This window comes from Fusobacterium sp. JB019, assembly GCA_030673965.1.
Classification (GTDB): Bacteria; Fusobacteriota; Fusobacteriia; order Fusobacteriales; family Fusobacteriaceae; genus Fusobacterium_B.
This window is the reverse complement of the sequence record JAUTCN010000002.1, coordinates 403,700-461,370: the sequence shown is the minus strand read 5'-3', so window position 1 is coordinate 461,370 and position 57,671 is coordinate 403,700. Positions and strand designations below refer to the sequence as shown.

The 57,671-nt window shown below is 26.6% G+C and carries 51 protein-coding genes (2 of these 51 running past the window's edge); 38 read left to right on the top strand and 13 right to left on the bottom strand.

What is annotated here, in order from left to right:
* From Q7K47_02410 to Q7K47_02385, 6 genes are all read left to right on the top strand, one after another.
* On the top strand, nucleotides 1-99 hold the final stretch of the coding sequence (locus Q7K47_02410; protein MDP0506060.1) for a PHP-associated domain-containing protein. The gene continues 525 nt to the left of window position 1, outside the view; the window shows 99 of its 624 coding nt (coding positions 526-624); the start codon falls outside the window, past its left edge; its stop codon occupies nucleotides 97-99.
* Between the two features lie 37 nt (nucleotides 100-136).
* The gene (locus tag Q7K47_02405; protein MDP0506059.1) at nucleotides 137-1,177 is read left to right on the top strand and encodes an extracellular solute-binding protein; all 1,041 of its coding nucleotides are present in this window, start codon (nucleotides 137-139) and stop codon (nucleotides 1,175-1,177) included.
* 91 nt (nucleotides 1,178-1,268) lie between these two features.
* Entirely contained in the window at nucleotides 1,269-2,324 is a 1,056-nt protein-coding gene (locus tag Q7K47_02400; GenBank protein ID MDP0506058.1) for an ABC transporter ATP-binding protein, read from the top strand.
* Nucleotides 2,325-2,332: 8 nt separating this feature from the next.
* The gene (locus tag Q7K47_02395) at nucleotides 2,333-4,003 is read left to right on the top strand and encodes an iron ABC transporter permease (protein MDP0506057.1); all 1,671 of its coding nucleotides are present in this window, start codon (nucleotides 2,333-2,335) and stop codon (nucleotides 4,001-4,003) included.
* Between the two features lie 133 nt (nucleotides 4,004-4,136).
* Nucleotides 4,137-5,351 (top strand): MFS transporter, encoded by a 1,215-nt coding sequence (locus Q7K47_02390; protein ID MDP0506056.1) that lies wholly within the window; start codon nucleotides 4,137-4,139, stop codon nucleotides 5,349-5,351.
* 109 nt (nucleotides 5,352-5,460) lie between these two features.
* The gene (locus tag Q7K47_02385) at nucleotides 5,461-5,856 is read left to right on the top strand and encodes an acyl-CoA thioesterase (GenBank protein MDP0506055.1); all 396 of its coding nucleotides are present in this window, start codon (nucleotides 5,461-5,463) and stop codon (nucleotides 5,854-5,856) included.
* 335 nt (nucleotides 5,857-6,191) lie between these two features.
* Here Q7K47_02385 and Q7K47_02380 read toward each other — a convergent pair whose 3' ends face one another.
* The 11 genes from Q7K47_02380 to Q7K47_02330 form a co-directional block, all read right to left on the bottom strand.
* A complete protein-coding gene (locus Q7K47_02380; GenBank protein MDP0506054.1) occupies nucleotides 6,192-6,596 on the bottom strand; it encodes a hypothetical protein in 405 nt (134 codons plus the stop codon).
* Nucleotides 6,597-6,628: 32 nt separating this feature from the next.
* Nucleotides 6,629-7,177, bottom strand: a complete 549-nt coding sequence (locus Q7K47_02375; protein MDP0506053.1) for a YeeE/YedE thiosulfate transporter family protein — start codon at nucleotides 7,175-7,177, stop codon at nucleotides 6,629-6,631.
* Nucleotides 7,168-7,761: a YeeE/YedE thiosulfate transporter family protein gene (locus tag Q7K47_02370; protein ID MDP0506052.1), complete on the bottom strand. Its 594-nt coding sequence runs from the start codon at nucleotides 7,759-7,761 to the stop codon at nucleotides 7,168-7,170. Before Q7K47_02370 ends, Q7K47_02375 begins: the two co-directional genes overlap by 10 nt.
* A 38-nt stretch (nucleotides 7,762-7,799) precedes the next feature.
* The gene (locus Q7K47_02365) at nucleotides 7,800-8,045 is read right to left on the bottom strand and encodes a hypothetical protein (GenBank protein MDP0506051.1); all 246 of its coding nucleotides are present in this window, start codon (nucleotides 8,043-8,045) and stop codon (nucleotides 7,800-7,802) included.
* Nucleotides 8,046-8,244: 199 nt separating this feature from the next.
* Nucleotides 8,245-9,222, bottom strand: a complete 978-nt coding sequence (locus Q7K47_02360) for a patatin-like phospholipase family protein (GenBank protein MDP0506050.1) — start codon at nucleotides 9,220-9,222, stop codon at nucleotides 8,245-8,247.
* Nucleotides 9,223-9,342: 120 nt separating this feature from the next.
* The gene (locus Q7K47_02355) at nucleotides 9,343-10,122 is read right to left on the bottom strand and encodes a hypothetical protein (GenBank protein MDP0506049.1); all 780 of its coding nucleotides are present in this window, start codon (nucleotides 10,120-10,122) and stop codon (nucleotides 9,343-9,345) included.
* On the bottom strand, nucleotides 10,115-11,173 hold the full coding sequence (locus Q7K47_02350) for an ABC transporter ATP-binding protein (GenBank protein MDP0506048.1): 1,059 nt from the start codon (nucleotides 11,171-11,173) through the stop codon (nucleotides 10,115-10,117). The genes Q7K47_02355 and Q7K47_02350 overlap by 8 nt, the downstream gene beginning before the upstream one ends.
* Nucleotides 11,157-12,818, bottom strand: coding sequence for a DUF262 domain-containing protein (locus Q7K47_02345; protein ID MDP0506047.1), 1,662 nt, complete (start codon nucleotides 12,816-12,818; stop codon nucleotides 11,157-11,159). Before Q7K47_02345 ends, Q7K47_02350 begins: the two co-directional genes overlap by 17 nt.
* Nucleotides 12,819-12,830: 12 nt before the next feature.
* Nucleotides 12,831-14,045, bottom strand: a complete 1,215-nt coding sequence (locus tag Q7K47_02340; GenBank protein MDP0506046.1) for a restriction endonuclease subunit S — start codon at nucleotides 14,043-14,045, stop codon at nucleotides 12,831-12,833.
* 9 nt (nucleotides 14,046-14,054) lie between these two features.
* A complete protein-coding gene (locus Q7K47_02335) occupies nucleotides 14,055-15,596 on the bottom strand; it encodes a type I restriction-modification system subunit M (protein ID MDP0506045.1) in 1,542 nt (513 codons plus the stop codon).
* A 14-nt stretch (nucleotides 15,597-15,610) separates the two neighbouring features.
* Nucleotides 15,611-18,397 (bottom strand): type I restriction endonuclease subunit R, encoded by a 2,787-nt coding sequence (locus Q7K47_02330; protein ID MDP0506044.1) that lies wholly within the window; start codon nucleotides 18,395-18,397, stop codon nucleotides 15,611-15,613.
* 306 nt (nucleotides 18,398-18,703) lie between these two features.
* Here Q7K47_02330 and Q7K47_02325 point away from each other — a divergent pair, with 306 nt between their 5' ends.
* From Q7K47_02325 to glpQ, 27 genes are all read left to right on the top strand, one after another.
* Nucleotides 18,704-18,898 (top strand): hypothetical protein, encoded by a 195-nt coding sequence (locus tag Q7K47_02325; GenBank protein ID MDP0506043.1) that lies wholly within the window; start codon nucleotides 18,704-18,706, stop codon nucleotides 18,896-18,898.
* 65 nt (nucleotides 18,899-18,963) lie between these two features.
* Nucleotides 18,964-20,055, top strand: a complete 1,092-nt coding sequence (locus Q7K47_02320; GenBank protein ID MDP0506042.1) for a ThiF family adenylyltransferase — start codon at nucleotides 18,964-18,966, stop codon at nucleotides 20,053-20,055.
* Entirely contained in the window at nucleotides 20,045-21,139 is a 1,095-nt protein-coding gene (locus Q7K47_02315) for a ThiF family adenylyltransferase (protein MDP0506041.1), read from the top strand. The genes Q7K47_02320 and Q7K47_02315 overlap by 11 nt, the downstream gene beginning before the upstream one ends.
* Before the next feature lie 20 nt (nucleotides 21,140-21,159).
* Complete coding sequence (locus Q7K47_02310; protein ID MDP0506040.1) at nucleotides 21,160-23,502, top strand: ATP-binding cassette domain-containing protein; 2,343 nt, start codon at nucleotides 21,160-21,162, stop codon at nucleotides 23,500-23,502.
* A 210-nt stretch (nucleotides 23,503-23,712) separates the two neighbouring features.
* Nucleotides 23,713-24,693 carry an MBL fold metallo-hydrolase gene (locus Q7K47_02305; protein MDP0506039.1) on the top strand — a complete coding sequence of 327 codons (981 nt, stop codon included), beginning with the start codon at nucleotides 23,713-23,715 and terminating at the stop codon, nucleotides 24,691-24,693.
* Complete coding sequence (locus tag Q7K47_02300; protein MDP0506038.1) at nucleotides 24,668-29,098, top strand: hypothetical protein; 4,431 nt, start codon at nucleotides 24,668-24,670, stop codon at nucleotides 29,096-29,098. Before Q7K47_02305 ends, Q7K47_02300 begins: the two co-directional genes overlap by 26 nt.
* 491 nt (nucleotides 29,099-29,589) lie before the next feature.
* Nucleotides 29,590-30,165: a DUF1697 domain-containing protein gene (locus tag Q7K47_02295; protein MDP0506037.1), complete on the top strand. Its 576-nt coding sequence runs from the start codon at nucleotides 29,590-29,592 to the stop codon at nucleotides 30,163-30,165.
* Nucleotides 30,166-30,256: 91 nt separating this feature from the next.
* Nucleotides 30,257-31,339, top strand: a complete 1,083-nt coding sequence (locus tag Q7K47_02290) for a glycerol dehydrogenase (protein MDP0506036.1) — start codon at nucleotides 30,257-30,259, stop codon at nucleotides 31,337-31,339.
* Between the two features lie 33 nt (nucleotides 31,340-31,372).
* Entirely contained in the window at nucleotides 31,373-31,948 is a 576-nt protein-coding gene (locus tag Q7K47_02285; protein MDP0506035.1) for a class I SAM-dependent methyltransferase, read from the top strand.
* Between the two features lie 159 nt (nucleotides 31,949-32,107).
* A complete protein-coding gene (locus Q7K47_02280) occupies nucleotides 32,108-32,890 on the top strand; it encodes a DeoR/GlpR family DNA-binding transcription regulator (GenBank protein MDP0506034.1) in 783 nt (260 codons plus the stop codon).
* A gap of 381 nt (nucleotides 32,891-33,271) precedes the next feature.
* Nucleotides 33,272-34,264, top strand: a complete 993-nt coding sequence (gene iolC / locus Q7K47_02275; protein MDP0506033.1) for a 5-dehydro-2-deoxygluconokinase — start codon at nucleotides 33,272-33,274, stop codon at nucleotides 34,262-34,264.
* Between the two features lie 3 nt (nucleotides 34,265-34,267).
* Nucleotides 34,268-35,125 (top strand): class II fructose-bisphosphate aldolase, encoded by an 858-nt coding sequence (locus Q7K47_02270; protein MDP0506032.1) that lies wholly within the window; start codon nucleotides 34,268-34,270, stop codon nucleotides 35,123-35,125.
* Entirely contained in the window at nucleotides 35,112-36,971 is a 1,860-nt protein-coding gene (iolD, locus tag Q7K47_02265; protein MDP0506031.1) for a 3D-(3,5/4)-trihydroxycyclohexane-1,2-dione acylhydrolase (decyclizing), read from the top strand. The genes Q7K47_02270 and iolD overlap by 14 nt, the downstream gene beginning before the upstream one ends.
* A gap of 25 nt (nucleotides 36,972-36,996) precedes the next feature.
* The gene (locus Q7K47_02260) at nucleotides 36,997-37,911 is read left to right on the top strand and encodes a TIM barrel protein (GenBank protein MDP0506030.1); all 915 of its coding nucleotides are present in this window, start codon (nucleotides 36,997-36,999) and stop codon (nucleotides 37,909-37,911) included.
* A 28-nt stretch (nucleotides 37,912-37,939) separates the two neighbouring features.
* Nucleotides 37,940-38,830 (top strand): myo-inosose-2 dehydratase, encoded by an 891-nt coding sequence (gene iolE / locus Q7K47_02255; GenBank protein ID MDP0506029.1) that lies wholly within the window; start codon nucleotides 37,940-37,942, stop codon nucleotides 38,828-38,830.
* 24 nt (nucleotides 38,831-38,854) lie between these two features.
* Nucleotides 38,855-39,646 (top strand): 5-deoxy-glucuronate isomerase, encoded by a 792-nt coding sequence (locus Q7K47_02250; GenBank protein ID MDP0506028.1) that lies wholly within the window; start codon nucleotides 38,855-38,857, stop codon nucleotides 39,644-39,646.
* A 26-nt stretch (nucleotides 39,647-39,672) separates the two neighbouring features.
* Complete coding sequence (locus Q7K47_02245; protein MDP0506027.1) at nucleotides 39,673-40,845, top strand: Gfo/Idh/MocA family oxidoreductase; 1,173 nt, start codon at nucleotides 39,673-39,675, stop codon at nucleotides 40,843-40,845.
* Between the two features lie 389 nt (nucleotides 40,846-41,234).
* The gene (locus Q7K47_02240) at nucleotides 41,235-42,710 is read left to right on the top strand and encodes a glycoside-pentoside-hexuronide (GPH):cation symporter (protein ID MDP0506026.1); all 1,476 of its coding nucleotides are present in this window, start codon (nucleotides 41,235-41,237) and stop codon (nucleotides 42,708-42,710) included.
* Nucleotides 42,711-42,734: 24 nt separating this feature from the next.
* Nucleotides 42,735-43,382: a CoA transferase subunit A gene (locus tag Q7K47_02235; GenBank protein ID MDP0506025.1), complete on the top strand. Its 648-nt coding sequence runs from the start codon at nucleotides 42,735-42,737 to the stop codon at nucleotides 43,380-43,382.
* A gap of 11 nt (nucleotides 43,383-43,393) precedes the next feature.
* Complete coding sequence (locus tag Q7K47_02230; GenBank protein ID MDP0506024.1) at nucleotides 43,394-44,059, top strand: 3-oxoacid CoA-transferase subunit B; 666 nt, start codon at nucleotides 43,394-43,396, stop codon at nucleotides 44,057-44,059.
* A 271-nt stretch (nucleotides 44,060-44,330) separates the two neighbouring features.
* Entirely contained in the window at nucleotides 44,331-44,999 is a 669-nt protein-coding gene (locus Q7K47_02225) for a response regulator transcription factor (GenBank protein MDP0506023.1), read from the top strand.
* A 1-nt stretch (nucleotide 45,000) separates the two neighbouring features.
* Complete coding sequence (locus Q7K47_02220; protein MDP0506022.1) at nucleotides 45,001-46,338, top strand: HAMP domain-containing sensor histidine kinase; 1,338 nt, start codon at nucleotides 45,001-45,003, stop codon at nucleotides 46,336-46,338.
* Nucleotides 46,339-46,370: 32 nt separating this feature from the next.
* On the top strand, nucleotides 46,371-47,546 hold the full coding sequence (locus tag Q7K47_02215; GenBank protein ID MDP0506021.1) for an efflux RND transporter periplasmic adaptor subunit: 1,176 nt from the start codon (nucleotides 46,371-46,373) through the stop codon (nucleotides 47,544-47,546).
* Between the two features lie 12 nt (nucleotides 47,547-47,558).
* On the top strand, nucleotides 47,559-49,511 hold the full coding sequence (locus Q7K47_02210; GenBank protein ID MDP0506020.1) for a MacB family efflux pump subunit: 1,953 nt from the start codon (nucleotides 47,559-47,561) through the stop codon (nucleotides 49,509-49,511).
* Between the two features lie 13 nt (nucleotides 49,512-49,524).
* Nucleotides 49,525-50,895 (top strand): TolC family protein, encoded by a 1,371-nt coding sequence (locus Q7K47_02205; protein MDP0506019.1) that lies wholly within the window; start codon nucleotides 49,525-49,527, stop codon nucleotides 50,893-50,895.
* Between the two features lie 117 nt (nucleotides 50,896-51,012).
* Entirely contained in the window at nucleotides 51,013-51,390 is a 378-nt protein-coding gene (locus Q7K47_02200; protein MDP0506018.1) for a YccF domain-containing protein, read from the top strand.
* A gap of 197 nt (nucleotides 51,391-51,587) precedes the next feature.
* Entirely contained in the window at nucleotides 51,588-52,673 is a 1,086-nt protein-coding gene (gene glpQ, locus Q7K47_02195) for a glycerophosphodiester phosphodiesterase (GenBank protein MDP0506017.1), read from the top strand.
* Between the two features lie 38 nt (nucleotides 52,674-52,711).
* On the opposite strand, the gene Q7K47_02190 is transcribed toward glpQ, so the two are convergent.
* Nucleotides 52,712-53,029 (bottom strand): hypothetical protein, encoded by a 318-nt coding sequence (locus Q7K47_02190; protein ID MDP0506016.1) that lies wholly within the window; start codon nucleotides 53,027-53,029, stop codon nucleotides 52,712-52,714.
* A gap of 147 nt (nucleotides 53,030-53,176) precedes the next feature.
* On the opposite strand from Q7K47_02190, the gene Q7K47_02185 reads away from it, so the two are divergent.
* Entirely contained in the window at nucleotides 53,177-53,656 is a 480-nt protein-coding gene (locus tag Q7K47_02185) for a TIR domain-containing protein (protein ID MDP0506015.1), read from the top strand.
* A gap of 56 nt (nucleotides 53,657-53,712) precedes the next feature.
* Here Q7K47_02185 and Q7K47_02180 read toward each other — a convergent pair whose 3' ends face one another.
* Nucleotides 53,713-55,020 carry an MATE family efflux transporter gene (locus Q7K47_02180; GenBank protein ID MDP0506014.1) on the bottom strand — a complete coding sequence of 436 codons (1,308 nt, stop codon included), beginning with the start codon at nucleotides 55,018-55,020 and terminating at the stop codon, nucleotides 53,713-53,715.
* Between the two features lie 161 nt (nucleotides 55,021-55,181).
* Between Q7K47_02180 and Q7K47_02175 the strand changes: the two genes are divergently transcribed.
* From Q7K47_02175 to Q7K47_02160, 4 genes are all read left to right on the top strand, one after another.
* Nucleotides 55,182-55,733 (top strand): cyclase family protein, encoded by a 552-nt coding sequence (locus tag Q7K47_02175; GenBank protein MDP0506013.1) that lies wholly within the window; start codon nucleotides 55,182-55,184, stop codon nucleotides 55,731-55,733.
* A 126-nt stretch (nucleotides 55,734-55,859) separates the two neighbouring features.
* Complete coding sequence (locus Q7K47_02170) at nucleotides 55,860-56,393, top strand: hypothetical protein (protein MDP0506012.1); 534 nt, start codon at nucleotides 55,860-55,862, stop codon at nucleotides 56,391-56,393.
* A gap of 193 nt (nucleotides 56,394-56,586) precedes the next feature.
* Nucleotides 56,587-57,192, top strand: coding sequence for a hypothetical protein (locus Q7K47_02165; GenBank protein MDP0506011.1), 606 nt, complete (start codon nucleotides 56,587-56,589; stop codon nucleotides 57,190-57,192).
* Between the two features lie 157 nt (nucleotides 57,193-57,349).
* Nucleotides 57,350-57,671: the 5' portion of a MarR family transcriptional regulator gene (locus Q7K47_02160; GenBank protein MDP0506010.1), read on the top strand. Its footprint extends 164 nt past the window's final position; 322 of the gene's 486 nt are visible here — the first part of the coding sequence; the start codon lies at nucleotides 57,350-57,352; its stop codon lies beyond the right edge, outside the window.

Sequence of the window (57,671 nt, the reverse complement as noted above, 5' to 3'; positions counted from 1 at the left end):
AACATTGAAACAGAAGAAGATTTAATAAAAGCTCTTAAGAATAAAAGAGTAAGGCCAGCCATATATAAAGATGGAAAATATATGGAAATAAACGTTTAAAAAATTGTATAAAATTAAAATAATAAGGAGTGTATCAATGAAAAAAATACTAGGAAAAATATTAGTTGCAAGTTTAATCTTTACTTTAACAGCTTGTGGTTCAAAAGAATCAAAAGAGGTTGCAAAACAAAAGGTTCAAGATGAGAAATTAGTTATCTACTCTACTCATCCAGAGAATTTAATAGAGGCTGTAGCTTCTGAATTTGAAAAAGAAACTGGAATAGAAGTAGATTATATAAATTTAAAGGGAGCATTAGCTGATAGAGTATTAGCTGAAAAAGATGCACCTCAAGCAGATATCATGTATGGTGGAGCTTCATCATTATTCATTGACTTATCAAAAAAAGATGTTTTTGAAAAAACAACTCCATCTTGGGCAGAGGATTTAAATCCTTTATTTAAAGATCCAAATGGTACATGGTACGGAACAATTCAAACTCCAGTAGTAATGTTTTACAATAGTGAAATGTTAAGTAAGGGAGAAGCACCAAAAGACTGGAGCGATTTAATAAAGCCTGAATATAAAAATCAATTAGTGTTTAGAGATGCAAGATCATCTTCAGCTAAAGCAACATATTCAAGTCTATTATATCAATATGAAAAAGAAGGAAAATTATCTGAAGGTTGGGAATTTATGAAAGCTTTAGATGCTAATACAAAACAATATTATGGAAGTGGATCATTACAATTCCAAGCTGTTGGAAGAAAAGAAGCTTCTTTAAGTTTTGCTGTTTTAAGTTCTATAATTGTAAATAAAGAAAAAGGTCTTCCTTTAGAAATAATAAATGCAGAAAGTGGTTCACCTGTAATTACAGATGCTATTGCAGTAATAAAAAATGCTAAGCATAAAGATGCAGCAGCTAAATTCTTAGAATTTGCTGGAAGTGCAAAAATTCAATCTAAACTTGCAGTGGAATTTAATCGTATGCCAACTTTAGATGCAGCTATTGCAACTTCTCCAAAATGGATGCAAGAAATTAAATTTAAAGCAATGGATGTTGATTGGAAAGTATTATCTGAAAATCAATCTGACTGGATGCAAAAATGGGATTCAGAAATTAAAAGTAACAACGACTAAGAGTAATAATAATTAAAAGGGCTATTGCCCTTTTTTTATATAAAGGAGGATGTGTGATAATATTAGATAATGTTTATCATACAAGTATTATATGAATAATGTGATTATTAAAAATATAACTAAGAAATTTGATGAAAAGACAGTTGTTAAAAATGTGAGTCTTGATATTGAAGAGGGAAGTTTATTTACTTTTTTAGGTCCATCAGGTTGCGGGAAGACAACGATACTTAGAGCAATTGCAGGTTTTTTAAAATTAGATAGTGGAAATATTTTACTTGGGGATAAGGATATCACAGCTGTTTCTCCTGAAAAAAGAGGAGTAGGAATGGTATTTCAAAATTATGCCTTATTTCCTCATATGACTGTATATGAGAATATTGCATATGGTTTGCAAGTGCAAAAGATTTCTAAAAAAGATATAGGTAGGAAGGTAGATGAATATTTAGATTTAGTTAAGCTAAATAATTATGGGGACAGAAAAATATCAGAATTATCTGGAGGGGAACAGCAAAGAGTTGCCCTTGCAAGATCTCTTGTGACTGAACCAAAAATATTATTGCTAGATGAACCTTTATGCAATTTAGATGCTGAACTTAGAATAAAAATGAGACATGATATTAGAGCTCTTCAAGAAAAATTAGGAATAACAACTATTTTTGTAACTCATGATCAAGAGGAAGCTCTTACAATATCACATAAAATTGCTATATTTAATAATGGTGAATGTGTTCAAGTTGGGACTCCAAATGAGATTTATTTAAGTCCTGTAAATTCTTTTGTTGCTAATTTTGTAGGAGAAACTAATCTTTTCAAGATAGATAAAACTTATAGTAATTTTAAAAATATATGCTTAAAGGATGATTTTAATTTAGAATTAAAAGAAAAATATTCAATGGAATCATTTATATCCATTCGTCCTGAGCATATAAAGATAAGAACAAAGAAAGCTATGAGTGAAAATGAATTTAAGGGAGTTATTGAAAATATTCAATTTAATGGAAATATTATTAAATATACTGTTAATGTAAAGGATATTAAGATAATAGTAACTAAGATTAATAGTTTAGATAATTATAATGAATTTTTAGTTTCCAAAGAAGTTTATATTGAAATTCCTAAAAATGCAATAAAGCTTCTTAGGGATTAGGTGATTAAATGAATAAATCAAATAAAAGATATGAAAATTTAATTGCGATTATATTATTAGTTTTTTTAGTTGGATATATTTTAATTCCAACTTTAAAGACATTAAACTTAAGTTTTTTAGAAGGAGATAGTTTTAGCCTTTCTCATTATAAAAACTTTTTATTGTTAAAAACAAATAGAGCTTTTATTATAAATACTATTTTACTTGGATTTTCTACGGTTATTGTTTGCGGACTTATAGGAACTTCTCTAGCTTTTTTTATTGGATATTTCAAATTTCCGTGTAAGAATATAGTTAGTAAACTTTTATTTACCCCTGTTATGGTTCCTGGTGTAATAATAGTAATAGCATTTATACAGCTTTATGGTGAGAGTGGAATTATAACAAAATCTATTGAAATGATTTTTCATTTGGATAAGATTCCATTTAAATTTGCAGGATTTTGGGGGATATTATTTGTACATGCTTATACTCAGTATATTTATTTTTTTATAAATGTTTCTGTAGCTATTAAGCATATAGATTATTCCACTATTGAAGCTGCTAAAAATTTAGGAGCTAAGAATTCTAAGATATTCTTTTCAATTATTTTCCCAGTTATTAAACCAGCTCTACTTGGATCTAGTATAATGACATTTATAGGAGGGATAGGATCTTTTTCAGCTCCAAGCTTAATTGGTGGAAAATTTCGTGTGTTAACAACTCAGATATTATTTGCAAAATCAAACAATCATATGGATATTGCCTCTGTGGAAGTTATTCTACTGACACTAATAGCATTTGTATTTCTTTTTGTATGTAGATATTATGAGAAAAAAAGTAGTTTTCCTGCACAGGTAAAAAGTGTTGAGATAAAAGAAATTATAATAGAAAATTCTATAGTTAGAAAACTTTTTATTACATGTACATTTCTTTTAATTTTCTTCATTATTCTTCCAGTGATAACTATTTTTATCTTGTCCTTTGTTACATCTGGAACATGGTTAGTTGAAATTTTCCCAAAGGATTTTTCTTTGAGTAATTATATAAAAATCTTTACAAGATCAAATACATTAAAGCCATTTATAAATAGTATAAATATGTCTGTTATGGCAGGATTATTAGGAGTTGTTGTAGCAGTTCCATGTTCATATCTAATTGTTAAAACTAAAAGTAAATTTAAGTTTTTAATAGAAAGTTTAGTTATGCTTCCATGGGCTCTTCCAGCAAGTGCTATAGCAATAAACTTAATTAATACATTTAATAAGACAAGTATTTTTTCTTTGAATAAAATTCTTGTGGGAACATATATCTTGCTTCCCCTATCTTATTTCATAGGAATATTACCTCTTATTTTTAGGAGTACAAATATTTCTATGTATAATTTAAATGATGCTTATGAAGATGCTTCTAAAAGTTTAGGTGCTTCTTGGATTTATACTTTTAGAAAGATAACACTTCCTATTATTATGCCAGGTATAGTTTCAGGAGTAGTTCTTGGATTTATAAGATGTGTTGGAGAATATACAAGTTCTGCATATTTATATACTGTAGCAAATAAGCCAATTTCAATTGCCATGGTAAATGCAGTTTTTGAATATGAAATAGGACTAGCTATGGCTTACGGTGTTTTGACAATAGTATTCATACTTATCTTAAGTTTCATATCTAGTGTTTTAAAGAATAAATATAAGTGGTAGAAATTTCTATCACTTTTTTTATTTCATCAAATTTTTTTATTGTAATTTGTCTTAATATAAGGTATACTTACTTTATTTTATAAAAATTGTATTATATCACCAAATCAACATTATAATACAGAAAAGAGGGATTATGAAATGGATAGAATTTAAGAAAATGAAAAAAGAAGTAAAAATATATTTCTATATTTTAGCCTTTACAGCTTTAGCTAAGGGTATGAGTATGGAGATATTTTCAAATTATTTTAAAGATGCATATAATATAACTGCATTTCAAAGGGGAATTATTGAATTTCCAAGGGAAACCCCAGGTGTACTTGCTGTAATTATTATTTCACTTTTAGTATCATTAAATGATATAAGGGTGTCTATGTGTGCTCAAATACTTAGTATTGTTGGAATTATTTATTTAGGATTATTTACTCCATCCTTTTCAATAATGCTTATTTTCTTATTTATAAATTCTTTAGGTTCTCATTTATTTATGCCTCTTGTTGACGGTATTGGAATGTCTCTTGTGGATCCAGATAAATTAGGTATGCGTATGGGACAATTTAAAGGAACATCTGTCGCTTTCTTGATGTTATCTTCAATGCTTGTATTTGTTTGTTTTAAATTAAATATTTTTAGTTTTGTAACAATAATTAAATGGCCATTTATATTAGCAGGTTTATTTTTATTAGTAGTTTTGGGATTATTAATTGTATTAGATAAAACATTGAATCATCCAGTAATGCATCATAAAAAGACGAAATTTATTTTTAGAAAAGAATATAAATTTTATTATATACTTGTTATTTTGTTCGGTGTTCAAAAACAAATTATGTTAGTTTATGGACCGTGGGTATTAATTTCTATATTAGGTAAAAAAGCAGATACTCTAGCATTACTTTCAATTGCAGGAGCATTTATTGGAATTTTCTTTATTCCAATGTTAGGAAAATTATTAGATAAATTTGGCGTGAAAAAATTATTATATGCTGACGGGATTTCATTTGTAGGAGTTTATTTCTTATTTGGATTGCTTACAACTGGTTATGTTACAGGGAAATTATCAACAATAGGGTGGCCAGTATTACTAGGTTACTTTATGGTTATTCTTGATAAATTATCAACACAGATGAGTTTTATTAGAACTGTATATTTAAAAAATATAGCAGTTAGTCCAGATGAAATTGTTCCAACACTTTCTCTTGGAATGAGTATGGATCATTTTATTTCTATTAGTTGCGCTATTTTAAGTGGACTAGTTTGGAATGTTTTTGGGCCTCAATATATATTTTATTTTGCAGCTCTTATTTCCTTTGGAAATATCTTTATAGCTTATAAAGTAAAGTTAGAAAAGTAAAAAGTTTAAATTGACAATATACCTAGAATAAGGCTATAATGTATATAGATAACATCAGTAACATTCTTTAAAAATAATAAATTTTAAAAATTATATAGGAGGAGATAATATGAGTAAAGAGTACACAGGATTTCAACACGAAATGGAGCCAGCTTTACGTTTAATAGCAATGCCAGCAGACACTAACCCCTCAGGAGATATTTTTGGAGGATGGATTATGTCACAGGTCGACCAAGCAGGTGCCGTGGTAGCAGCACAAAGAACTCAAAGTAGAATTGTAACTGTAAAAGTAACTGATTTTATATTTAAAGAACCTGTATATGTAGGAGATTTAATAACATGCTATGGAAAAATAGAAAAAGTAGGTAATACATCTATTACTGTAAAAGTAGTGGTAGTTGCTCAAAGAAATAAATATGAGAAAGATCATGTAAAAGTAACTGAGGCAACTTTAGTATATGTAGCGGTTGACGAAAACGGAAACCCAATGCAAATACCTAAATAATTTAAAATATACAAAAACTAGAATATTAAAAGTGGTAGAAAATATCTACCACTTTTTGATTGGTATTTATTTTTGAAATTAAAGTTTTGAAGGGGGAACAAGATTAAAGTTTTCAAAAGAATTAAGAAAAGGTTATATAATAAATTAGCTTTTTGGAGAAGATTTACTTTGGTAGAATTTCTATATTTACTTTCTATAATAATATTTATTCCAATAAGTTATTTTATATTTAAATTAGCACAAGAAGGTAAGTTAACATGGACTCACGTATTGTGGCTTAATATATTGTTCAGTTAAAAAAAAGAGCGTATCATTTCTGATATGCTCTTTAAATTTTACCATTCTAATTTTTTATCACTAGCAGAAATTTCATAGTCATACATTTGTTCTAATACTACATAACTTATATTTCCTGTATAGCGAAGTTGAGATATTAGATTATTTAAAAGTTTTCTATCTTTAGCCTTTGTTAATTTTTTAAAAGCAACAAGTTCAGCTTCTTCCATTTCTCTGCTTACAATATTTGATTCCATACCAATAAGAGCCATTTGATTTTCAACTAATTCTTCTATATAGCTGATAACTTTATCTTTTTCTCCTTTACTTCCATTAAAATCTAAAGGATGAATAAATTTAGTTTGAGTAGGAGCTAAGCTTAAAGGATGATTTAATGCTTTTGTCTGAGGATAACTTAATGTAAAACAAGTTAGAGTTAATAAAAATATTAAAATTTTTTTCATAAAATTCTCTCCTTTTAAATAAAATTAATATTTTATTCAGGTAGTATAAAGGCAACAACTATAAAGATTAAACCTATAACTCCTGCAACAAATATACCAGGAATACTAGAAAAGAAAGGAACTACTCCCTTAGCATTAGTAACAGCTAAAGTCATTTTTCCTCCTAAATCAGAAAATAAGAATGTATCTTTAATCTTTTCATAGGAAAGAATCATAGCTAATGCTCCAACTAATCCTCCTAAGACAAAGAAAATAGCATCTTTTCTACCTTCTCCAAGGGCAACTAAACCTGTTCCTGGACAAAAACCAGAAATAGCCCAGCCAAGTCCCATGATACCTCCTCCTATTATAACTCCAACATAAGATGATTTTACACTTATATGTGATGGATCTACAATTTCAAATAACATAAGGAAAAATAATAATATATTACTAACTCCAATAGCAAGAAGAATTACTTTCATTAAATGAAAATCTTTTAGTCTAAGCATATTTATAATTTTTTGTGGATTTGAAGCTCCAACTTTTTGAAGAATAAATCCAAATGAAAATCCTATTACAATCGCAAGTATTATAGCCATTCTTTTTTACCTCCTTTGTATAAAATTATAGCTACAGGAATAGCTACAATAAAAGTTCCAAAAGTAAATAAATAACCACTAAGGGATGTTTGCATCATTCCGCTCATCATGTGTCCACTTGTGCATCCTCCAGCAAGTCTAGCACCAAATAATACAAAAATTCCTCCTAAAAATGAAGCTAAATATCTTTTTACATGTGATTTTCCAAATTTATCTTCCCAAACTTTAGGAATGGATTTATCTTCTTCTTTATGTGTTTTACTTTTTAATCTACTAGCAACAAAACCACCAAGTATCATTGCAAATACAAATATATAACTATAATTTAACGGGTTAGCAATACTTTTAGCATATTTTCCTCCGCTTTTATTTATATATGCATTAAAGCTAGCAAAGCCACTTTTAGCTCCTGCATCTTTAACAACTAATTCATGAAACGAGTTCCAAGTTACACCATCAAATATTACAAATTGTGTAGAAACACCAATTGGTTTTACTAAAGCTACAGCAATAACAAAGATAAGACCTAAAATTATTCCACCTTTAAACCAACTCCATTGACGTTCTTTTATAAAAGTTTTCATATTACCTCCTCATATTAAATAATTAAAAATTTATATTGTTAAGACATTATTAAAAGTACTAAGTAAGGAACAATATTAAAAATTATTACGATCATTTTATAAAAAGCTAAAAATTTAAAATATTCTAAATGTAAAGCTTTCTCATCTAAATCAAATAATTTTGAATGAATTTTTGAAATAGGTTTTTGAAATACCGTTACCATAAGCGTTGAAAGTAAAAGAAAAAGAATATTAATAACACAAGACCAACCTAAAAAAGATTTAATTACATTTACTAATCCCATTATAAAACCTCCTTGTTTCACTTATCATTAAATTACACTGTTGAAATTTCATTGTTTGATGTATGTCAAAAAAATATTTGGCATTACTCTTTACCTTAAGTATATAACATATATCATAGAATTCAAGTGGGAAGGATAGATTTTAAAATAAAAGTGTTAGTATTTTTTAATACTAACACTTAATATTATATTATTATTCTTAAGCAGTTTGTTTATTGTTTCTCCAATTAAAATATTTTTCAACTCCAGTTTTACCGCTATCAATTAAATTATTGATTTTATCTTTTGAAATATTAAAATCAGTTGTATGAACATCAAGTGTATCTATAAAGATGGTTCTATTCCAATCATTTTTATGTAAATGTTTTTTATTAGCCATGGAATTTATAAATTCTACTAAAGAAATTGCATAACTTGAAATACTATCTATATTTTTAGGTGCAGTTTCCCAATTAGATTCATTAAAATCAATTTCTTCTTTTGAGTCAAGTCTAAAACCTAAAGTTTCATTATTAAATATATAACCATTAGATTTATTATATTGAACTTTTTCTCCATTTCTAAAATCAGAAAGATATTTTTCATTGTCAAAAATATTTAAAGGATAGTTCCAAGCAACCCCTCCATCAACCATAACATCTTCATTTTCTCCGTATTTCACACATTTAAAATAAAGAGGAATACTCATAGACATTCTAGCTGCATCTCTTATTTCAATATCAGGAGTATGTTCATAGGAAAATATTTTTGATGTTTGTTTTGAAAGATTAGTTGCAACTAAGTATAAATCAAGTGAGTTTTTAGAATTGTGTAGTTCTTTAAATGTAAGATTTTCTTTTCCCTTCTTTTTAAAAATTAATTTTCCAATCCAGTCTTTAAAAAAGTCTCCCTTATACCAACCAAAATCAGATATAAATCTTTTAAGATCATGTAATACTCCGAAACTATCATCTGCAAAATTATTAAAATTAACATTTGCAACAATATCTGATATTTCAGTATGATTATAACCAACTGCTAACAATACTGCTGTAATAGCACCAGTTGAAGTTCCAGCAACTCTTTCAATATTAGATAAAATATTTAATTTGTTTAATTCAGATAGTGCTCCACCGTAAGCAATTCCTTTAACTCCTCCACCTTCAAATACTAGATTTTTAATATTATAATTAGTCATATCTCCTCCTTTATTAATAACTAAACTTAATCTTATCTTTCATTATATTCCTATATATCAATTAATTCAAGATGTGAAAATGTTTAATTATGAAGAAAGTCCCCATTTATAAAATGAGAGCTAGTAGATATATTCTAAAAGGGTCATTGTTTCTAATAAGTTGTTTATTTTTTTTGGATTACAGTTATTTGTAATTATTTTTTTATTAAATAACCATTCTATAAAATCATCTTCTATTGCACTTTTTGAAAACATTAAAATATGGTTTTTTAATTCCAGATTATTATTAAAATTAAAAGTCATATTATAAGTTAGTTTAATTATATCATTGAAAATATTTTTTGTTCTTGAATTAAAATCGAATTGATTGATATATCTATAATCACCATAAAAAGTTTTTAATAAAAAATTAAATTGAATTTTTTTTAGTAAATTATTATTAGAAGAGTTTCTAAAATCAAAATTTTCATTTTTAAAAATTTCAAAACATTCTTCAAAAAAATTGTCTTTATCGTTTTTTTTACATAGGTCATTTAAGGTTATTAATTGTTTTTTTAATTGAGGACTCATATGCACAGTTATCTTTTGAGAGTTACAAATTTTGCAAATTGGAACAATATTTTTTTTACATCTTTTTAAAATAGGATTAATTTTGTTTTCAATAGTTTTATTAATTAAATGTTCTTTTTCAAAATAGATTCCATTACTATGATTACTTTCTAAATTGTGGCCACAAATATAGCATCTATTATTAGAAAGATTTAATAAATCTTTAATAAACGAGTTTGCTTTTTGTGTAGGATTAGAGGGATAGTAATCAAAATTACAAGAATAATTTTTTAAAACATTTAAATATTTAGAGTAATCATAAATATTTAAAGTCAAATTAAAATTAGTCATAATTTCCTCCTAGAATAGAATTTAAAATAATTTGTTCTTTTATGGTTAAAGGTTTTTTAATAGTTTCTTTTGTATTTTTTTCTATATTAAGTAGAAAAATCAGTTCTTTTTCATCAGTTAATCTTCTATATTTAGTTCCTATTAATGAATTTTTATAACAATTAATAAGAGTGTTCATATTAGAACTAAGTTTGAGCAAATTATTATTTTGACTAAATAAAATTTCTTCTAATTTAGGTTTGTTAAAAAAGTCTTGAGAGTAATATTTTTTATAATAATTTTTATTAATTAATTGATAAATATAATAATTGTTGGGTAAAGAGAATAGAGTTTCTGAATTATGTGATGAAATAATAATTTTAGCACGACAACTATAATTAGAAAGAATTTCTTGTAAAATATTTAAAAAAATAGTTCTATTTTCAGAATCTAAAAAAGCATCAGGTTCATCAATTAAAATCCATTTTAAAGTTTCACAATTTTTTTTCATAAAGAAATCTATTAAAACAATTATTCTTATAAGAGAAAGATATCCACTAGATTTAAGAAAATAGTTTTCATCTGTTTTTAAATTAGATTCTTCAGCATCGGTGGTAATTAATAATTCATTTTGTTCTGAAGAATATTTTAAATTAAGATTTAAATATTTTTTTATAAGATTACTGTAATAATATTCTGAATCATATTTTAAAGTGCTAAATAAAATTTGAGAAATAGAAGTATTAATTAAAGTATCATTTTTTAAATTAATTTCTAAATCGCCGTCTAAATTTTCTAAAATAGATTTACCAGAATTAGAACTAATTCCGCCTGTAATAATGGCTTTGCTAAAATAAATAACACTATCTATTTTAAATTCTTGCTCTAAATTTTTTTTTAGATCAAATGGTAGATAAGTTTCTTCCTGATTTTTATATAATTCTAAAAAAAGATTATTTAATTTGTAAGTTTTTCCAGAATTATTTTTACCAACTAATACAGCTCCTTTTATATTATTATTTTTATCAATATTTTTAATTTCTTCTATCAAGTCATTATTTTTTAAATTCATTTAAAACTCCTTTTAATTTTAAAATTTTATAGATTTTTCTTAAATATTCGAAAGAAATATAGCTTTTTTTAGAATTTTCGTTTTTACAACAAATAATTTCACAAGGAATAGTGATTTTTTTATAATCAAGATCTTTATTTAAAAGTTCAAGTTTCTTTAGTATTATAAATAAAGCAGTATAAGCTTTAATATTTTTTGGAATATTTTTATTATTAAATTTTAATTCAAAGAAATTAGTAATTGTTTCAAATTCGGAACGTAATTTTAAAGAATTTTTATTTTCATTAGAAATAACTGCTGAATAATTATTAATTAATTCTTCTCTTTTTTCAGTTAAAATATCAATATTTTTATTTGAATTAAGTAAATTTTCAAAATCGGATGTGTTATATTTTTTCAAATCATGAACACAGGCAAGCATATGAAATAATTGTTTTACATCATTTTTATAAGTATCTCTTGGTTTTATATTATTCCAATTTTTATGAATAATTTTGTTAGTTTTTGGTTGCCTTCCAGTTTCTTCGTTGAATTGATTGATTAATTTGTATAATTCATTTCTATAATAAATTCCATTTCTAATTTCTTGTTCTGATAATTGAGTACCAGCACTATTATATAACCTGAATATATCAACGGTTTCACTGGTTTTTTCACCTTTAACAATAACAAAACCAAGTTCTTTATCTAGAAGATCTTGTTTTTCTTTAGGAGTTAAAATTGATTTAGAACTCCGATAACTAATATCAGTTTTTTCAAATTCACTATTTTCACCAGCTATATTAGCTAAAAAACTAGCATTTAGATTTAATTTATATTTAGATTCTAAAGTTTGTTTTGCATTTTCAATTTGCTCTAACATATCTAAACGTTCTTCTTCACTTTGCTTTCTATTTGCTTCTTGTCTATAAGAATCGGGATAATAATAATAATTACATAGCTTAACAATTTCACTCATATATTCACTATAATTAATAGTTCTTATTTTAAATTTTGGAAAGATACCATAAAACCACATTAAAATACTAGTTATTCTTTGTTGACCATCAATTATTAATTTTATATTTTTATTTAAGGTTTCATCATAGTCGTTATACCCATAAAGTTTAGGAATGGGAATTCCTCGTAATAATGATAAAATGAGTTCACTTGCTTGGTCAATTGTCCATACATAATCTCTTTGATATTTAGGCATTTTCATCCTACCACTAGAAAATTCTTGAATTAAATAACTAACAGAATAATTAATCTCAGAATAATTAACTTGTTTCGAGATATGATAATTTAAATTTCTTCTTTTTTTTTCGAAGCTTAAGTGCTCATAAATTTTATTCAATTTGTCATAAAAATTTTTTTCAGCATTCCTATTTTTTGAGAGAATAATTAAATCATTTATAGTTTCTTCATCTAATAAGTTTTTTTCGTTTTTAAAAAATGGTAATACTCTAGATAAAATAAGTCCCATTAATTTTAATCTAATTTCATCTTCATTTTTTATTTCTAAAATATCTGAAATTTCAGGATTAGATTCTTTTAATTTTTTCTTTAATTTTTCAAAAATTAAAAATTTATCTTGATTTTCTAAATCAATACATTTGTAAACTTCAAGAAATATAGTTAATTCTTCTAAAATATCTTTTTTCATAAAACTCTCCTTTTATATAAATATTTGTTGTAATAATCCTTTTTTAAATTTTTTATTATTTTCAATTAAAGTTTCTAATTTTTTAATTTTGGAATCAATTGCAGATAAAAATTCAGCAATTTTTTCTTGTTCCAGTAGAGAAGGGAGCATACATTTTATATTAGAAAAATCTTTTTTACTCATAACTCTATTCCTTCCAGCTCCACCGGGAGAAATCATAGATAAGGAAAACTTAAATTGCTTTCTTTTTATATAATGTTTAAAATAGTTAATATTTAGATTAAAGTTAGCAGTATATGTTGGAAATCTATGAGAAACAAGTCTTCCATTATCTTCTTTTTTACAAATAGCAACAGCATGTTCCCAAGCAAAAGTAATACTAACAATAAAATCATTTTCTTTTACTTTATATAGAGTATCCATAGAAATCTCATTTGGATTTTCAATTTTTTTATGCATTGTTCCTTTAGCGTGACTTCTAATTCCTAAAGCTCCATAAGGAGTTAAAGGTTTTGGAACAGGTCTTAAATTTAATCTTAAAATTTCACCTAACTTTTTTTCTTCCCACTCAGGATAATCATTTCCAGAATTATCTTTAAACCTAATTTCTTGGCTGAAAATCTTTTGCATCATTCCCTTTTTATAATCTTCTAAAAGTTCTTTTTTTCTTTCTAATTTTTCAATTTTAGAATCAACTGCAGATAAAAAATCAGCAATTTTTTTTTGTTCTTTTATATTGGGAATATAAACTTTTAAAGTTTTATATTCTTCAGCATTTATTCCAGGTTGTCCAGAACGAGTAGACATAATTTTAACCCATTTTTTATAAGAACTTCTTAATGTGTTATAGAAAATAAATTTAGAATTATATGTACTTAGAATTGAAAATTTAATTAAAAATCCAGCAAAGAATAAATTTCCATCATCTTTTTTATAGAGATAACTTTTTCCTGTACTTGCTCCAGTTCTAGCAAAAAGGAGATCATTTTCTTTTAATTTGAATTTAGAATCAACAATTTCTACTGGAGATGTTAAAGGATTAGGAGTAAATAAATTATTTTGTTCATTGATATCAGTAATTCGAATATATTTATTAGTTCCATCAAAAGTGGTTGAAGCGGAGTTCATTCCATAACTTACATTTGTAGATATTTCTCTTAATCTTTTTTCTTCCCAATTATCTTTAAATTCAGGAAACCTTAACTTAGGTACTAGTCTTTTTTCCATAACTACCACCTACACTAATGGAGCTTTTATTTTAAGCTCATCACAATATTTTTTTATTTCTGCATCTATTTCTTTCATATCTTCATCTATTTTTAAGATTTCATTTACAACCATATCTAAATCAATAGGTTCTTCTTCTTCAAAAGTATCCACATATCTAGGGATATTTAAGTTATAATCATTTTCTATTATTTCTTTCATTGTAGCCTTATGAGAAAATTTATCCATGTCTTCTCTATTTTTGTAAGTTTCTATTATTTTATTTACATGCTCGTCTTTTAAAATATTTTGATTTTTTTGTTTTTCAAAAAGATTGCTAGCATCTATAAATAAGATGTCATCTGGATTTGTTCTTTGCTTTTTTAATACTAATATACATGTAGGGATAGATGTTCCATAAAATATATTAGCAGGTAATCCTATAACAGCATCTAAATAATTTTTATCTTTAATTAAATATTTTCTAATAACTCCTTCAGCTGCCCCTCTAAAAAGAACTCCATGAGGAAGTACAGTTGCCATAGTACCATTGTCATCTAATTGGTAAAGCATATGTTGAACAAAAGCAAAATCAGCCTTTGTTTTAGGTGCTAATTTTCCATAGTCAGCAAATCTTTCATCAGATAAGAAAGTTTGATTTGCACTCCATTTAGCAGAAAAAGGTGGATTAGCCACAACTGCTTCAAATCTTTTATTTAAATGTTGAGGATCTTCTAAGGTATCTCCTTGCATAATATTAAAATTATTAAAATTAACATTATGTAATATCATATTCATTCTAGCGAGGTTATAAGTTGTATTGTTTTTTTCTTGTCCGTAAAAATCAGCTACTTCTGCTTCTTTAGAAATTCTAAGTAATAGAGAACCAGAACCACAAGTAGGATCATAAGCACTTTTTATTTTATTTTTATTTACTGTAACTAATTTAGCAAGAATCTTAGATACTTGTTGAGGAGTATAGAACTCTCCAGCTTTCTTACCAGCACCACTTGCAAATTCTCCGATTAAATATTCATAAGCATCTCCAAGTACATCTATTTCAGTATCTTCATACATAAAGTTGATATCAGCTAAATGTTTTATAACTTCTGATATTAATTTATTTTTTTCATCAGAATTTTTTCCTAATCTAGGAGAATTTAAGTCAATATCTACAAATAGACCAGTAAAATCTTCTTCACTTTCATGCCCAAGAGCAGATTCTTCAATATATTTTAGTCCTTTACCAAGATCTTCTATTATAAATTCTTTTTGTCTAGCTCTTGATGCTAGATTATGGAATAAATATTTTGGTTCTATGAAATAACCTAGTTCATCTATAACAAGTTCTGATAATTCTTTTTTTGTTTCTTCATCGCTAACTGCTTCTAAAAATGTTAAATTTTCATCTTTTAATTCTTCAGCAGCAGCTTTTTCTATTTTTTCACTAAGGAATTTATAAAAGATTAAACCTAGAATATAGTCTCTAAATTCATCTGCCCCCATACTTCCTCTTAATTCATTAGCTATTGCCCATAGCTTTTTTTCCAGTTCTTGTTTATGTTCCGACATTTAATATTCTCCTTTTACCAATTGAATGTATTCATTATTTCTTCTATTTTATGTTTAACGTTATTTATTTTTTCTCTTTTTTCTTTTAATCCAACCTTTCCAAGGAAAGATTTTTTTATTTCACCAACATTGAATTTACTACTAAATTCATAATCAGATATAATTTTCTTTGCTGATTCTTCTCTTAAATTTTCTAAAGCTATAAACTCTGAAATTTGTCTTTCTTTTTCTTTTTGTAAAAATAATTTTAATTTTTCTTCTATGTCAAATTTATTACCTGCAACTATATTTACTCTATTTTCTTCAATGAATTGTTCTATTAATTCTTTTTTACTTCTTAATTCAGGATTGCTTTCAATAGTTTTAAGAATAAATTCTTTATCTTTTAAGAATCCTTCATCTTCAGAATTTAAATTTTTAATAAGTGAAATTATATATGAAACATTAACATAATCTTTTCTTGTTAATTCAATTTCAAAATCGATATCATTTAAGATACTAACTTTTTCTTTTTGTTTATTTACTTCATAATGAAGATCAAGATATTTACTTTTATAGTCATTGAATGTTTGTTCAGTCATATTAAGATCATCATATGAAAATTTACTAAAAGTAGTAAGTTTATTTAAAACTCTTAAAAGATTTCTATATATTTCAATAAATCTATATTTATCATCTTCAGAATTTAAATCGTTTATATCATTAACATCAGGAGCAAGAGTTATTAAATCATCTACATACTTATTGAAATCTTTAACATACTCTCTGTAGTCTTTCATTAAGACAGTTTCTTTTGCATCAAGATTAGAATACAGCTCTATTGCTTCATCTGTATTTTTCTTTAAATTTCTAAAACAAACTATATTTCCATAACTTTTTGTTTCGTTAAGTAATCTATTTGTTCTTGAAAAAGCTTGAATTAAGTTATGATATTTTAAATTTTTATCAACATATAGAGTATTTGAACGTGGACTATCAAATCCAGTTAAAAACATATTTACAACTAGAAGGATATCTATTTTTTTCTCTTTAACTTTTTTAGAAAGATCTACAAAATAAGCATTAAAACCATTATCTTTATTTAGATTATGATTAGTTCCAAATGTTTTATTATAGTCATTTACTATTTCATCTAAACGTTCTCTAGTATGTTTATTTGTTTTTTCTTCTGCTATACCATTTGCATTTTTATTATCTTCATTATCTGCATAGGTGAATATAGTAGCTATATTTAAATCATGATCTTTAGACTTAAATATATCATAATATTTTAAAAGTGTTTCAATGGAATTTACAGCAAAAATACTATTAAATTCCTTGTCCCTTGTCTTCCTACAATGATTAGAAATTATGAAATCGACTATATTTTCAAGCCTTTCTTGAGCTTCAAAAACTTCTTTAGTATTAATGCCTTCTACTTTAATATCATCTAAATAACGATCATCTCCATTTTCATCTTGTAATTTTTTACTTTTAAAAGTATTATAATACTCTACAGAAAAACCAAGGACATTATCATCAGCAATAGCATCTTTAATAGTATATTTATGTAAGGGTTTTTCAAATAGATCTGCTGTAGTTTTATGATGAATTGCATTTACAGCAAATATAGGTGTTCCAGTAAAACCAAAGAATTGTTTTGATGTGAAAAAATTATTTATTTTTTTATGAGTATCTCCAAATTGACTTCTATGGCATTCATCAAATATGAAAATTAATCTCTTATCTTTAACACTTTTCATTTTAGTTTCTAAATGATGTTTGCTAATAGCATTATTAAGCTTTTGTATAGTAGTTATAACCAAAGGAGTAGTGTTATCTGTAAGTTGAGAAACTAGAGATTTAGTACTGTCTGTTCCATCGATACTTCCTTTTGAAAAGCTATTAAATTCTTCCATTGTTTGGTTATCTAAATCTTTTCTATCAACGACAAATATAACCTTATCTATTTCTTCTTTAGTTATTAATATTTGACTAGCTTTAAAAGAAGTAAGAGTTTTACCACTTCCAGTAGTGTGCCAAATATATCCGTTGCTATTAGGAGAATTATGAACAGTATCTAATATTCTTTCCACTGCATAATATTGATAAGGCCTAAGGACCATAAGAATTTTACAAGTTTCATGTAATACAATATATTTAGATATCATTATATTTAAATGCTCTTTATCTAAAAATATATTTGTAAAATCTTTTAAGTTACTTATTTTTTTATTATTTTCATCAGTCCAATAAAAAGTTTGTTTAAAGGATTGATCTTTATTATTTGAATAATATTTAGTATTGACTCCATTACTAATTACAAATATTTGAATGTAATTAAAAAGGCCTTTATAAGAATGATCTTGGTACCTATTTATTTGGTTGAAAGCTTGCTTTAATTCAATACCTCTCTTTTTTAGTTCAATTTGAACCATGGGAATTCCATTTATAAGGATAGTAACATCATATCTATTTTTATATGTTCCTTCCATAGTAACTTGATTTGTCACTTGGAAGATATTTTTAGAAAAATCTTCCTGATTAAAAAATTCAATATATGACATATCTCCATCATCTCTTTGAAGAGGAAAAGGTCTTCTTAATTTTTTAGCTTTTTCAAAGATACTATCTCCTTGAAGGTGAATTAAGACTTTATCAAATTCTCTATCTGTAAGGAAAATTTCATTATATTTTTCTAATTGTTTTTTAAAGTTTTCATGAAGATCAAATTCATTAGTAATAGTGACTTTACTATAGCCATTATTAGATAACTGCTCTATTAGTTTATTTTCTAAAGTAGCTTCACTTTCTATGCTCATAAATTCTCCCTTTGTACAATTATTTTATTGATGCAACCTTTTATAAAATAAAAGGCTAATCACTTTATTATATAACTATCCATTTCCTAATTCAAGATATATTTGTTATTTAAATTAGAAGGAGCAAATATAGCAAAAAAATACCTGTTTAATTACAATGAAGAGAATGAAAACGCTTTTTATTTTTTAAATTAAAAATTTTTATAAAAATAGAAGTTATAACTTTAAAGAAATATTGACTTTTAAACATGTTGGTGCTATAACATAAGAAGTTTAGCTTTTAAATTATACAAATGGAGGTATTTTATGAATTTTAAGATTGATGATTTTGAATTTGAAGTTGTTGAAGAAGAACATGTTATGGGAGCGTATAGTGCGGGTTGTTCTAATGAAGGACGTTCAGCTTGTTGTACTAGAGTTTGTACAAGAAATAACATAGATATTTCTGAAGAACAATGGGGAGAATTTTTAGAAATTAACGCTGGAGTAATTCAATATTAAAAATTTATTAAGAGAAGCTTTATAATTAATAAAGCTTCTCAGTATTATAATTAGGAGAAAATAAAATGTTTAAAATCAAAGATAGTATAGATATTTATACAATACAAGATAATATCTTACTTTTTTATTTTATTAATACGAGAAGATTAATGGAATACAAAGTAAATGAAAAAACTATAAATTTAATTAAACTAATTGATGGAGAAAAAGATAGTAAGGAAATAGCTGAAGTTTATAATCAAGAAAATAATTCTGAAATAAGTGTTGAAACAGTTAATAAAATTATGAAATTTTTAGTTTCAATTAATGTAGTGGTTGAAAAAAAGCATAATATTATTGTTGATAAAAGATATGAAAGACAAATTAACTATTTAAGTGAATTTAATATAGGAGAGTGCGCAGGAATAAATAATCAAAAAAAAATAGAGGATTCTAAAATAGTTATTTTTGGTGTAGGTGCAATGGGGGGAGATATAGCATTATTGTTAGCTATGGCAGGAGTAGAAAATTTTATTATTTTAGATTTTAAAAAAGTTAAAGAATCAGATAAATGCAGACATATGTATTACAGAAAAAGTCATGTTGGAAAAAGTAAAGTTCAGGCTTTAAAAGAAGAAATACAAAAGATTAACTCAAAAGCAAAAGTAAAAATTTTATTTGAAAAATTAATACCAAATAAAAATATTGATGAATTAATAAAATCTTCTACTTTTGTGATTAATACAGCAGATGAGCCATATATTGGATATACATCGTTAAAAATATCAAAAAAATGTGTAGAGTTAAGAAAGCCCCATTATATAGCAGGTGGATTTAACATACATAATATGAGTACAGGAGAATTAATAATTCCTGGGAAAACTCCTTGTGTTAGTTGTTATATGAATTATTTTGAAAAAGCACTTAAAGATTGGAAACCTGAACAAAAAAAAATTAGAAATGAGTTTATCAAATATGGTGGTTTTGCTTCCCAAAGTTTATTTTCATCAAGTTATGCAGCAGTTCAAATTATAAAATTTATTTGTGGGGTTAAGGTAGAAAAAAATAATTATTTAACAAGAGGAGAAATGGATATAGATACTTACAAAATAAAGTATTTAGATGTGAAAAAAGATCCAAAATGTTTAGTGTGTGGAGGAATATTAGATGAAGCCTAGAATTAGAAGTTCTGTAGGAGTTGTAGTAAATGAAGGTCAAATTGAATTTTTTAAAGGTAATATTAGGAAAAGTTTAATTGTAAAAATAGATGAAAAAGTTTCTAAACTAATTTGTTCATTAGATGGAGAAAGTACAGTTGATGAAATAGCAGATAAATATAAAATGAATAATTATACTAAAAAAAAGTTTTTAAAATTTTTAAAATTTTTAAAAACTAATAGTATAATAGTTGATGATTTAGAGATAAAAAAAACTAAAGATAGAGAAATTTATTCTAGAGTTTTTTCAATGTTAGAAGATTATTTTTCTAGTGAAGAGAAAGTTCAAATGGCTTGGAACAATATAAAAAAATCTAAAGTACTAGTAATAGGGATAGGAGCAGTGGGAAGTTGGATTGCAGCAAATTTGATTCAATCAGGAGTAGAGAATTTAATTTTAATGGACAATGATAAAATTGAAATTTCAAATTTACATAGACAATGGGGATATATAGAAGAAGATATTGGAAAATTTAAAGTAGAGGTTTTGAAAAAAAGATTATTAGACATTAATGAAAAAGCTAATATTTCAATAGTCAAAAAAATGTTATGTGAAGAAACTTTAAATTTTTTTGATGGAGAAAAATTAGATTTGATTATTGATTGTGCAGATAAACCAACGGTAGATCAAACTGCTATTTGGATAGGAGAATATTGCATGAAAAAAAATATACCTCATATAATAGCTGGTGGATATAATTTACATGTTTCGTTAATAGGGCAAACAATAATTCCTTATAAAACCGCCTGTGTTAAATGTTTTGAGAAACAACTCAAAGAACAAAATGATTTAGATATTGCAAATATGAAAAAATTAGCTATTGCTGGTAGAAAAATTGGGAGTTTAGGGCCAATGTGCTCTATTTCATCGAGTTTTTCTTCCTTAGAAGCGATTAAAGTTTTAACTAAAACAATAACTCCTACAAATATAAATAGAAGAGGAGAGTTTAATATCTATGATATGGATGTTAAATATAAAGAGTATAAAAAACTAGATAATTGTGAATGGTGTGGAAAAAAAGGAAAATATAAAAAAAATAAGTAAGTGTTTTATAGGGAGGAAAGATGATAAATTATTATGGCTTAAATATAAATAATTTAAAAAATATAGATATAACTTTTCCAGAAAATAAAATTACAGTTATAACAGGAGTTTCAGGAAGCGGAAAAAGCTCTTTAGTATTTGACTCGATTTATGCTTTAAGTCGAAATACATATTTAGATTTAATGTTTCCAGAATTATCTTCATTAGGTCAGAAAATAAATTATTTTAATGATTTTCATTGTGATAAAATTTTACCATCAGTATCAATGAAACAGATTAAGGTAAATAATAATGTTAGATCTACGGTTGGAACTTTAACTAAAATTTCAGAAATGTTAAGGCAAATTTTTGTAATTATCTTAAAATCAAAAGGAAAAGATGTTTTATCTTCACAGTTTTCACCAAATACACCTTATGGAGCATGTAAAGAATGTAATGGATTAGGAATAATATATGATATTGATTTAACTAAAATTATTGATTTTGAAAAAAGTATAGATGAGGGAGCTGTTTTATTCTGGAAGCGTAAAAAGGAAAAAGATTTATTTGATCAAACCTTAATTAAAATCTGTGAGATGGGTTATTTAAATATAGGCAAGAAAATTAAAGATTTTTCAGAAAAAGAGTATAATTTTTTGATGAAAGGAAAAATAAAAGATAGAATAGAATTGAAATTTAGAAGCTCAAAAGGAAAAATAAAAAAAAGAAAAGTAACTTTTTTAGGGGTGTTAGAAGAATTGTTGAAATACAAAGAAAAACATAGCGCTTCACAAATAAAAGAGGGAATAAATAAAGAATATTTTTTGGAAAAAAATTGTAAAGAATGTAATGGGTCTGGAATAAGAAAAGAAAATCTTGAGGATAGAATATGTGAATTGAATTATTCAGAAGTTGAAAATTTAACTTTTAAAGAATTAAAAATTTGGTTAAATAAAGTAAAAAAAGAAAATATTTTAGTAAAAGAAATAATTAATATTATGTTAATAAAAATTAAAAATATTATTAAATGTAATTTAGAATATATTTCAATAAATAGACGTACAATAAGTTTATCTGGAGGTGAATATCAAAGGATAAGATTAGCAAGCGCTATAAATGATTCTGTTTCAAACATGTTATTTATTTTTGATGAACCTTCTTCAGGACTTCATCCTAAAGATATAGATTTAGTTATTAAAAATATATTGAAAATTAAAGAAAATAATAATACTATAATTATAGTGGAACACAATAATTATTTTATAAATAAAGCAGATTATATTATAGATATTGGTCCAAAAGCTGGAATTTACGGAGGCGAAGTTTTGTATAATGGTCCATTAAATAAATTTAAAAATATAGAAAAATCTGCTACATTTAATTATAGAAATGGTATTTCTTTAAAAATAAAAGATAAAACTAAGAGTGCTTATCAAAAAATTATTTTTAAAAATTTAAAGGGAAATAATATAAAAGATATGACACTTTTTTTAAAAGATAATCAAATAAATGCTCTTGTAGGAGTTTCAGGAAGCGGTAAAAGTACACTTTTAGAATTATTAGAAGGGGCATTAAAAAAAAGAAAATATGAACTTAAAGATAAGGATTTTATAAATTATAAAGTTGTAAAAGTTGAACAAACTCCTATAAGTAGAAATTCAAGGTCAATAGTTTCCACTTATTTAAATATTTATGACGAAATAAGAAAATTATTTTCAAAATGTGAAGATAAAAATGGAAAGAAATATAAAAATAGTTTTTTTAGTTTTAACATTGAGGGAGGAAGATGTGAGTTTTGTAAAGGAAATGGAGTTATAAAGTATAGTTTAGATTTTATGGAAGATATTTATGAAAAATGTGAAGTTTGTAAAGGAAAAAGGTTCAATAAGGAAGCATTATCTATTAAATTTAAAAATAAAGATATAGCAGAAATTTTAGATATGACAATAAAAGAAGGTATAAATTTTTTTAAATCAAATAAAAAAATTTATGAAGTTTTGAAAATGATGGATGATTTAGGGATGGGTTACATAAAATTAGGTCAACCTTCGAATTCTTTGTCAGGTGGAGAATCTCAAAGAATAAAACTGGTATCAGAATTAGGCAAATTAAGAAAAGATAAAGTGATTTATATGTTGGATGAACCTAGTAGTGGTTTACATTTATATGATATTGAAAAATTGTATAAGTTATTTTTAAAATTAAAAAAAACAGGGGATACTATAGTTATAGCAACTCATGATATAGAACTCATAAAACTATCTGACAATATAATTGAATTAGGTCCAGGGAGTTCTGCTGATGGAGGGAAATTAATTGCTAACGGAACTTTAGAAAAAATAGAATGTTGTGAAGAGTCAATAATAGGAAAATATTTAAAATAATTATTTAAGTCAATTTTATTTGAAAAATACATTGGTATTCTTATGGTATAGAATATTAATGTATTTTTAATTACAGAAATATTTACTATTATAAAATATTGGGGTATCATTAAATAAAAGAATTTAAAGTTATTGAAATAAGATAAAGGGGGAAATTATACGGAAATAATTATTAAAGCTTTACAAGTTAATTATGGTGATGCATTTTTATTGAAGGTAATAGAAGATGATAAAATTACTAATATTTTTATAGATTCAGGTTTTAAAGGGACATATATAAGAGGAGTTAAGCCTGAAATAAAAAAAATTAGTGATAATAATGGGGAGATAGATATTTTCATTATTACTCATGTGGATCAAGATCATATAGGGGGATTATTAAATTTTATAGAAAATGATAATGAAAAATTTGATAAAATAGTAAAAGAGGTTTGGTTTAATTGTTATACCAATGATACTTTTCTAGATTTTAGTGAAAAGATAAGTTTTTCACAAGGACTTAAATTAAAAGATTACTTAATTAAAAATGATAAATTTAATGATAAATTATATTTTTTTAATAAAAAAAATATAGAGAGAAATAACATATCTTTCTTAATACTTTCTCCAAATAGGGAAATTCTTAAAAATTTTTTATTAGGAATGAAAAAAGAAGAAGAGGTTTCTAAAAAAATAGCTTCAAAAAATAATGATTATTCTTGTGATATTGAAGAATTATATAATGAAACTTTTAAAGAAAATTTAACTATCGAAAATTTATCAAGTTTAGCTTTCATTATTTCAATTAATAATAGGAATTTTTTATTTTCAGGAGATGCTTCTGCAAAAATTATGTATAGTTCTTTAAAAGATTTGGGATATTCTAAAGATAATAAATTAAAGTTAGATTATTTTAAACTTCCTCACCATGGAAGTGAAAATAATTTAAGTAAAGAATTATTAGAAATTATAGAGTGCTATAGTTTTATTATTTCTACAAATGGAGATCATAATAATAACCCAACAAAAATGGCTTTATCAAGAATATTATTAAATAAGGAAAGGAATATAGAAAAAACGATAAGTTTTATTTTTAATTATAATAATGAAGTATTAAAGGGGATATTTTCAGAAGAAGAAAAGAAAAAATATAATTTTAAATGTCTTTTTCCAGAAGGGGGAGAACATGCATACACAATTACAATTAAATGATTTAGATAAAGTAGTAGTTAAATTAGAAGTAGATAAAAAAAGAGAAGGTAGTGGAGTTATTTGTTATAACTCAGAAGAGAGAAAATATTTTATATTGACTGCTAAACATGTGTTACTAGGTGATAAATATGAAGAAATATTTAATGAAATTATAATAAAACCATTAGGAATAAAAATAAATCCTAGCCAAGTAATATATGATAAAGATGATGCTGAATTGGATTTAGTTATTATATTTTTGGAAATTGAAAATCAGGAGATTCCAATTTTTGAATATTTAGAAATAACACAAACAGAAGAAAAAGTATTTTTTAAGGGCTATCCTAAAAGTTTAGGAGGTCAAGCAATTAAAATAAATTGTAATTACGGTGATGATAATAGATTAGAACCAACAACAAATATAGAATCTATAGAAAAGTCTATTATTGATAATTGTTCGGGACTATCTGGAAGTGGATTATTTTTAAAAAAATACGAAAAAATATTTTTAGTTGGTGTTATTTATGAAGTAATTAAAGGTTTTAATCAGTTTAAAGTTTATAATTTAAATGATATAAATAGTATCTTAATAAAAAATAATTTGAATGTATTTAAATTTTCAGAAAATAAAGAAAACAAAAAAATAATTGAAAGATTTGAAAGACTTAATGAGGAATATATAAGTGATTTTACTTGTTTGAAGGATGGTTTTATTAAGAGAGAAGAAACACAAAAATGTATAGAAGAGATAGAAAAAGAAAACTCAATAATAATTCATGGTAGAGCTGGGTTTGGGAAAAGTGGATGTACTTATGAAATAATAGATTATTGTGAGAAAAAGGAGATACCTTATGTCGCAATAAAATTAGATAAATATATACCTAAAAAAAATATATTTTATTGGGGAGAGGAGTTATCACTGGAAGGGCCAATATCTTATTGTGCTGATAAAATAATGAAAGACAAAAAAGGAATTGTAATATTAGATCAATTAGATGCTTTTAGATGGACGAAAGCTAATTCAAGTGAGTCTTTAAGAGTTTGTAAAGAATTTATTATAGAATTAAATAATATAAATAAAAAAAGAGAACATAAAATAATATTAATTTTTGTATGTAGAACTTATGATTTAGAAAAAGATACTGGAATAAACAAGCTTTTTAACTTAAATGATAATTGTTGGAAAAAAATTGAAATAAAAGAACTGAAAGAAGAAATTTTGAAAAATATTATGGGAACGAGTAGCTATAATAAATTATCATTGAAAACAAAAAAAGTATTAAGTATACCTAGTAATTTGTACATATGGCAACAATTTGATCTAAAAAAAGAAAATACTGATTATTCAACTACTAGTAAATTAATGTATGGATGGTTTGAAGAAATTATAAAAAAAGGTTCTTCTTGTCAAATAGGAGAAGAATTAATAAGAGGAGAAATAAAAAAAATATCAGAAAAATTTGATGAAAAAGGATATTCAGAAATTTCTAAGAGAAGGTTGGATACAAACCAAAGTGTTTTAAACCTTTTGGTTTCAAATGGGATGTTAGTTGTAAGTAAAAATGATAAAATTTCTTTTGTCCATCAATCAATTTTAGATTATTTTATTTATAAAAATATGCTAGATGATTATGATAATGGAATAGATATTGAAAATATTATAGGAGGCAAAACTAGACAAACACCAAATAGGCGATATCAAATGCAAATGCTTTTACAAAATATTTTGGAAGATAATCAAAGAGAATTTTTAGAGATAGGAAAAAAGATGCTTGAATCTGAAAGCATTAGATTTTATATTAAATTTTTATTTTATGAACTTTTAAATCAGATTAAAAATCCAAATTACATTATAGAAAAATATATTTTAGAAAATTGTGAAAATAAAAGTATAGAAAACTATATATTAAAAGATGTTATTTCTGGAAATAAAAAATATATAAATGTTTTAATAAAAAATAAAATTTTAGATAAATGGATTGGAGATAGTTCTAAAAAAGAGACAGTGTTTAAATTACTTTATAGTATTTCTAGAGATTACGATGAAGAGTATATTGATTTTATTTCTAAGCATGCATTTGAAAATAAAGAGGACAGCAAGGAATTTTATAGATGTTTATCTCCTTATCCATCTGAAGATACTGATAAAATGTTTGAATTAAGAGAAAAATTTTATGAGTATGATTCTGATTTTTTAAAAATAGTCTATATAGATAAAGGCTTATTTTTTAAAAAAGAAGAAAGGGCAATAAAAATATTATCATATTGGATGAATTGTAAAGTTAATTTAGGAAGTGAATATAGGTATGAAGATAAATGTTTAGATTCTCTAGAGAATATAGAGATAAAAGATGGAAAGTTTGTACTAGAAAAATTAGTGAAATATATTCCAAAAGAAAATGCTTTTTTTGAATGGAGGAATAGACATAATAGAAAAAATATTAATCGTATTTGTGTTGAAATTATAAAAAAAGCTAATATTTCACTAATTAAGAGTTCACCTAAATATTTTTTTGAATATTATCAAGAATATTTAGGAAAAAATTATAATATTTTTAATGAAATTATATTACATGGATTATTTTATATACCTGAAAATTTTAGTGATAAAGTTGTAGAAATAATTATTAATAATTTCAACTCAGATTTTATAGTAGATGAGACAAGTGGTAATTCAGATACTTTGAGACTAATCAAAAGGGTTATAAGTAAATATTCTGAATATTGTAGTGATTTAAATTTCAAAAAACTAGAAACAATGATTATAAAATATATAGATCGTTTTGATATTGAAATATATAAAAGAAAAACAAAGGAAAAGAAAAATAAAAAAGAATTAACAGGGTGGAATTTCTGGGGATTGTTGCAAAAAGAATTGTTGCCACATCTTTCTTATAAAAGATTGAGTAATGAAGGAAAAGCTTTGATAAAGGTATTGAATAGAAAATATCCAGAAAGAATATCTAGTTACTATAGGGAAGATGGTGGCTTTACAGCTATTAAGTCTTCATTATCAGGAAAAGCTTTATCTGCAAAAAGATGGTTGAAAATTATAAAAAGTCAAAAAATAAAAGAAAAGAGTAGGTACAGAATTAGAGAAAGAAAAGATTTCTTTATAGATAATTCAATAGAACAGATTGCTAGTGATTTTACAGAAGCTGTGAAAAAAGATTCTAAAAAGATAATAGAAATGGTTTTAAAAAGCAAAGAAGAAATTGATGATGTTTTTATTGATTCTTTATTTTATGGAGTAGCCTTTTCATCTGAATTAGAAAATTTATCAAAAGAAATTTTGGAAGAACTTATGATTAAATTTCCATGTAATATGGAATCTGGAAGAGCAAGAAATTTTCTAACTATAATTCAAAAGAAGAAAGAAATTATTTGGTCAAATAAAGTAATAGAGCAAATAAAAAATATAGCGATAAATCATAAAGATCCAGAATTTGGGAAAATAAATGTAACTACTTCTGATGATAAAGATATGTCAAGTTGCAATATGATATTAGATAATTCAAGGAACTGTTGCAGAGGAGAAGCGGCAATAACTATAGGTGTTTTATTATGGGGAAATAAGGTTTTGTATGAAGTGTTTAAGTCAACCATAGAAAAGTTATTAGAAGATAAAAATATTGAAGTTAAATATGCAACAATGGAAAGTCTTTTTCCAGTTTGTAATATAGACAAAGAATGGGCATATGATAAGTTTGTTTTATTATTTAAAGAGGATATAAGATATGCTAGTTTTAGAGAATCAAGAAAATTATTTTTTAATATGTATAATAATTATAAGGAAAGAATAACAGAGATAATTTCAAAATGCTATAATTCAAAAGACGAAGATCTTTTAAGAATAGGTTCATATAGTGTTATAGAGATGAGTTTATGCGAAGAAAAATTTTCTGAAATTTTTAATGAAAGTTTAAAAGATATGAGTGAAAAACAAAGTGATTATATTTTAGAGATGGCAGCAAATTATTTTGATAAAAAAGAATATAAGAAAAAAATAAAAGAGATAGTATATAACTTTTTAGAGTTGGGAAAAGATATTAATAAATTTCTCCATAAAATATTTTTAAATGGAGTTGTTGATCTAGAAGAGGATTCTAAATTTATAATAAGATTATTTAAAACAAAGTTAGATTATAGAACAATTTATTTGTTTGTTGAATATTTAAAAAATACTTTAAAATCAATATTAGAATTTTCAAATATTATTTTAGAATTGTGTAGAGATAAAGTTATGAAAAAAGATGATGATTATATGATGAATAACGAAATTTCGAATTTGGTTGCGAGGCTTTATGATGAGTCTAAGGGAACTAGAGAAGAGATAGCATGTAAATGTATGGAGTTATGGGATATTATGTTTAAAAATCAATTTGGCTCAACACGTATTATTAGCAAAAAATTGATGGAAAGATAAGAGGGATAAAAACATGAAATAAAGCAAAAAAACACCCTGTTTTGTACTAGTTAAACGAAAAGATGTCTGAGATATAGTAATTACAACTGTTATTTAGGGCGATTTCCAAAGCATCCACTCTTAAAACCTTTAAAATAAACAAATTGAAGATAGGTTCTAGAGCCATTATAGGGGTGTTTTAGCCATCAAAAAAAGGCCTATGTAATTACAAGGAAGAGAGTAAAAACGCTCTTTATTTTCCAAATTACAAGGTCTTTTTTTAGTTGAAAATTACAGTTTTTGTTATTGTAACATAATTTAATTACTATCTTTATAAAACTGGATTTTTTACAGAAGAGTTGAGGGGAAAAGTTAAAAGTACTGGAAAAGTACTGGAATAAAATTAGAAGGAATTAATTAGTTAATGTTATTGTTATATATATTTTATAGTGATAAACTATAAGTAGAAATTTAGAATAGAAATTTAGATAGATAATTGGAGGTGTTTTTATTTGGAAAAGTATATTGCTCTTTTACGTGGTGTAAATATAAGTGGTAAAAATAAAGTATCAATGCCATTATTAAAATTAGCTTTTGAAGAAATAGGATTTGTAAATGTGAGCACTTATATTAATAGTGGAAATATTCTTTTTTCGACTAATGAAAATGATAGAACTAAACTTATAGATTTATGTCAGTTTATTATTTCTGAAAAATTTTTATTAAACATTCCTGTGACTATTGTATCTTTAAATGAATTATCTGATATTTTAGAGAATACTCCAAAATGGTGGGATATAAATTCTGATAAAGAAATAATTAATCAAGTAATTTTTTTAATTCCTCCAACAACAATTAAAGAAGTATATAAAGCTGTAGGGGAAGAGAAACCAGAATATGAAAAAGTTCAGCATTATAAAAATGTTATATTTTGGTCTGCACCAAGGGCAACTTTATCTAAAACAAGATGGTATAAAATTGCAAGTTCTTCAGTAAATAAAAAAGTAACAATTAGAAATGCTAGAACTATAAAAAAAATACTTACACTTTATTTAACTAGAGAAAAGAATGAAAATGTGTTAGTATAAACATATAGAGGATAGTGTTTGGAAAATAAAAGTTTTCAGTAGGATTTATCTTTATTGTTATTATATTTTAATGTTATAAGGAGGAAATGAAATGAAAATAATAAACGCACCATCAAAATACATTCAAGGAAAGAATGCATTGAAAGAATTAATAAAACACGGTGAAATTTATGGAAAACATTTTTTGATAATTGCAGATGAATTTGTAATGACTTTAACTAAAGATATGATACTAGAAGGTGTAACTAAAGAAGATATAAAAGTTGAATTTGAATTATTTAATGGAGAATGTTCTGATAATGAGATTAAAAGAATAATTGAAAAATATGAAAATAAAGGGATTCAAATAATTGTAGGAGTAGGTGGAGGAAAAACATTAGATACTGCAAAAGCCATAGCCTATTATTCTAAACTACCTGTAATTAGTTCACCAACAATTGCTTCAACAGATGCACCTACAAGTGCACTGTCAGTTATTTATACTGACTCAGGAGTTTTTGATAAATATTTAATGCTACCAAAGAATCCAGAGATTGTACTTATGGATACAAGTCTTATTTCAAAGGCTCCAACTAGACTTTTAGTTTCTGGTATGGGAGATGCACTTGCAACTTATTATGAAGCAAAAATTTGTTATGATGCTAAGGCTACTGCAATGTCAGGAGGAAAATCTACTCTAGCTGCTTTGAGTCTTGCAAAACTTTGTAGAGATAAATTACTTGAAAAAGGTTATTTAGCAAAACTTTCTTCTGATAGAAAAATATCTAGTGATGCTTTTGAAGAAATAGTAGAGGTTAATACATATTTAAGTGGAATAGGTTTTGAAAGTTCAGGTCTAGCAGCAGCACATGCTATCCATAATGGATTTACAGTTATAGAAGATTGTCATCATTTATATCACGGAGAAAAAGTAGCCTTTGGAACTATAGCACAACTTGTTCTTGAAAACAGAGAACTTGATGACATAAAAGAAATTATTAATTTTTGTAAAAAAGTAGGTTTGCCTACAACATTAGCAGAGATGGGAATAAAAGATAATGTAAATGAAAAAATAAAAAAAGTAGCAGCAGCATCTTGTAATGAAGGGGAAACAATTCATAATTTTCTTTATGAGATAGTTCCAGAAATGGTTTATAATGCTATACTTTTAGCTGATAAATTAGGATCAGAATAATGAATAGAAATAATTATGAAATGAGGATTATTAATGAAAGGTCTTTTATATGATAAATTAATGAGTAGATTAGAAAGAAAAATGTTGCATAATGAAAGATATGCTCTTTTAAAAAATATTGAAGGAAAAGTTTTAGAAATTGGAGCTGGTACTGGAGTTAATTTTGAATTTTATTCAAAAAATCATGTAATAGCCATAGATCCAGATGAAAAAATGATTATAGAAGCAGGAAAAAAAATTAATGGGAAAAATATAGAGATAGTTTTAGCCTCTGGAGAAAGTTTACCATTTAATGATAATATATTTGATACAGTGGTAATAACTTTAAGTTTATGTACAATTCCAGATCCAGATAAAACTTTAAAAGAAGTGAAAAGAGTGTGTAAGGCAAATGGAAAACTTTTAATTTTAGAACATATAAAAAATGAAAATAAATTTTTATTCTTTTTACAAAATATACTTACTCCTATGTGGAAAGTATTTGCAATGGGATGTCATTTAAATAGAGACACTATTAACACTATTGAGATTAATAATTTTGAAAAAATTTATTTAAAATATTTTTTTGGAAGAAATTTCATTAGGGGAAGCTTTAAAAATATAAAATAAATTTTAATTATGAGCTAAACTTTGCTTTTCTTTTGTTACTTTTGTTTAGGTTTTGTTTCTTTATGTTGTAATATTATTAATTATATGCTATTATTAATATAATAGGAATGTTATAAATGATTATTAAAATAAATATTATAAGGAAAGAGAGGGAAGCTTATGCTGCAAGAGGAAAGAATTAATGAAATAAGAAAAAAAGTTATGAAAAACAAAAAAGTACTTGTTAGCGATTTGTGCAAAGAATATGGTGTAAGTGGTGTGACGATAAGAAAAGATCTACAAATTCTTCATAAAGAAGGAATTATAAAGAAAATATATGGGGGAGCATTACTTAATGATGAATTTTCTAAAAACAAAGTAGGATTTAATGAAAATAATTTGGATTTAGATGAAAATAAAACAAAGGAAAAAGTTGTAGAGCTAGCACTTCTTCAGATAGAAGACGGAGATACAATATTTTTAGGATCAGGATCAACTTGTAATTTACTAGCAAAAAAGTTAGATAGATTTAAAAACTTAACAGTTGTGACTAATAATATATCAGCATTGATGGATTTAATTTCATTTAAATGTAAACTTTATATAGTTGGTGGAGAGGTTACCACAGTTGATTCAAATACTTATTTTTCAAGTATAGAAAATGCTTCACAATACTTGAAAAGCATATATGTTTCAAAGGCTTTTACAAGTTGTTCAGGAATTGATTTAAATGCTGGAATAACTGTAAATTCAATTATTAGTACTTATATTTATAGAAATTTATCAGATATTAATCGTAGATGGTATATGCTTGTTGATAATGAAAAGTTTGGACGTATGGGAATATATAAAATTGCTGATCTAAATCAAATAGATTGCATTATATCTGATACTATACCAAAGGTTTACAGTGATTATTTTAATGAAAAGGGAATAAAGTATTTAACAGAAGAAAATAAATAATAAAAGCTAAATAGTAAAAAAGCAACCTTTAAAATAAAAAGGTTGCTTTTTTATTTTTCAGTTTCATTAAAGTGAAACCAAAAGAAAGTGAAAGTAAATTTTAGAATAAGAAAAGCAACTATTAATAGCTGAATTATTGAGGGATAACTGGACCGTGAAAGAGTTGTATAGTAGTGGTTTAGCACTAAAAAAGAATCTAAAATATTTAAATAGAACAAAAAATACTAAATTTTTTCAAAAAAACATTGACAATTTAAAGGAAAAGAAATATAATCTAATCAAATAAAAGTGTAATTAAATATAAATGAAACGAAACCAAAAGAAACAAAGTTACAACTCTGGAGCTAAAAGAGTTGAGGAAACTTAGAAAGGAAGGATGATATGCAAATTTTAGCTGACAAAAAGCTTGATGTTATTTGTTTAGGGCGTGCAGGGGTGGATTTAAATCCAATAGAATTTAATAAGCCTATTGAGGAAGTCTCAGGATTTATGAAAAGTGTAGGAGGTTCTCCAGCAAATATAGCAGTGGGGCTTTCAAAACAAAATATGAAGGTTGGATTTATAGGAAGAGTCTCAGATGATGCTTTTGGTAGATATATAACTAAAAGTTTAGAGAAACTAAATATAGATACAAAGGGAATTATAAAAGATTCTGAATATACAAATGGACTTGCATTAACAGAAGTAAAAAGTCCTAATGAATGTGGAGTAATTTTTTATAGAGAGAATGTTGCAGATTTACATTTATGTTGTGAAGATATTGACGAGGATTATATTAAAAATTCAAAGATATTAGTAATATCAGGAACTGCATTTGCTTCTAGTCCTTCTAGAGAAGCTGCATTTCTTGCAATGGAATATGCTAGAAGAAATGGTGTGATAGTTATTATGGATATTGACTACCGTGCATATTCTTGGAAAACTCCATCAGAAACTTCAATTTGCTACACAATGGCTTGTGAAAAATGTGATGTAATAATTGGAACTAGAGAAGAGTTTGACGCAGTTGAATATCTTTGGGATAGAGAAAATCAAGATGATGATGTTACAGCAAAAAGATTCTTAAAAGGAAATACTCAATTAGTAGTTATTAAAAGAGGAGCCGATGGTTCTACAGCATTTAAGAATAACGGAGAAAAAATAGCTGTAGGAGTTGTTCCTACAAAAATAAGAAAAACTTTTGGAGCAGGAGATGCTTTTGCATCAGGATTTATAACTTCTTTAGTAAATGGAAACGATATAAAAACTTCATTAATAAAAGGAAGTGGAACAGCTTCAATAGTAATATCAAAAACAGATTGTACAGATTCAATGCCTTCAAAGGAAGAACTTGAAGAATATTTGAAAAATAATTCTGTGGAAGAAAAGGAGTAATGAATGATAAGTAATTTAAAAGAAGAGATTTTAAAAGCCTCCAAGGTTCCTGGAACCGTCATTGGATTTAATATTTTTGGATTTGAAGATGCAAAGGCAGTTATTGAAGCAGGGGAAGAACTTGAATATCCAGTAGCCCTAATGCTTAATAAACTAGCTACAAAACATCTACCAATAGAATCTTGGGCAGGATTGTTACTTCCTCTTGTAAAAAATGCAAAAATACCTGTATCTCTACATTTAGATCATTGCCAAGATTTTGAAACAATAGTAAAAGCAATACATTCAGGTTTCTCATCTGTTATGTTTGATGGATCTCAATATCCTTTAGAAAAAAATATAAAACTAACAAAGGAAATAGTTAAGATAGCAAAATGTTTTAATGTTTCAGTTGAAGGGGAAATAGGATCAGTTCCATATGCAGATATACCTGGAGCAGCAAAGGATATGACTACATCAGTATATGAAGCAAAAAGATTTGCAGAAGAATCAGGAATAGACTGGGTTGCTGTAGCAGTTGGTCAAGTTCATAGATTGAGAGGTTCTAAATCTAGAATTAATTTTGAAAGACTTAAAGAATTAGAAGAAGCTTTAAACATACCTATGGTTATTCACGGTGGATCTGGAATAGATGAAACTGATTTGAAAAAACTTGTAAGTGGAAAAGTTTCAAAAATGAATTATGGTACAGGTCTAAGAGTAGCTTTTGGAGAAAGTTTGAAAAAAAGTGTTGAAGATAATCCAGAAGAATTCGATAGATTAATCTTATTTGAAAATTCACAATTAGCAGTAAAAGAAACAGCAAAAGAAATAATAAATAATTTAAAAGCAAAGGAGAAACTATATTATGAAAACAATTAAGCTTACAGTTGCACAAGCATTAGTTAAATTTCTTAATAATCAATATTTAGAAGTTGACGGAGAAGAAATAAAATTTGTTGAAGGTATTATGGGAATATTTGGTCATGGGAATGTAGTAGGGTTAGGAGAAGCCTTAGCTCAATACAAAGATGAAATAAAATATATTCAAGGTAAAAACGAACAAGATATAGCAAATGTTTGTATTGCCTTTTCAAAACAAAATAGAAGAAGAAAAATATGTGCATGCACATCTTCGATAGGACCAGGAGCACTTAATATGGTAACAGCAGCAGGAACAGCAACTGTTAATAAGATTCCATTATTATTGCTTCCAGGAGATTATTTTGCAGATAGACAACCAGATCCAGTTTTACAACAAATGGAATGTGAAAAAGATAGTACAGTTTCAGTAAATGATGCTTTTAAACCTGTTACAAAATATTGGGATAGAGTAGTAAGACCTGAAGTGTTAATGACAGCATGTTTAAATGCAATGCGTGTTTTAACAGATCCAGCTCAAGCAGGGGCAGTTGCAATTTGTCTTCCTCAAGATGTTCAAGGAGAATCTTATGATTATCCAGTTGAATTTATAGAAAAACGTGTTTGGCATATGGATCGTCAGGCTCCATCTCTATCAGCAGTTGAACGTGCTGTAGAATTATTAAAAACTAAGAAGAAACCTCTTATAATTTCTGGTGGAGGAGCTCGTTATTCAGATGCAGGAAAAGAAATATTAGAATTTGCTAAAGAATTTAATATTCCGTTTGCAGAAACACAAGCAGGAAAAGGTGAAAATAGTTTTGATGAAACATATAACCTAGGTTGTGTTGGAGTTTGTGGAACATTAGCAGCTAATTTAATAGCTAAAGATGCAGATGCAATTATAGCTGTTGGAACAAAATTAAATGATTTTGTAACATCTTCAAAATCAGCGTTTAATATGGAATCTCCAATTGTTTCAATAAATACAAATAAAATGGATAGCTTGAAAATGAATAGTGTATCTGTTTTATCAGATGCAAAATGCGGAATAACTAAATTAGGAGAAGCTTTAAGAAAAGAAGGATACAAAGCAGCTTATGCTAATGAAATAGTTGATGCTAAAGAAAAATGGGAAGTAGAGTTAGATAAAATAAATAACAGTGATGACAGTATGGGAATGAATCAAGGAAAAGTATTATTAGAATTAAATAGATTATTTGATGATACAGATGTAGTAGTTGCAGCAGCAGGAAGTCTTCCTTCTGATTTAGAAAGATTATGGAAACCAAAAAGTGTAGACACTTATCACTTGGAATATGGATTCTCTTGTATGGGATATGAAATATCTGGAACTTTAGGAGCGAAATTAGCTCATCCAGAAAGAGAAGTTTATTCATTTGTTGGAGATGGAAGTTTCCTAATGGCTAACTCAGATTTAGTAACAAGCTTACAAGAAAATAAAAAAATAAATATATTATTATTTAATAACTGGGGACATCAATGTATCCATAACCTACAAAGAAATCAAGGTGTAGGATCATTTGGAACAGAGTTCCGTTATAGAGATGAAAAAACAGGTGGATTAACAGGGGAATATACAAATGTAGATTTTGCTGGAGTTGCAAAAGCTTACGGAGCTAATTCTTGGAAAGTTACAAATATGGAAGAATTAAGAAAAGCTTTAAAAGAGAGTAAAGAAAGCGAAAAATCAACTTTAATAGAAATTATGGTTTTACCTGGAACTATGACAGATGGATATGAAGCATTCTGGAGAGTTGGATTAGCTTCTGTATCTGAAAAAGAAACTGTAAGAGAATGTCATAAAGTTTTACAAGAAAAAGTAGATACTTTAAGAAAATGGTAAATTAATTATTTGGAGGTGTAAATTTATGGAAATAACAGGAGCACCTGGATGTTGGGGTGTTGAAGATTGCAATAATCCATATAATCCTAACTGGAAGAAAGTACTTAATGAAGCATCAAGAGCAGGATATTCAGGATTAGAATTAGGACCATATGGCTACATGCCTTTGGATGCAAATATTTTAGATGAAGAATTAAAAAAAAGAAATTTAAAAATAGTGGCAGGAACAATGTATGATGATTTGTCTTCCTTTGATAATTTTGATTATCTAATTGAAAAAACAAAAAAGATATGTAAATTATTATCAAAATTAGAAAAAGAAAATATAAAAAAAGAATTAAAATACAATCCACCATATTTAGTTGTCATAGACGAGGTTAATCCTTCACGTAGCAAAACTTCAGGATTATCTAATGAAGCAATAAGACTTGATGATAAAAAATGGAAACGTATGATGTATAACATTTCTGAAATCTCTAAAATAGCTAATAGCTACGGGGTGAGAGCGGTATTGCACCCCCATGCTGGAGGCCATATAGAATTTGCAGATGAAATAGATAGAGCAGCAAAGGATTTAAATAATGAATTAATAGGATTTTGCTTAGATACAGGTCATTTATATTATTCAGGAATGAACCCAATAGAGTGGCTTGAAAAATATTATGAAAGATTAGATTATATACATTTCAAAGATATAAATAAAGAAATTTATGATATAGAAACTAAAAAACATACAGGATTTTTTGAATCATGTGCACTAGGAGTTATGTGTCCTATAGGAAAAGGGATTTTATCTTATAGCCAAATATATAAATTTTTAAAAGAAAAAAACTATAAAGGATATATAACAATTGAGCAAGAAAGAGATCCAAGAAATTCAGATACAAGTTTTCAAGATGTTAAAGAAAGTATAGATTATTTGAAAAAAATAGGATTTTAAATAAAAAATATATAGGGAGGAAGTAAAAATGATGAAAGTACAATATGGATGTGCACCAATTAACTGGTCAAATGATGATTTACCATCTTTAGGGGGAGAATTAACTTATCAACAATGTTTAAGTGAAATGGCTCTAGCAGGTTATAAAGGTAGTGAAGGTGGATGGAAATATCCAAAAGAATTTGACGTAATTAAAAAAGCTTTAGATTTAAGAGGATTAGTAGTTTGTAATATGTGGTTTAGTAGCTTCTTTACTACATTTAAAAATGAAGAAACATATGAAGCTTTTGATAAACATATGGATTATACATATGGTTTAGGTGCAAGAGTTATAGGAGTTGGAGAATGTGGAGTAACTATTCATGGAGACATAAGTCAACCTCTTATTAAAAATAGACCAATATTAACAGATGAACAATTCAAAAATCTTTGTGAAGGTTTAAATGAATTAGGAAGAAGAGCAAAAGCAAAAGGAATGAAAGTTTGTTTCCATCCACATGTTGGAACAGGAATAGAAAGCTTAGAAGAAATAGATAGATTAATGGCAAATACAGATCCTGAATTAGTATTCTTAACTTTTGATACAGGACATAGTACTGTAGCAGGAGAAGATGCAGTTGAAATATTATCAAAACATATAAAACGTGTAGGACATGTTCATGTTAAAGATGTTAGAGGAGATGTTTTAAAAAGATTAAGAGAAGAAAATTTAAGTTTCTTACAAGGTGTTTTAAACGGAATGTTTACAGTACCTGGAGATGGAACTGAAGTAGATTGGGACGGAATATTTAAAATATTAAATGATAATGATTATGAAGGATGGATAGTAGTGGAAGCTGAACAAGATCCAGCTAAAGCAGATCCTCTTGAATATGCAATAAAAGCAAGAAAATTCATGCAAGAGAAAGCCGGAATGTAATTAAACTAAAAGGAGATGAACTTTTTGAAGATTCAAAATAAAGAAGGATTTAAAACAGGGTATAACAGTATTACTGAAATAAATGGAAAATGTTCAGACATGCTTATGGATTACGGAATATTGAAATTAGAAAAAGGTACTGTACATAATGACAAAGAACAATTAGAAAGAGTAGTTTATTTAATATATGGAGAAATTGAAGTTTCGTTCAATGGTGAAAAGTATATTGCAAAACGTGAAAGTTTTCTAGATGATAACTTTTGGGCAGTAAACTTACCAGAAGGAATGGAAGTTGAAATAAAAGGAATTTCTGATGATAGTGAAGTTGCATTAATAAGAACAGAAAATAAAAGAGAATTTTCTCCAACAGTAAGAACAAAAGAAAATTGTGTTATCGAAACTAGAGGAAAAGGTTCTATGAATGAAGCGGGAACTCGTATAGTAAAAACATTGATGGATAAAAAATTAGCACCTGAATCTAATATTATGATAGGTGAAGACGTACATTATCCAGGAAAATGGTCAGGTTTTCCTTCTCACTCTCATAATCAACCTGAAATTTATTTTTATAAATTTTATCCAGGAAACGGATTTGGTCTATTAAAACTAGGAGATGAAGGAGTTTTAATGGAGAATAATGACACAATTACTATATCTCCTGACTTAGTTCATCCTCAAGTTGCAGCACCTGGATATGCAATGTATTACATATGGATTATTCGTCACTTAGAAGGAAATCCTTATTTGAAACCAAATTTTGAAGAGCAGCATTTGTGGGTAGAGGAGCCTGGAGCTAAATATTGGCCAGAGATTTAAATAAATTAAATTTAGGAGGAAGAAAAATGTTTAATGAAGAATTACGTTTTGGTAAACCTATTAGATGGGGAATGATTGGTGGAGGTCGTGGAAGTCAAATTGGATATATCCATCGTTCAAGTGCTCAAAGAGATAATATATTTAAATTAGTAGCAGGAGCATTTGATATTAATCATGAAAGAGGAATAGAATTTGGAGTAAACTTAGGATTAGATAAAGATCGTTGCTATGCTAATTATAAAGAAATGTTTGAAGCTGAAGCAAAAAGAGAAGATGGAATTCAAGCAGTTTCAATTGCAACTCCAAACTTCACACATTTTGAAATAGCTAAAGCAGCTTTAGAAGCAAATCTTCATGTTATTTGTGAAAAACCTCTTTGTTTCACAGAAGAAGAAGGAGAAGTTTTAGAAAATTTAGCAAAATCTAAAAATAGAGTATTTGGAGTAACTTATGGATATACAGGTGCTCAAATGATTCATCAAGCAAGAGAAATGGTTAAGAACGGAGATTTAGGAGAAATTAGAATTATAAACATGCAATTTGCTCATGGTTTCCATTCTCAAGAAGTAGAATCTAATGATCCAGGAACAAAATGGAGAGTTAATCCTAAAACTTCAGGACCAGCATATGTATTAGGAGATGTAGGAACTCATGCATTCTTCTTAGCTGAAACTATAGTTCCTGAATTAAAAGTTGAAAGTTTACTTTGCAGTCGTCAAAGTTTTATAAAAAGTAGAGCTCCACTAGAAGATAACGCAGTTGTATTATTAAAATATAATAACGGAGCTATAGGAAATCTTTGGGCAAGTGCAGTAAATGCAGGATCTATGCATCAACAAAAAATACGTGTAGTAGGATCAAAAGCAAGTATTGAATGGTGGGATGAACATCCAAATCAATTAAAATATGAAGTTCAAGGAGAACCAGCTAGAATATTAGATAGAGGTATGGGTTACCTTTATGAAAATGAAGCTATAAATTGTGACAGAATGGGTGGAGGACATGCAGAAGGTTTATTTGAATCTTGGGCAAATCTTTACTACAGATTCGGAAAAGCAATGCATGCTTACGATGAAAACAATGAAGAAATTAAAAATAATTTATGGTATCCAAATGTAGAAGACGGAGTTCAAGGTGTTAAATTAGTAGAAAAATGCGTTGAATCAGCAGACAATGGTAGTGTATGGGTTAAATATTAATTAGACCTATTATATTATAAATAAAACAGTAAATAGAAACGAAGCAACATTAAACAAAACAATATAAACCGGTAAGTTCCCAAGGCTTATCGGTTTATAAACAAAAAAGAAACAATAGCTCAACCTTTATCAAAATTATACTTTCTTACTAAAATTCAAAAAGATGATTTAATTAAAAATTTAAATTACAAATATTATATTTCAATTATCGAAACATAATATTGTTTTTGTAATGCAATTTTTTAGAGATAAGAAAGCATAAGAAGAGCATGGAATACTAAATTAAAAGTTAAAATGAAATATATTAAAAGAAATTACATAGTTAGAAAATATTTTGGAATTTTTTAAATTTAGGGCATCATCATAAAAGAAAATAAAGGGAGAATAATATGGAAGATATGCAAGTAGGAAGTGTAGGAATTGAAAGTCCTGGAATAGGGATTGGAAGTATTGGAAAAGATATAGGAGTTGGAAATGCAGGTGCAAATATAGTTGACGACGATGTTAAAGTTTCCTTATGGGAAAAAGTAGCTTATGGTGGAGGAGATACAGCTTGTAATATTTCTTTGGGAGTTGTAAATTCTTTGTTAACTTTATTTTATACTGATTATGCAGGAATATCAGTTGGAATAGTTGGTATGGTTATGTTATTATCTAGAGTTTTTGATGGATTTTCAGATGTGGCAATGGGGTTTATAACTGAAAAAGTTAATTCAAAATGGGGAAAAGCTCGTCCTTGGGTTTTATGGATGTCGCTACCTTATTTTTTATCAACAATAGCTTTGTTTGTTGTGCCAGCAGATTCTAGTGCAACGATACAATTTATATATATATTTGTTACATATAATCTTGTAACTACAGTTATTTATACAGCATTAAATTTACCATACAGTGTTCTTGGATCATTAATGACTAGAAATCAACATGAAAGAGGAGTTATTGCTATGGTTCGTATGGGAATGTCACCTCTTGGAAAAATACTTGCAGTTACATTTACATTGCCTATAGTTAAATATTTCGGTAATGACCAATCAGCTTGGATAAAAACAATTTCTATGTGGTCAGCAGTAGCTTTTATATTACTAATAATATGTTTCTTTTTCTGTAAAGAGCGTGTTAAAGCCTCTGCCAATAGAAAAGGTAAACCAGATTTGAAACGTGGAATAAAAGCTTTGTTTAAAAATAAATATTGGGTTTATTGTTTAATGTTGTGGGCTTTAATTAATATTCATAACACAATAGTTGGAATGAATTTACCTTACTATTGTAAATATATTCTTGGAAATGATGATTGGATGTATAGTGTGTTATATACTACAGAATTTCTTGTATTAGGGATAGGATCTTTCTTGTGTTCTTTGCTTCTTAGAAAAGTATCAAAAAGAGATATGGCTTTAGCAGGAGCATTACTTGCAGTAGTAGCACAATTAGCTTTCTTTATCAATCCATATAGTTTTAACTGGGCGTTAATAACTAGTGCAGTAAGATCAGTTGGAGAAGCTCCAATGTTTGCAGTAATATTTGGAATGTTAGCAGATACAGTTGAGTATGGTCAATGGAAAACTCATACACGTTATGAGGGTCTTATATTCTCAAGTTCTTCTTTAGGATCAAAAGTAGGACCTGGATTAATGACTGCACTTATTGGTGGATTATTAGCTTTTTCTGGTTATGTAAGTTCAACAGCAGGAAGTGTTGTTAGACAACCAGAAAGTGCAAAGGCAATGATATTAACATTATATAAATGGGGACCAGTTGTATCTTGGGCATTAATAGCTTTAATATTATTCTATTATAAGTTAGATAAGATATATCCACAAATCATGGTTGAATTAAAAGCAAGAGAAGCAAAGGGTGAATTATAAGATATAACGAAACAGGAGGTTAAGATGAGCAAAAAAATAGTTACTATGGAAGAAGCTGTTTCTCAAATAAAAGATGGAATGACAGTTTTTATTGGAGGATTTTTAGGAGTTGGAACACCTGAAAAAATAATAGATGCTTTGATAGAAAAAAATGTAAAGAATTTAAAAGTTATAGGAAATGATACAGGATTTCCTGACAAGGGAATAGGAAGATTGATTTGTAATAATCAAGTTACAAAAGTTATTGCAAGTCATATAGGAACTAATCCTGAAACAGGAAATAGAATGAATTCAGGAGAATTAGAAGTTGAACTTTGTCCTCAAGGTACTTTAGCAGAGAGAATAAGAATTGGTGGAAACGGATTAGGAGGCTTCTTAACTCCAACAGGAGTAAATACAATTGTAGAAGAGGGGAAACAAACTATGTTCGTAGAAGGGAAAAAATATATATTAGAAAAACCTTTAAGAGCAGATATAGCTTTAATCAATGGATCTATAGTGGATGAAGTTGGAAATGTTGTTTACTCTAAAACTACTAAAAATTTTAATCCTATGATGGCTACAGCAGCCGATAAAGTTATAGTTTATGCAGAAAATCTTGTAAAACCTGGAACAATAGATCCAGATCATGTTATGACATCTAGAATATTTGTAGATTATATAGTGAGATAGGAGGATGTGAAATGGAAATAAATAAAAAAGAAGCAAGAGATTATATTGCTAAAAGAGTAGCAAAAGAATTAAAAGATGGCTATGTGGTAAATTTAGGAATTGGATTACCTACAGCAGTTGTAAATTATATTCCAGAAGATATGGATATAGTTTTTCAATCTGAAAACGGAATAATTGGCGTTGGTCCTGCTCCTGATAATACTGGTATAGATAAAGATTTAATTAATGCTGGGGGTGGTTATGTAACTGTTCTTCCGGGAGCTCAATTCTTTGATTCTTGTACTTCCTTTGGAATAATTAGAGGAGGACATGTAAATGCAACAGTTTTGGGAGCTTTACAAGTTGACGAAGAAGGAAATCTTGCTAATTGGATGGTTCCTGGAAAAAAAGTTCCTGGTATGGGTGGAGCTATGGATTTAGTTGTAGGGGCAAAAGAAGTAATTGTAGCTATGGAGCATACTGCAGGAGGTAAGTTGAAAATACTTAAAAAATGTAATCTACCTTTGACTGCAGCAAAGGAAGTAAATCTTATAATTACTGAAAAATGTGTATTAAGAGTAACTGAAAGAGGACTTGTGTTAGAGGAAGTAAGTCCATATTCTTCAATAGATGATATTAGAGTATCTACAGATGCAGATATAATAATACCTAAAAACGTAAAAGTGCTAACTATGTAAATTTAAAAAATAGGGCGGAGGTTGATTTTCAATTTCTGCTCTATTTTATATTATAAAGTATTATAAATTATAGAAAGATTTTGTAATTAAAATTTTAGAATTACAAGGTCTTTTTTTATTTAATCACATAAATTTCACATAATATTCACATTTGTTTGCTGTAGATTTATGAGCTGTTTTCATTTATAATGTTTTTATAAGATAAAATTTGAATTACATGTAAGAATAAAATTATTTAGAGAGTTAAAGCTATATAAGGAAAGGAAAATTTATGAAAAAAATATTTTTAGTTGAAGATGAGAAAAATCTGAGAGATTTATTAGTATCATATTTAATTAATGAAGATTATGATGTTACTGCCTTTGAAGATGGGATCAGTGCAAAGGAAGCAATACCTTTAAATCCAGATTTATGGGTGCTCGATATTATGGTTCCAGGAATGAATGGATATGCCCTTATTAAAGAAATAAAGAAAAATAATTTGGAAACCCCTGTAATATTTATGTCAGCTAGAAGTGCTGAGCTAGATAGAGTTATAGGACTTGAAATGGGAAGTGAAGATTATCTTCCAAAGCCATTTCTTCCAAGGGAACTAATACTTAGAATAAATAGACTTTTAAAAATTGATAATAAAGTAAAAATAAAGTCTAAAGTTTTTATAGGGAGCTCTATTTTTGATAGACAAAGAAGAGTAGTATTAAATGAAGAAAAAGAAGAAATTCCACTAACAGTGAAGGAATATGATTTTTTAGAATTTTTAATAAATAACAGAGGAAAAGCTATTGAAAGAACAACAATTATTGATAATGTTTGGGGAATTAATTATTTTGGATCTGAAAGAGTGGTGGATGATACACTTAGAAGACTTAGAAAAAAAATCCCAGATCTTCCCTTGGAAACTGTTTATGGATATGGATATATTCTAAAGGAGAATTTATAATATGGAGGGTAAATTTAGATCTATTAATTTTAAAGTTTGGCGGATCATGGCTATAGTTATAATAATATTTTTTGGAGCTATTTTAACTATAAACTATACAGTTATAAGAACAATGAAAAGTGCCTTTGTATTAGAAAGGCTTAAAGAGACATCTGGGCTTATAAAGGATTATGAAAATATTTCCTCAATAGAAAATAAATATATAGGATTGCCTCAAGCTTTAAATTTTAAAATAATTCAGGAAGAAGATGGATATGATATATCAATTGATCCTTTTATTATGGAAATTGCTAAAAAGAAAGATAGAAATATAAATATATTTCAAAAGATAACAAGTAATATAGAAAAAAATAAAGAGGAAAAGGGAAGATTAAAAGAAGAGGGAAAATTAATTTTTTATTATGTTGACTGGGAACAAAATGAAATAGGAGACAGGCATAAGAAGGGAACAGTATTTTTTACAGTTTTACCAAAAAGAAATAATCTTGAAATAGAATTTTTCTTAGGAATATGTCTCTTGTTTATAATGAGCTTTTTCATTTCTAGGTCAATTTCAAAAAAAATTGCAGATCCTGTACAAAAGCTAACATTATTTGCTGAAGAAATATCCAAAAGAAACTGGAAAGCTAAGGTTCCTAAAACAGATTATGATGAAATAGGAATTTTAACAGAAGCTTTGGAAGAAATGAGAGATTCTTTAAGATTATATGAAGAAAGAGACAGACAATTTTTACAGTCCACATCTCATGATTTAAAAACTCCAGTGATGGTTATAAAGGGGTATGCTCAGTCAATGATTGATGGTATTAAAATAAATTCTCAGCAAACAGGAGCAGAAGTTATAAAAATGGAAGCAGAGCGTTTAGAAAGAAAAATAAATCAGTTATTAAAATTAAATACCCTTAGTCATTCTTTAGAATATAATAGAAATAAAGAATGTATAAGAATAGATAGGATTTTAAAAAATCTAATATCAAAATTTAAAATTATTAGATCAGATTTAAAATGGGAGATTTATTTAAATGAAATGGAGCTTCAAGGGGATTCAGAGGCATTTTTAATTGCCTTTGAAAATATTATTGAAAATCAGTTGAGATTTGCAAAGAATTTAATTTCTATAAGAATGAAAAATGGAGATTATAAAGAAATTGTTATTTCAAATGATGGTCCTCATTTTCATGTTCAAGATCCAAATATTCTTTTTGAAACTTATACCAAGGATAGATCAGGAAAGTTTGGACTAGGACTTTCAATAGTAAAACAGATTATAAAATCTCATGATGGAACTATTGAAGCTTATAATTTAAAAGAAGGTGTTGAATTTAAAATTTTACTTTAGGAGATTTGAAAAAAATTTAAAAGGAGAAAAACATGAAATTTGAAAAATTTAAACTGAGTAAAAAGAAAATATCGATTTTGATAGTTGTTTTAGGTTTGGTGATTGTTACTTTTAGTATTTTTTCAAATAAGGAACAAAAATCTATATTTTTAACAGAGCCTGTAAAAGTTGGAACTGTTAGTGAGAGTGTAATTGCTACAGGAACAGTTAGAAGCAACAATAGAATAGATGTTGGAGCTCAAGTTAGTGGTGAAATAAAAAAATTAAATGTAACCTTAGGAGAAAAAGTTAAAAAAGGAGATTTAATAGCAATAATTGATTCCACAACAAAAGAAAATGAACTTGAAAAATCAAAGTCACAACTAATTTCATATGAATCACAACTTGAAAGTAAAAAAATAGCTTTAGAAGTTGCAGATTCAAAATATATGAGATCAAAAAAATTATATAAATTAAAATCAATTTCTCAAGATGACTATGAAAGTGCAAAGGAAAAATATTATGGGGCAAAGAGTGATTTGAAGGAAATTGAAGAGCTAATAAAACAAGCAAAAATAGAAGTTGAAACAGCAAAGACAAATCTTTCTTATACTACAATTCTTTCTCCAATTGATGGGGTTATAATTTCAATTCCTGTATCAGAAGGACAGACAGTAAATAGTAGTCAAACAGCTCCAACAATAGTTCAAATTGCAGATTTGGATAAGATGCTTATAAAACCAGAGATATCTGAAGGAGATATAACAAAATTAAAAGTTGGACAAGATGTTGAATTTACAATTTTATCAGTTCCAGGAAGAATATATAAGGGTAAAATAAGTTCAATAGATCCAGCTTCAACAACTTTAACAGATGACGAATATCAAGAATCAGTAAGTGATACAGATGCAGTTTATTATTACGCAAATGTAATTGTTGATAATGAAGATAATATTTTAAGAATTGGAATGACAACTACAAATACTATAAAAATAAAGGAAGTAAAAAATGTTTTAATTATTCCTTCAATAGCTCTTAGTAAAGAAAATGGAAAATATTTTGTAAGAATATTAGAAGATGAAAAGGCAGTTAAAAGATCAGTGAAAATAGGAATAAAAGATGACATAAACGTGGAAATAAAAAGTGGAGTTCAAAAGGGAGAAAAAGTAATTGTAGCTGAAGGAAAGGCTGGAGAAGTAGGTAAATTAGCTCGTCCGCCAAGATTCTAAGGAGGATGAAATATGTCTAAATTAATAGAGTTAAAAAATATAAACAAATATTTTGGTGAAGGTGAAAATAAAGTACATGTTTTAAAGGATGTTTCAATAGAAATAAGAAAAGGTGAATTTATATCTATTATAGGTCAGTCAGGTTCTGGGAAATCTACACTTATGAATATTATAGGTTGCTTAGATAAACCTACAGATGGATCTTATATAATAGATGGAAGAGAGACTATAAAACTTTCAAAGAATGAACTTTCATTTTTAAGGCAGCAAAAGTTTGGATTTATTTTTCAAAGATATAATTTAATAGCAAGTTTAACTGCTGTTGAAAACGTAGCTCTACCTTCAATTTATGCTGGTTTAGGTGAAAAAGAAAGAACTGAAAATGCTATTGAACTTCTTGAAAAATTAGATTTAGGAAATAAAACTAAGAATAAACCAAATGAACTTTCAGGTGGACAACAACAAAGGGTTTCAATAGGAAGAGCTCTTATGAATGGTGGAGAAATAATATTAGCAGATGAACCCACAGGAGCTTTGGATTCTAAAAGTGGAGAGATGGTAATGGAAATTTTAACAAATCTTCATAAGGAAGGACATACTATTATATTAGTTACCCATGATAAAAATATTGCAAATTATGCAAATAGAATAATAGAAATAAAAGATGGAGAAATATATAAAGATTCTACAAATAAAAAATTAGAAATAGATCATTGTGAAGAGTTAGCTGAAAAAGTAGAACATGAGAAAACTAGAAAAGATAAGATAAATTTTTATAAAAGTCAAATATCTGAATCTTTAAAAATGTCAATAAATGCCATAGTGACTCATAAAATGCGTTCTTTACTGACTATGTTAGGAATAATTATTGGGATAGCTTCTATAATCTGTGTTGTTGCTCTTGGAAATGGATCTCAACAAAAGATTCTTGAAAATATTAATTCCTTAGGAACAAATACCCTTGATGTATATAACGGAGTTGGAAGAGGGGATAGATATGCTAAAAAAAATTTAACAATAAAGGACGCTGAGTATTTGGAGAAACAATTTTATATAGAAAGTATCACACCAAATACAGCTGACACTGGAATCTTAACATATAAAAATAAAGCTCTTGATGCAACTTTGAGAGGAGTTGGACAAGGTTATTTTCAAATAAAAGGGCTTAGTATAGGTGAAGGAAGTAAATTTGCTGAAGAGGATGTTGAAAAAAATGCTCAAGTGGTATTAATTGATGAAAATACAAAGGAAGAACTTTTTAAAGATGAAAATCCAGTTGGGAAAATAATAATTTATAATAAAAAACCTTTAAAAATAGTGGGTACAGCCATAGCAAATAGTAATATTTCAATGAACTCAAGTAGTTTGGTTCTATATGCTCCTTATACAACTGTTATGAATAAAATAACAGGGGATAATCGTATAAATTCCATAACTTTAAAGATAAAAAATGAAGTTGATATGCAAATAGCAGAAAAAAATGTAACTAATATTTTAAAAATAAGACATGGGAAGAAAGATTTCTTTATAATGAATATAGATACTTTGAAAAAGACAGTTGAAAGCACAACTAATGCAATGAGACTTTTGATTGCTTGTATAGCTTGTATATCATTAGTTGTTGGGGGAATAGGAGTTATGAATATAATGCTAGTTTCAGTTACAGAAAGAACTAAGGAAATTGGTATTAGAATGGCCATAGGAGCAAAACAAAGAGATATTCTTCAACAATTTTTAATTGAAGCAATTTTACTTTGCTTTATTGGAGGGGCTATTGGAGTCTTGTTATCAGTAGGGTTTGGAAATTTATTCAATATGTTAACAGATAGATTTACAATGATATTCTCTTATGCTTCAATAATTATATCAGTTTTATGTTCAACAATAATAGGGATATTATTTGGATACTTACCAGCAAAAAATGCATCTGAATTAGATCCTATAAATGCCCTTTCTAGAGAATAATAAAAGGAGAAATATGAATAAAAAAATAATTATTTTATTAATGACCTCAATTTTTTTTAATGGATGTAATAATTTGAAAAAAGATTACGAAAATACAAGTAATAAAGTAGAGATGTATACTAAAATATCAAAAAATAATGAAATTAATAGTGAGTGGTGGAAGGAATACAAGGATGAAAATCTAAATTATTTAATAGAATTAGGTTTGAAAAATAATAAAGATTTATTAAAAGGAGCTATAGGTATAAATAAGGCTCTATATAAGGCAAATATAATTGGAAGTGATTTAGTTCCTGAATTTAGTGGAACCCTTAGTTCATCAGCATCTAAAAATATAAAAAATGGAGAAAGTTCAGTTTTAAGTCACACTGGAAAAATAGGAATAGATTATGAAATAGATTTATGGAGAAGACTCTCTGATATGAAGGATTCAAAGGAATGGGAATATAAAGCGACTATTCAAGATTATGAAGAAATAAAATTAGTATTAATAAACAATATAATTAATTCTTATTTTTCAATAATTTATTTTGAAAATTACATTCTTGTGAGCAAGGATATGATCAAAAATTATGAGAAGATAGAAAAAATGGTATCTGATAAATATAAGTACGGAGTTTTAGATGGTTCTGATAAGGAAGAAGCTAAAAGAAAAATCTTAGAAAGTAAAAATAGTTTATTAAGTTATGAAAAGGAAAAGAAAGAACAAGAGAGCTTAATGAGAAATCTTTTGAATTTAAAACCAGATAAGAAATTAAAAATTACTCCTAAGAAAATGGATAAAATAAAAAATATAGGTGTGGATTTAAATGTTCCTATTAAAGCAATAGGGAATCGTCCTGACATAAAAGCTTATGAATACAGATTAAAAAGTATGTTTAAAAATGCAAGATCAAGTGAAAAACAAATATATCCCAATATAACTTTAAGTTCTAGTCTAACTTCTAGCAGTGAAAAGATAAAAAATACTTTAAAATCTCCAGTGGGATTAGGGGGGATAAGTATAAGCCTTCCATTCTTAAACTGGAATGAAGTAAAATGGGGAATAGAAACAGATAAGGCCTCTTATTTAGAAGCTAAGGAAAACTTTGAACAAGGAATAACAAAAGCTTTAAACTCTATAGATTATAATTATTTTGCATATATAAGTGAATTAGAAAATTATAATAATGCCTTAAAAATAGGAAAGGTTAATGAGACGATAGCTAAAAATTATGAGAATAAATATAAAAATGGAAGCCTTGGAATTGATGACTGGCTTACTTCTTTAAATACTAAATTATCTTCTCAGTTAGATATTATAAAGGGAAAATATGAAATAATAGAAGCAGAGAATAAAATTTATCAAAGTATGGGAGGAAAACTAACTGTTTCTTCTAAATAAATAAAATAAAAGATTCTGTTAGTTTTCTAGCAGGATCTTTTTATATTAAAAAATTTCTTGAAAAAAATAACAAAAAGTTGTAAGATAGAATGCAAATAAAAAAAGAAAGGAAAATAAATGAGTACATTATTAAATATTATATGGTTATTTTTAGGAGGCTTAGTTTTATCATTAAGCTGGGTTATAGCAGGGATACTAAGCTTCATATTTATAGTAACTATTCCATTTGCCAGCGGATGTTTTGAAATGGCAAGAGCAACATTAAGTCCTTTTGGAAAGGATGTTACATTGAAAAGGCATTTAGGAAGTGAGTTAAGACCAATATCAGCATTTTTTTGGATAATATTATTTGGTATATGGTTAGCTGTAGGACATATTATATCAGGAATATCTTTATGTTTGACTATAGTTGGAATTCCTATGGGATTACAAAATTTTAAGCTTGTGAGAGTAGCTTTTAATCCATATAAGTATGCTTTGGTAGAAGGAAGATAATTAAATTAAGAAAAGATTATATAGTTATAAAGATTATATGGTCTTTTTTTTTATTTTCAAAATAAATGTTATTTTAAGTTTCTGTCCTTTAATGAGACCTTTACTTTTATTTTAGTATAAAAAGGCCTAAAATACTTGAAATTTTGCAAAGAAAGGAGTAAAATTAAAAATGGGCTTACAAAAATAGGAGGGGAGATATGGAAATGAAAAAAACATTATTAGTTTTAACGTTACTTGGTAGTATTGGAACAGTTGCAAATGCAGTGACAGCATCTAGTGGAAAAGAATATGATAGAGTTATCATAGCTCATAGAGGTGCTTCAGGATATTTGCCAGAACATACTTTGGAAGCAAAAGCTTTAGCATTTGCTGAAGGAGCAGATTATTTAGAGCAAGATTTAGCTATGACAAAGGATGATAAACTAGTTGTTATTCATGATCATTTTTTAGATGGTTTAACAGATGTAGCTAAAAAATTTCCAAATAGAGCAAGAAAAGATGGTCGTTATTATGTTGTAGATTTTACTTTAGCAGAAATTCAAACATTATCAATGACAGAAAATTTTAAAACTGTTGATGGTAAACAAGTACAAGTGTATCCAGATAGATTCCCAATGTGGAAATCTCATTTTGAAATTCATACTTTTGAACAAGAATTAGAATTTATTCAAGGATTAGAAAAATCAACAGGAAGAACAGTTGGTATTTATCCTGAAATAAAAGCTCCTTGGTTCCATCATCAAAATGGAAAGGATATTGCAAAAGCAACTTTAGAAGTATTAAAAAAATATGGTTATACAACTAAAGATAGTCCTGTTTATTTCCAAACATTTGACTATAATGAACTAAAACGTGTAAAGACAAAATTATTACCTGAAATGGGAATGAATTTAAAACTAGTTCAATTAGTTGCTTATACTGATTGGCATGAAACAGAAGAAAAAAATTCAAAGGGTGAATGGGTAAATTATGATTATAGCTGGATGTTTGAAAAAGGTGCTATGAAAGAAATATCTAAATATGCAGATGGAATTGGTCCAGGATGGTATATGATGATAGATGACAAAAATTCAACTAAAGGTCATGTGAAATTAACTCCAATGGCAGGATATATTAAAACTTCAGGAATGGAATGTCATCCTTATACAGTAAGAAAAGATGCGTTACCAAATTATTTTGATAATGTAAATGAAATGTATGAAACATTACTTTATAAAGCAAATGCAACAGGATTATTTACAGATTTTCCTGATTTAGGTGTTAAATACGTTCAAAGCAAATAAATATAGATATTAATTTATAAAGAACCTCTAAAATTATTTTAGAGGTTCTTTTTTTCTTGGGAGTATATTATTTTTAGAGCTGTATACCCATAGATATTAGGATTATATAAATGTTTTATCTTTTTGTAGATGTTTTTATCTTCTATAGAATTAACATTTTCTTCAAGCCAGTTATAAGATTCTATTTCTTTAGAATACATTAAATTTTTATTTGAAAGACCCTGAGTATCTATAGGAGAAGTAGTGGGATAGGTTTTTTCTATCCATTCTCCAATGTTTTTTTCAATATTTTCTGGAATATTTATTGAAAAAGAATTTAATGATAAAATAAATATAAATATTAATATTTTTTGCATTTAATTCACATCCTTTATATATAATTTCGCTGTTAATTATATACCTATATTTAATTAAGTCAAGTTATTTATTCAAAAACATTGACATTTGTTAATAGGGGGAGTAGGATAAAATTATATCAATATTTAATAAAGGAGGAAATAGATATGGAAGGTAGAAATAAAACATATGTTTGTTTTGACGCAGAGGATATACCTATGTATGAATTAATGCAAACATGGAACGAAAATGATAATTTTGATTTTAATTTTTATGATGCTTGTTATTCTGATGAAAGTTGTTCTGAAGATGCAGAAGAAATGGAAAGAATGGTAAGCAAAAAAATGATTGATGCAAAAGTTTTGGTTGTTTTAATTGGGGAAAAGACGAAATATCTACACAAATATATTAAATATGAAATTCAGTTGGCAATTGATGCGGATCTTCCTATTATAGCAGTTAATTTAAATGGTAAAGATAAAATAGATGAGGAAAGATGCCCTATTATGATAGATAAAGCTCTTTCTCTTCATATAGCTTTTGGAGAAAAAGAGTTGAGAACAGCTTTAGAAAAATGGCCATCATATCATGAAGCTTATAGTGAAAAAGGAGATAATAAAAATTATACTTTAGAAGATTTAGATTAATAAAAAGATTTAGAATAAATAGAATCCTCTTATAAAAAGAGGATTCTATATTTTAATTAATTATAATTTTTTAATAAAGATCTACTTTTAATGGAGTATAAAAATAAATAAAAAGTTAAAAGACTATCTATTAAAATTCCGGTACCAAATATTAAAGAAATATTTATAACTGATAATTTTATAGTTCCATATTTATATAAAATTAAAATAAAACTATAATAAACAATATTAACAAATAAAGATTGAATTAGCATTAAGTCTGTTCTACCTAAAGCATAGAAGACACTATCGATTATATTATTATAAGAGAAAACTATCATAAAAATTAATAATGTGAAAATAATTTTAATAACATTTTCACTGTCTTGTACATTCATCATTTTTTCTAAAAATAATTTCCAAAAAGGTATGGTGATTATCCAAAAGAAGATAATAAAAGACGTTGTTTTAAAATAGTCTTTTAATCTTTTATTTAGATCATTATAATTTTCTGAAATTTCTTTTTTAATTAAATTTCCTAAAGCTAAAATAGGTACTAATAGCCAACCCCAAATAAAATTATTAGCTATCCAAAAATTTCCTTGATTTGAAATCATATTCATCATTTTTAAGATAATGAATATAAATGTTAAATTTCTAATTGCAGATTCTATTCCTGAAAAACTACCTACTTTAATCCATTCTAAAATCCATTTAAATTCAATTTTTTTAAATTTAAGAATATTGATATTCATATTTTTAAGCATAATAATTATAATTATCAACAAAATAAAATTGTTTAAAATATTACTAATAGCAATTCCGTTTACTCCTATATTAAAAGATAGATTTAGATTACTGATAAACAATATATCGAATAAAATATTTAAACCTGTCTTTAAGATTAATAATTTAAATATTCTTTTGATGCTGTTTAAGCTGATTAAAAAAATCATCATAAAATTATAAATAACATCAAACAAGATAGATATTAGTTCTAGTCTGATATAAATCATGCTTTGAGAAATTAAATTTTTTCTTTGGGACATAAAATTGAGAAGAGATTCTAAGTTAAGATTAATTATAATAATAATAAATAGGTATATAGTTAAAGAGAAAATTATACCAGTAGTTATTTTATTTTCTAAATCTTTTAAATTAGATTTAGATTTGCCAATAATATAAAATAAAGGCAATAATAACATTTCACTAACAGATTCAAAAATTAAATTAATCCAACTTATTTGAGATGCTATATTTATGCCTGAATCACTAGGTATATTTCCTAGCCAAAAAATTCTAAAGGTTGAATATAATGTTGGTAAAAATAATGTTAACAATAATACAAAATACATTCTGAGTCTTTCATTTTTTAAAATTTTCATAGTAGTCCTTTCTTAACAGTGAAATAATTATTTAGTTGTTGAATGTTTTGTTGGTCAAAACATAAACATTATACTATTTTTGTAAAGATATGACTAGGTTTTGCTTTAATTTTATTATTTTACTTGATATAATTATATGGGGAAAATAAAAAGGAGGATAAATGAATTTACATTTAAAAGTTATAGAAATGCCAAAAAAATTAAGAGAATGGGCAGAAAAGCAAGAAGAGCAGCAGGCAAAACATGTTGGTACACATATAGATGTTTATTATAAAACTAAATTAGATGATTCTCTAAAAGAGTGTAGAGGAATAGTTTTGGATGTTAGAAATATTGAAAAAATAGGAATAGAAATTTTAAAGGATAAAGCCATAAGGAAGGATGATTTTGTTATCTTTAGAACTGGATACATGGAAAAATTTGGTTACGGGAGTGATAGCTATTTTTCTATTGAAAAAGCTCCTTATTTAACAGATGAATTGGTTGATAAATTAATAGGAATAGGAGTGAAATTAATAGGAATAGATTTCCATTCTATTCAATTAGGAGAAAATCATATAAAAATTGATAAGTATGCAGAAAGCAAAGGAACTTTTATAGTGGAGAATATGAATAACTTAGATAAAGTTTCTGAAATTTTAAATTTAAAGTTGAGATGGTCTCAATCAAGGGAGGCTACAGCGATTCCCGTTTTTATAGAAAGTTTAATATAACTTCAAATATTTTTTTGAGTTGACAAAGGAGAAAAGTGGTTATATACTCAAGTTAAGAGTGTTATTGGACGCTCACCCTAATTAAAAAAGGTTAGTTGCTATCTATTTTAAAGTTGGAGGTTGCCGATGGATAAAAAAGGATATAATTTTAAGATTTTGATGTTAGGTGTTTTTGTAGCTATGTTTTCTGTTGGGTTAGGAGCTCAAGCAAAACCAAAATATAAAGATAGTGAAGCTTATGTTATGGTTAAACAAGAAGGCCAAATGATGATGCAAGATAAAAAAGGCCAAATGCATAAAATGATGATAGAAGACGGAAAAATGATGATACAAGACAAAAATGGGAAAATGTATCAGCTAGTTGAAAGAAATGGTAGAATGTATGAAAAAATCGAAAAAGATGGACATATGATTTTGATAGAGCAAAATGGTCAAATGATGATGAGAGATAAAAAAGGTAAAATGCATAAAATGATGAGCGATGATGGAAAAATGATGATACAAGATAAAGATGGAAAAATGTATGAAATGGCTGAAAAAGATGGTAAAATATATGAAGTTATAAGAGGAAACAATAAACAAATGCAAGAAAACATGAAAGATGAAGCAAATGAAATGGCAAAAAGAAAAGGTAAAAAAATGATGAAAAAAGGTTATTAATTAATAATTTAAAATTAGATAGTAATTAACAAAATGTTGAAAGCGCCCATAAGGGTGCTTTCTTTGTTTTTTTATTTAAAAAACAAAGATAAGTTATTTGACAAAGCTTTATACTAGTTATATACTCGAAGTAAGGAGTGTTAATATTACGCTCTATTTAATCATTATTTATTTAAAGTGGAGGTTATAAACTATGGAAAGAAAATTGAATTTTAAAATTTTAATGTTAGGTGTTTTTGTAGCTTTGTGTTCTGCTAGTTTTGCCCAATCACATTCTCAATATAAAGTAATGAAACAAGATGGTAAGATGATGATGCAGGATAGTAAAGATGGAACAATGTATAGAATGATGAAACAAGATGGGCATATGATGATGCAAGATAGAGATGGGCATATGCACATGTTAAAAAATAAAAATGGTCAAATGATGATGCAAGATAAAGATGGAAGAATGCATATGATGATGCAAGAACAAGACGGAAGAATGTACAAAATGATGAAGCAAGAAGGTCAAATGATGATGCAAGGTAGAGACGGTCATATGTATATGATGAAGAGTAAAAATGGTCAAATGTTAATGCAGGATAAAGATGGAAGAATGCATAGAATGATGCAGGATAGACATGGGAATATTTATAAGTTAGAAGAACAAGATGGTAAGATGATGATGCAAGGTAGAGATGGAAAAGTTAAACCAATAAAAACTAAAGATGGTCAAATGATGATGAGAGGCGAAGATGGAAAAATGTATATGATGATACGTGGTGAAGATGGTCATATGTATAAAGTAATGAAATAAAATAAGAGATAATATTGATAATAAAAAAAAGCATCCTATGATGCTTTTTTTTGTTGTTTTAAAACAAAAAAAACTTGACTTTATAGTTAGTAAGGGTTAGGATTAAACAACTTAAGAAAGTAAACGAAATGTATTTTATATAAAGTAGGGGGAAGAGATGAGCCAATTGAGTAAAGAAAGAAAAGAGAAAGTTATTACTGATTTATTTATGAAAGTTCATGGGAAGGCAGTTGCAGCATCTAAGATTCCTAGAGAGTTTGGTACAGGGGAGGAATTGTTTTCTAGTGAAATACATACAATTTATTATATAGGAGTTAACAAAGGGGTAAATTTAACAGAATTATCAAATTTTATGGAAATTTCTAAAGCGGCTGCATCTAAATTTGTAAATAAGATGCATAAAAAAGGATATATAATTAAAGAAAATAATCCAGTTAATAAAAAAGAAATAGTGTTAGTGTTATCTGAAAAAGGGAAAA

Bases quoted from the DNA above. Each gene is read 5' to 3' on its own strand.
- Q7K47_02380 (MDP0506054.1), bottom strand. From the start codon at position 6,596: ATGAAAAAAATTTTAATATTTTTATTAACTCTAACTTGTTTTACATTA.
- Q7K47_02300 (MDP0506038.1), top strand. From the start codon at position 24,668: ATGCATACACAATTACAATTAAATGATTTAGATAAAGTAGTAGTTAAA.
- Q7K47_02285 (MDP0506035.1), top strand. From the start codon at position 31,373: ATGAAAGGTCTTTTATATGATAAATTAATGAGTAGATTAGAAAGAAAA.
- Q7K47_02200 (MDP0506018.1), top strand. From the start codon at position 51,013: ATGAGTACATTATTAAATATTATATGGTTATTTTTAGGAGGCTTAGTT.
- Q7K47_02280 (MDP0506034.1), top strand. From the start codon at position 32,108: ATGCTGCAAGAGGAAAGAATTAATGAAATAAGAAAAAAAGTTATGAAA.
- Q7K47_02310 (MDP0506040.1), top strand. From the start codon at position 21,160: ATGATAAATTATTATGGCTTAAATATAAATAATTTAAAAAATATAGAT.
- Q7K47_02205 (MDP0506019.1), top strand. From the start codon at position 49,525: ATGAATAAAAAAATAATTATTTTATTAATGACCTCAATTTTTTTTAAT.
- Q7K47_02320 (MDP0506042.1), top strand. From the start codon at position 18,964: ATGTTTAAAATCAAAGATAGTATAGATATTTATACAATACAAGATAAT.
- Q7K47_02315 (MDP0506041.1), top strand. From the start codon at position 20,045: ATGAAGCCTAGAATTAGAAGTTCTGTAGGAGTTGTAGTAAATGAAGGT.
- Q7K47_02170 (MDP0506012.1), top strand. From the start codon at position 55,860: ATGGATAAAAAAGGATATAATTTTAAGATTTTGATGTTAGGTGTTTTT.
- Q7K47_02245 (MDP0506027.1), top strand. From the start codon at position 39,673: ATGTTTAATGAAGAATTACGTTTTGGTAAACCTATTAGATGGGGAATG.
- Q7K47_02225 (MDP0506023.1), top strand. From the start codon at position 44,331: ATGAAAAAAATATTTTTAGTTGAAGATGAGAAAAATCTGAGAGATTTA.
- iolD (MDP0506031.1), top strand. From the start codon at position 35,112: ATGAAAACAATTAAGCTTACAGTTGCACAAGCATTAGTTAAATTTCTT.
- Q7K47_02165 (MDP0506011.1), top strand. From the start codon at position 56,587: ATGGAAAGAAAATTGAATTTTAAAATTTTAATGTTAGGTGTTTTTGTA.
- Q7K47_02345 (MDP0506047.1), bottom strand. From the start codon at position 12,818: ATGAAAAAAGATATTTTAGAAGAATTAACTATATTTCTTGAAGTTTAC.
- Q7K47_02360 (MDP0506050.1), bottom strand. From the start codon at position 9,222: ATGACTAATTATAATATTAAAAATCTAGTATTTGAAGGTGGAGGAGTT.
- Q7K47_02395 (MDP0506057.1), top strand. From the start codon at position 2,333: ATGAATAAATCAAATAAAAGATATGAAAATTTAATTGCGATTATATTA.
- Q7K47_02230 (MDP0506024.1), top strand. From the start codon at position 43,394: ATGGAAATAAATAAAAAAGAAGCAAGAGATTATATTGCTAAAAGAGTA.
- Q7K47_02355 (MDP0506049.1), bottom strand. From the start codon at position 10,122: ATGACTAATTTTAATTTGACTTTAAATATTTATGATTACTCTAAATAT.
- Q7K47_02240 (MDP0506026.1), top strand. From the start codon at position 41,235: ATGGAAGATATGCAAGTAGGAAGTGTAGGAATTGAAAGTCCTGGAATA.
- Q7K47_02215 (MDP0506021.1), top strand. From the start codon at position 46,371: ATGAAATTTGAAAAATTTAAACTGAGTAAAAAGAAAATATCGATTTTG.
- Q7K47_02235 (MDP0506025.1), top strand. From the start codon at position 42,735: ATGAGCAAAAAAATAGTTACTATGGAAGAAGCTGTTTCTCAAATAAAA.
- Q7K47_02390 (MDP0506056.1), top strand. From the start codon at position 4,137: ATGAAATGGATAGAATTTAAGAAAATGAAAAAAGAAGTAAAAATATAT.
- Q7K47_02185 (MDP0506015.1), top strand. From the start codon at position 53,177: ATGGAAGGTAGAAATAAAACATATGTTTGTTTTGACGCAGAGGATATA.
- Q7K47_02220 (MDP0506022.1), top strand. From the start codon at position 45,001: ATGGAGGGTAAATTTAGATCTATTAATTTTAAAGTTTGGCGGATCATG.
- Q7K47_02210 (MDP0506020.1), top strand. From the start codon at position 47,559: ATGTCTAAATTAATAGAGTTAAAAAATATAAACAAATATTTTGGTGAA.
- Q7K47_02290 (MDP0506036.1), top strand. From the start codon at position 30,257: ATGAAAATAATAAACGCACCATCAAAATACATTCAAGGAAAGAATGCA.
- Q7K47_02180 (MDP0506014.1), bottom strand. From the start codon at position 55,020: ATGAAAATTTTAAAAAATGAAAGACTCAGAATGTATTTTGTATTATTG.
- glpQ (MDP0506017.1), top strand. From the start codon at position 51,588: ATGGAAATGAAAAAAACATTATTAGTTTTAACGTTACTTGGTAGTATT.
- Q7K47_02340 (MDP0506046.1), bottom strand. From the start codon at position 14,045: ATGGAAAAAAGACTAGTACCTAAGTTAAGGTTTCCTGAATTTAAAGAT.
- Q7K47_02325 (MDP0506043.1), top strand. From the start codon at position 18,704: ATGAATTTTAAGATTGATGATTTTGAATTTGAAGTTGTTGAAGAAGAA.
- Q7K47_02175 (MDP0506013.1), top strand. From the start codon at position 55,182: ATGAATTTACATTTAAAAGTTATAGAAATGCCAAAAAAATTAAGAGAA.
- Q7K47_02375 (MDP0506053.1), bottom strand. From the start codon at position 7,177: ATGGCTATAATACTTGCGATTGTAATAGGATTTTCATTTGGATTTATT.
- Q7K47_02335 (MDP0506045.1), bottom strand. From the start codon at position 15,596: ATGTCGGAACATAAACAAGAACTGGAAAAAAAGCTATGGGCAATAGCT.
- Q7K47_02260 (MDP0506030.1), top strand. From the start codon at position 36,997: ATGGAAATAACAGGAGCACCTGGATGTTGGGGTGTTGAAGATTGCAAT.
- Q7K47_02385 (MDP0506055.1), top strand. From the start codon at position 5,461: ATGAGTAAAGAGTACACAGGATTTCAACACGAAATGGAGCCAGCTTTA.
- Q7K47_02330 (MDP0506044.1), bottom strand. From the start codon at position 18,397: ATGAGCATAGAAAGTGAAGCTACTTTAGAAAATAAACTAATAGAGCAG.
- Q7K47_02365 (MDP0506051.1), bottom strand. From the start codon at position 8,045: ATGGGATTAGTAAATGTAATTAAATCTTTTTTAGGTTGGTCTTGTGTT.
- Q7K47_02190 (MDP0506016.1), bottom strand. From the start codon at position 53,029: ATGCAAAAAATATTAATATTTATATTTATTTTATCATTAAATTCTTTT.
- iolE (MDP0506029.1), top strand. From the start codon at position 37,940: ATGATGAAAGTACAATATGGATGTGCACCAATTAACTGGTCAAATGAT.
- Q7K47_02405 (MDP0506059.1), top strand. From the start codon at position 137: ATGAAAAAAATACTAGGAAAAATATTAGTTGCAAGTTTAATCTTTACT.
- Q7K47_02400 (MDP0506058.1), top strand. From the start codon at position 1,269: ATGAATAATGTGATTATTAAAAATATAACTAAGAAATTTGATGAAAAG.
- Q7K47_02350 (MDP0506048.1), bottom strand. From the start codon at position 11,173: ATGAATTTAAAAAATAATGACTTGATAGAAGAAATTAAAAATATTGAT.
- iolC (MDP0506033.1), top strand. From the start codon at position 33,272: ATGCAAATTTTAGCTGACAAAAAGCTTGATGTTATTTGTTTAGGGCGT.
- Q7K47_02270 (MDP0506032.1), top strand. From the start codon at position 34,268: ATGATAAGTAATTTAAAAGAAGAGATTTTAAAAGCCTCCAAGGTTCCT.
- Q7K47_02370 (MDP0506052.1), bottom strand. From the start codon at position 7,761: ATGAAAACTTTTATAAAAGAACGTCAATGGAGTTGGTTTAAAGGTGGA.